The sequence below is a fragment of the Sphaerisporangium rufum genome (assembly GCF_016863395.1).
Taxonomy (GTDB): Bacteria; Actinomycetota; Actinomycetes; order Streptosporangiales; family Streptosporangiaceae; genus Sphaerisporangium; species Sphaerisporangium rufum.
Window position 1 is genome coordinate 1 of sequence record NZ_BOOU01000063.1, and the last position, 55,202, is coordinate 55,202.

Annotated in this window: 57 protein-coding genes and 1 riboswitch (1 of these 58 running past the window's edge); of the genes, 36 read left to right on the plus strand and 21 right to left on the minus strand. The window is 73.3% G+C overall.

What is annotated here, in order from left to right:
* Positions 1–269: 269 nt before the first annotated feature.
* A complete protein-coding gene (locus Sru01_RS23510; protein ID WP_203989896.1) occupies positions 270–1,268 on the plus strand; it encodes a sporulation protein in 999 nt (332 codons plus the stop codon).
* A gap of 81 nt (positions 1,269–1,349) precedes the next feature.
* Here the strand turns inward: Sru01_RS23510 and Sru01_RS23515 are convergent, their stop codons facing one another.
* Positions 1,350–1,736 (minus strand): VOC family protein, encoded by a 387-nt coding sequence (locus Sru01_RS23515; RefSeq protein WP_203989898.1) that lies wholly within the window; start codon positions 1,734–1,736, stop codon positions 1,350–1,352.
* A 144-nt stretch (positions 1,737–1,880) separates the two neighbouring features.
* Between Sru01_RS23515 and Sru01_RS23520 the strand changes: the two genes are divergently transcribed.
* The gene (locus Sru01_RS23520; protein WP_203989899.1) at positions 1,881–2,552 is read left to right on the plus strand and encodes a DUF899 domain-containing protein; all 672 of its coding nucleotides are present in this window, start codon (positions 1,881–1,883) and stop codon (positions 2,550–2,552) included.
* A gap of 10 nt (positions 2,553–2,562) precedes the next feature.
* Positions 2,563–3,084 (plus strand): pyridoxamine 5'-phosphate oxidase family protein, encoded by a 522-nt coding sequence (locus Sru01_RS23525; RefSeq protein ID WP_203989900.1) that lies wholly within the window; start codon positions 2,563–2,565, stop codon positions 3,082–3,084.
* A 116-nt stretch (positions 3,085–3,200) separates the two neighbouring features.
* Here the strand turns inward: Sru01_RS23525 and Sru01_RS23530 are convergent, their stop codons facing one another.
* Both Sru01_RS23530 and Sru01_RS23535 read right to left on the minus strand, forming a co-directional pair.
* The gene (locus Sru01_RS23530) at positions 3,201–5,525 is read right to left on the minus strand and encodes a HelD family protein (RefSeq protein ID WP_203989901.1); all 2,325 of its coding nucleotides are present in this window, start codon (positions 5,523–5,525) and stop codon (positions 3,201–3,203) included.
* Between the two features lie 159 nt (positions 5,526–5,684).
* Positions 5,685–6,146 (minus strand): STAS domain-containing protein, encoded by a 462-nt coding sequence (locus Sru01_RS23535; protein WP_307812077.1) that lies wholly within the window; start codon positions 6,144–6,146, stop codon positions 5,685–5,687.
* 51 nt (positions 6,147–6,197) lie between these two features.
* Between Sru01_RS23535 and Sru01_RS23540 the strand changes: the two genes are divergently transcribed.
* From Sru01_RS23540 to Sru01_RS23575, 8 genes are all read left to right on the plus strand, one after another.
* The gene (locus tag Sru01_RS23540) at positions 6,198–8,003 is read left to right on the plus strand and encodes a glycosyltransferase family 2 protein (protein WP_203989903.1); all 1,806 of its coding nucleotides are present in this window, start codon (positions 6,198–6,200) and stop codon (positions 8,001–8,003) included.
* 108 nt (positions 8,004–8,111) lie between these two features.
* A complete protein-coding gene (locus Sru01_RS23545) occupies positions 8,112–9,155 on the plus strand; it encodes an energy-coupling factor ABC transporter permease (RefSeq protein ID WP_203989904.1) in 1,044 nt (347 codons plus the stop codon).
* A 47-nt stretch (positions 9,156–9,202) separates the two neighbouring features.
* Entirely contained in the window at positions 9,203–9,919 is a 717-nt protein-coding gene (gene cbiQ / locus Sru01_RS23550; protein WP_307812078.1) for a cobalt ECF transporter T component CbiQ, read from the plus strand.
* Entirely contained in the window at positions 9,916–10,674 is a 759-nt protein-coding gene (locus Sru01_RS23555; protein WP_203989906.1) for an energy-coupling factor ABC transporter ATP-binding protein, read from the plus strand. The genes cbiQ and Sru01_RS23555 overlap by 4 nt, the downstream gene beginning before the upstream one ends.
* A gap of 137 nt (positions 10,675–10,811) precedes the next feature.
* Positions 10,812–11,153 (plus strand): STAS domain-containing protein, encoded by a 342-nt coding sequence (locus tag Sru01_RS23560; protein WP_203989907.1) that lies wholly within the window; start codon positions 10,812–10,814, stop codon positions 11,151–11,153.
* A gap of 47 nt (positions 11,154–11,200) precedes the next feature.
* Entirely contained in the window at positions 11,201–11,974 is a 774-nt protein-coding gene (locus Sru01_RS23565; protein WP_203989908.1) for an SDR family NAD(P)-dependent oxidoreductase, read from the plus strand.
* An 18-nt stretch (positions 11,975–11,992) separates the two neighbouring features.
* Positions 11,993–12,757: a crotonase/enoyl-CoA hydratase family protein gene (locus tag Sru01_RS23570; protein WP_203989909.1), complete on the plus strand. Its 765-nt coding sequence runs from the start codon at positions 11,993–11,995 to the stop codon at positions 12,755–12,757.
* 145 nt (positions 12,758–12,902) lie between these two features.
* Positions 12,903–13,547 carry a rhomboid family intramembrane serine protease gene (locus Sru01_RS23575; protein WP_203989913.1) on the plus strand — a complete coding sequence of 215 codons (645 nt, stop codon included), beginning with the start codon at positions 12,903–12,905 and terminating at the stop codon, positions 13,545–13,547.
* A 48-nt stretch (positions 13,548–13,595) separates the two neighbouring features.
* On the opposite strand, the gene serC is transcribed toward Sru01_RS23575, so the two are convergent.
* Positions 13,596–14,708, minus strand: a complete 1,113-nt coding sequence (gene serC / locus Sru01_RS23580) for a phosphoserine transaminase (RefSeq protein ID WP_203989914.1) — start codon at positions 14,706–14,708, stop codon at positions 13,596–13,598.
* Positions 14,709–14,883: 175 nt separating this feature from the next.
* Positions 14,884–15,990: a citrate synthase 2 gene (locus tag Sru01_RS23585; protein ID WP_203989915.1), complete on the minus strand. Its 1,107-nt coding sequence runs from the start codon at positions 15,988–15,990 to the stop codon at positions 14,884–14,886.
* Between the two features lie 171 nt (positions 15,991–16,161).
* Between Sru01_RS23585 and pdxH the strand changes: the two genes are divergently transcribed.
* Positions 16,162–16,815, plus strand: a complete 654-nt coding sequence (gene pdxH / locus Sru01_RS23590; protein ID WP_203989916.1) for a pyridoxamine 5'-phosphate oxidase — start codon at positions 16,162–16,164, stop codon at positions 16,813–16,815.
* 63 nt (positions 16,816–16,878) lie between these two features.
* Here pdxH and Sru01_RS23595 read toward each other — a convergent pair whose 3' ends face one another.
* On the minus strand, positions 16,879–18,348 hold the full coding sequence (locus Sru01_RS23595) for a CBM96 family carbohydrate-binding protein (RefSeq protein WP_203989917.1): 1,470 nt from the start codon (positions 18,346–18,348) through the stop codon (positions 16,879–16,881).
* A 364-nt stretch (positions 18,349–18,712) separates the two neighbouring features.
* Between Sru01_RS23595 and Sru01_RS23600 the strand changes: the two genes are divergently transcribed.
* From Sru01_RS23600 to Sru01_RS23615, 4 genes are all read left to right on the plus strand, one after another.
* A complete protein-coding gene (locus tag Sru01_RS23600) occupies positions 18,713–19,957 on the plus strand; it encodes an MFS transporter (protein ID WP_203989919.1) in 1,245 nt (414 codons plus the stop codon).
* A gap of 172 nt (positions 19,958–20,129) precedes the next feature.
* Complete coding sequence (locus tag Sru01_RS23605) at positions 20,130–20,834, plus strand: iron-dependent transcriptional repressor DtxR (protein WP_203989921.1); 705 nt, start codon at positions 20,130–20,132, stop codon at positions 20,832–20,834.
* Positions 20,835–21,050: 216 nt separating this feature from the next.
* A complete protein-coding gene (locus tag Sru01_RS23610; protein WP_203989923.1) occupies positions 21,051–23,279 on the plus strand; it encodes an ATP-binding SpoIIE family protein phosphatase in 2,229 nt (742 codons plus the stop codon).
* A gap of 141 nt (positions 23,280–23,420) precedes the next feature.
* Positions 23,421–24,245 carry a MerR family transcriptional regulator gene (locus Sru01_RS23615; RefSeq protein WP_203989924.1) on the plus strand — a complete coding sequence of 275 codons (825 nt, stop codon included), beginning with the start codon at positions 23,421–23,423 and terminating at the stop codon, positions 24,243–24,245.
* A gap of 183 nt (positions 24,246–24,428) precedes the next feature.
* Here the strand turns inward: Sru01_RS23615 and Sru01_RS23620 are convergent, their stop codons facing one another.
* Positions 24,429–25,115, minus strand: a complete 687-nt coding sequence (locus Sru01_RS23620) for a DUF998 domain-containing protein (protein ID WP_203989925.1) — start codon at positions 25,113–25,115, stop codon at positions 24,429–24,431.
* 67 nt (positions 25,116–25,182) lie between these two features.
* Here Sru01_RS23620 and Sru01_RS23625 point away from each other — a divergent pair, with 67 nt between their 5' ends.
* A complete protein-coding gene (locus tag Sru01_RS23625) occupies positions 25,183–25,851 on the plus strand; it encodes a TetR/AcrR family transcriptional regulator C-terminal domain-containing protein (RefSeq protein WP_203989926.1) in 669 nt (222 codons plus the stop codon).
* 228 nt (positions 25,852–26,079) lie between these two features.
* On the plus strand, positions 26,080–26,853 hold the full coding sequence (locus Sru01_RS23630) for an alpha/beta fold hydrolase (protein ID WP_203989927.1): 774 nt from the start codon (positions 26,080–26,082) through the stop codon (positions 26,851–26,853).
* Between the two features lie 31 nt (positions 26,854–26,884).
* Here the strand turns inward: Sru01_RS23630 and Sru01_RS23635 are convergent, their stop codons facing one another.
* Complete coding sequence (locus Sru01_RS23635; RefSeq protein ID WP_203989928.1) at positions 26,885–27,730, minus strand: helix-turn-helix domain-containing protein; 846 nt, start codon at positions 27,728–27,730, stop codon at positions 26,885–26,887.
* 130 nt (positions 27,731–27,860) lie between these two features.
* On the opposite strand from Sru01_RS23635, the gene Sru01_RS23640 reads away from it, so the two are divergent.
* Positions 27,861–28,193 (plus strand): hypothetical protein, encoded by a 333-nt coding sequence (locus Sru01_RS23640; protein ID WP_203989930.1) that lies wholly within the window; start codon positions 27,861–27,863, stop codon positions 28,191–28,193.
* Positions 28,190–28,810, plus strand: coding sequence for an NADPH-dependent FMN reductase (locus Sru01_RS23645; RefSeq protein ID WP_203989932.1), 621 nt, complete (start codon positions 28,190–28,192; stop codon positions 28,808–28,810). Before Sru01_RS23640 ends, Sru01_RS23645 begins: the two co-directional genes overlap by 4 nt.
* A 92-nt stretch (positions 28,811–28,902) precedes the next feature.
* Here Sru01_RS23645 and Sru01_RS23650 read toward each other — a convergent pair whose 3' ends face one another.
* Both Sru01_RS23650 and Sru01_RS23655 read right to left on the minus strand, forming a co-directional pair.
* Positions 28,903–29,271, minus strand: coding sequence for a hypothetical protein (locus Sru01_RS23650; protein WP_203989934.1), 369 nt, complete (start codon positions 29,269–29,271; stop codon positions 28,903–28,905).
* 245 nt (positions 29,272–29,516) lie between these two features.
* Positions 29,517–29,687 (minus strand): hypothetical protein, encoded by a 171-nt coding sequence (locus Sru01_RS23655; protein ID WP_203989988.1) that lies wholly within the window; start codon positions 29,685–29,687, stop codon positions 29,517–29,519.
* A 204-nt stretch (positions 29,688–29,891) separates the two neighbouring features.
* On the opposite strand from Sru01_RS23655, the gene Sru01_RS23660 reads away from it, so the two are divergent.
* Positions 29,892–30,203: a type II toxin-antitoxin system RelE/ParE family toxin gene (locus tag Sru01_RS23660; RefSeq protein ID WP_275412207.1), complete on the plus strand. Its 312-nt coding sequence runs from the start codon at positions 29,892–29,894 to the stop codon at positions 30,201–30,203.
* Positions 30,200–30,499, plus strand: coding sequence for a helix-turn-helix domain-containing protein (locus Sru01_RS23665; RefSeq protein WP_203989938.1), 300 nt, complete (start codon positions 30,200–30,202; stop codon positions 30,497–30,499). Before Sru01_RS23660 ends, Sru01_RS23665 begins: the two co-directional genes overlap by 4 nt.
* Positions 30,500–30,541: 42 nt before the next feature.
* Here Sru01_RS23665 and Sru01_RS23670 read toward each other — a convergent pair whose 3' ends face one another.
* Positions 30,542–31,687, minus strand: a complete 1,146-nt coding sequence (locus Sru01_RS23670) for an acyl-CoA dehydrogenase family protein (RefSeq protein ID WP_203989939.1) — start codon at positions 31,685–31,687, stop codon at positions 30,542–30,544.
* A gap of 205 nt (positions 31,688–31,892) precedes the next feature.
* Between Sru01_RS23670 and Sru01_RS23675 the strand changes: the two genes are divergently transcribed.
* Together Sru01_RS23675 and Sru01_RS23680 are read left to right on the plus strand one after the other, a co-directional pair.
* Complete coding sequence (locus tag Sru01_RS23675; RefSeq protein WP_203989940.1) at positions 31,893–33,266, plus strand: hypothetical protein; 1,374 nt, start codon at positions 31,893–31,895, stop codon at positions 33,264–33,266.
* Entirely contained in the window at positions 33,263–34,120 is an 858-nt protein-coding gene (locus Sru01_RS23680) for a class F sortase (protein ID WP_203989941.1), read from the plus strand. The genes Sru01_RS23675 and Sru01_RS23680 overlap by 4 nt, the downstream gene beginning before the upstream one ends.
* A 57-nt stretch (positions 34,121–34,177) precedes the next feature.
* On the opposite strand, the gene Sru01_RS23685 is transcribed toward Sru01_RS23680, so the two are convergent.
* Both Sru01_RS23685 and Sru01_RS23690 read right to left on the minus strand, forming a co-directional pair.
* Positions 34,178–35,038, minus strand: a complete 861-nt coding sequence (locus Sru01_RS23685; RefSeq protein ID WP_239137679.1) for a DUF8817 family protein — start codon at positions 35,036–35,038, stop codon at positions 34,178–34,180.
* 20 nt (positions 35,039–35,058) lie between these two features.
* Entirely contained in the window at positions 35,059–35,571 is a 513-nt protein-coding gene (locus tag Sru01_RS23690; protein ID WP_203989943.1) for an ATP-binding protein, read from the minus strand.
* A 129-nt stretch (positions 35,572–35,700) separates the two neighbouring features.
* Between Sru01_RS23690 and Sru01_RS23695 the strand changes: the two genes are divergently transcribed.
* From Sru01_RS23695 to Sru01_RS23730, 8 genes are all read left to right on the plus strand, one after another.
* Positions 35,701–36,483, plus strand: a complete 783-nt coding sequence (locus Sru01_RS23695) for a helix-turn-helix domain-containing protein (RefSeq protein WP_203989944.1) — start codon at positions 35,701–35,703, stop codon at positions 36,481–36,483.
* Positions 36,474–36,686, plus strand: a complete 213-nt coding sequence (locus Sru01_RS23700) for a DUF397 domain-containing protein (protein ID WP_203989946.1) — start codon at positions 36,474–36,476, stop codon at positions 36,684–36,686. The genes Sru01_RS23695 and Sru01_RS23700 overlap by 10 nt, the downstream gene beginning before the upstream one ends.
* A gap of 67 nt (positions 36,687–36,753) precedes the next feature.
* Positions 36,754–36,951 carry a DUF397 domain-containing protein gene (locus tag Sru01_RS23705; RefSeq protein ID WP_203989947.1) on the plus strand — a complete coding sequence of 66 codons (198 nt, stop codon included), beginning with the start codon at positions 36,754–36,756 and terminating at the stop codon, positions 36,949–36,951.
* Between the two features lie 86 nt (positions 36,952–37,037).
* Positions 37,038–37,130, plus strand: a riboswitch (SAM riboswitch).
* A 7-nt stretch (positions 37,131–37,137) separates the two neighbouring features.
* Entirely contained in the window at positions 37,138–37,761 is a 624-nt protein-coding gene (locus Sru01_RS23710; RefSeq protein ID WP_203989948.1) for a GNAT family N-acetyltransferase, read from the plus strand.
* A gap of 189 nt (positions 37,762–37,950) precedes the next feature.
* Entirely contained in the window at positions 37,951–39,006 is a 1,056-nt protein-coding gene (locus Sru01_RS23715) for a hypothetical protein (protein ID WP_203989949.1), read from the plus strand.
* Between the two features lie 278 nt (positions 39,007–39,284).
* Entirely contained in the window at positions 39,285–40,181 is an 897-nt protein-coding gene (locus Sru01_RS23720) for a hypothetical protein (protein ID WP_203989950.1), read from the plus strand.
* Between the two features lie 19 nt (positions 40,182–40,200).
* The gene (locus tag Sru01_RS23725; protein WP_203989986.1) at positions 40,201–41,127 is read left to right on the plus strand and encodes a class F sortase; all 927 of its coding nucleotides are present in this window, start codon (positions 40,201–40,203) and stop codon (positions 41,125–41,127) included.
* A gap of 253 nt (positions 41,128–41,380) precedes the next feature.
* A complete protein-coding gene (locus tag Sru01_RS23730; protein WP_203989951.1) occupies positions 41,381–42,526 on the plus strand; it encodes an acetyl-CoA C-acetyltransferase in 1,146 nt (381 codons plus the stop codon).
* Positions 42,527–42,665: 139 nt separating this feature from the next.
* On the opposite strand, the gene Sru01_RS23735 is transcribed toward Sru01_RS23730, so the two are convergent.
* The 6 genes from Sru01_RS23735 to Sru01_RS23760 form a co-directional block, all read right to left on the minus strand.
* Positions 42,666–43,022 (minus strand): hypothetical protein, encoded by a 357-nt coding sequence (locus Sru01_RS23735; RefSeq protein WP_203989952.1) that lies wholly within the window; start codon positions 43,020–43,022, stop codon positions 42,666–42,668.
* 285 nt (positions 43,023–43,307) lie between these two features.
* A complete protein-coding gene (gene fxsT / locus Sru01_RS23740; protein WP_203989953.1) occupies positions 43,308–45,572 on the minus strand; it encodes an FxSxx-COOH system tetratricopeptide repeat protein in 2,265 nt (754 codons plus the stop codon).
* Between the two features lie 49 nt (positions 45,573–45,621).
* Positions 45,622–47,043 (minus strand): sensor histidine kinase, encoded by a 1,422-nt coding sequence (locus tag Sru01_RS23745; RefSeq protein ID WP_203989955.1) that lies wholly within the window; start codon positions 47,041–47,043, stop codon positions 45,622–45,624.
* 2 nt (positions 47,044–47,045) lie between these two features.
* The gene (locus tag Sru01_RS23750) at positions 47,046–47,768 is read right to left on the minus strand and encodes a response regulator transcription factor (protein ID WP_203989956.1); all 723 of its coding nucleotides are present in this window, start codon (positions 47,766–47,768) and stop codon (positions 47,046–47,048) included.
* A gap of 12 nt (positions 47,769–47,780) precedes the next feature.
* Positions 47,781–48,287 carry a DUF5666 domain-containing protein gene (locus Sru01_RS23755; protein ID WP_203989957.1) on the minus strand — a complete coding sequence of 169 codons (507 nt, stop codon included), beginning with the start codon at positions 48,285–48,287 and terminating at the stop codon, positions 47,781–47,783.
* 164 nt (positions 48,288–48,451) lie between these two features.
* Positions 48,452–49,165 carry a class I SAM-dependent methyltransferase gene (locus Sru01_RS23760; RefSeq protein WP_239137680.1) on the minus strand — a complete coding sequence of 238 codons (714 nt, stop codon included), beginning with the start codon at positions 49,163–49,165 and terminating at the stop codon, positions 48,452–48,454.
* A 293-nt stretch (positions 49,166–49,458) separates the two neighbouring features.
* Between Sru01_RS23760 and Sru01_RS23765 the strand changes: the two genes are divergently transcribed.
* A complete protein-coding gene (locus Sru01_RS23765; RefSeq protein WP_239137681.1) occupies positions 49,459–49,944 on the plus strand; it encodes an RNA polymerase sigma factor in 486 nt (161 codons plus the stop codon).
* Complete coding sequence (locus Sru01_RS23770) at positions 49,931–50,725, plus strand: hypothetical protein (RefSeq protein ID WP_203989961.1); 795 nt, start codon at positions 49,931–49,933, stop codon at positions 50,723–50,725. Before Sru01_RS23765 ends, Sru01_RS23770 begins: the two co-directional genes overlap by 14 nt.
* An 11-nt stretch (positions 50,726–50,736) precedes the next feature.
* On the opposite strand, the gene Sru01_RS23775 is transcribed toward Sru01_RS23770, so the two are convergent.
* Entirely contained in the window at positions 50,737–51,432 is a 696-nt protein-coding gene (locus tag Sru01_RS23775; protein ID WP_203989964.1) for a hypothetical protein, read from the minus strand.
* Positions 51,433–51,641: 209 nt separating this feature from the next.
* Between Sru01_RS23775 and Sru01_RS23780 the strand changes: the two genes are divergently transcribed.
* Together Sru01_RS23780 and Sru01_RS23785 are read left to right on the plus strand one after the other, a co-directional pair.
* A complete protein-coding gene (locus Sru01_RS23780) occupies positions 51,642–53,366 on the plus strand; it encodes an RNA polymerase sigma factor (RefSeq protein ID WP_203989966.1) in 1,725 nt (574 codons plus the stop codon).
* A gap of 19 nt (positions 53,367–53,385) precedes the next feature.
* Positions 53,386–55,089, plus strand: coding sequence for a hypothetical protein (locus Sru01_RS23785; RefSeq protein ID WP_203989968.1), 1,704 nt, complete (start codon positions 53,386–53,388; stop codon positions 55,087–55,089).
* 62 nt (positions 55,090–55,151) lie between these two features.
* On the opposite strand, the gene Sru01_RS23790 is transcribed toward Sru01_RS23785, so the two are convergent.
* A protein-coding gene (locus tag Sru01_RS23790) for an adenosine deaminase (protein WP_203989969.1) crosses the window boundary here: on the minus strand, positions 55,152–55,202 show its 3' end. Its footprint extends 993 nt past the window's final position; only the last 51 of its 1,044 coding nucleotides appear in the window; its start codon lies beyond the right edge, outside the window; its stop codon occupies positions 55,152–55,154.

Here is a 55,202-nt window from a genome sequence, read left to right on the forward strand (position 1 = left end):
GCCGCCGTCCGGCCGGTCGAGTGCCGCGGTCCGGCCGGTCGAGTGCCGCGGTCCGGCCGGTCGAGTGCCGCGGTCCGGCCGGTCGAGTGCCGCGGCGCGCACCGGGCCGGCCGGCCAGGCCACCCGGCATACGCCTCATAGGTCGTCAAACCATGACAGGGTGCCTGACCAGCCGGGACAGGTTTCCGTGCCGGCGGAACCGGGCCGCCGAGCTGATCGTTGAGGGGGCGGCTGTGCCAAGCCACCAACTTCGACAGAGAGAGCGAGCCGTGGTCTTCAAAAGGATGCTGGGCGCCTTCGGTGTGGGCGCCCCCTCGGTGGACACCGTCCTGGCCGCCCCGCGGATCCGGCCCGGCGGCATGCTGGCCGGGGAGGTACGCCTGAACGGCGGCGAGTTCGACGCGGAGATCGAGCACATCACCCTCGGCCTGGTGGCCAAGGTGGAGGTCGAGCACGGCGAGGGCGAGGGCGTCGGGATCGGCGAGTTCGCCCGTGCCCAGGTCTCCGGCCCGTTCACCCTGCGCAAGGGTGAGGACCGCGTGATCGGCTTCCAGGTCCCGGTGCCCTGGGAGATCCCGATCAGCGAGATCGACGGGCACCACCTGGCCGGCATGGCCCTCGGCGTGCGCACCGAGCTGGCCATCGCCAAGGCGGTCGACAAGGGCGACCTGGACATGGTCGAGGTCGAGCCGCTGCCCTCCCAGCTGGCGATCCTCTCGGCGTTCCCCCGGCTCGGCTTCCGGTTCAAGTCCGCGGACCTGGAGGCCGGTCACCTGTTCGGCGTGCGCCAGGAGCTGCCGTTCTACCAGGAGATCGAGTTCTACGCGCCGCCGGAGCACGCCGCCACGGTAGGCGAGGTCGAGCTGACCTTCGTGGCCTCCCCGGCCGGGCTGGAGGTGATCCTGGAGGCGGACAAGGCGGGCGGCCGGTACTCCGGCGACGCCGTCGGCCGCTTCCAGGTGAGCCACCAGGACGCGCCGGCCACCGACTGGGTGGCCGAGCTCGGCCGCTGGCTGTCCGGGCTCGCCGGGTACGGCGGCCATCACGGCGGCCATCACGGCGGGTACGGTCACCCCGAGCACTACGACGACCACGGCGGATACGGCCACCACGGCCACCACGGGCACCATGGCCACCACAGCGGTCCCGGGCTGGGCGCGGTGGCGGCGGCCGGCGCGCTGGGCGTGGCCGGCGGCCTGGTCGCCGGCGAGGTGGTCGAGGAGATCTTCGAGAGCGACGAGGAGGAGAGCGAGGGCGGCGACTGGTAGCCCGCCCCGCACGGGTACGGGCCGTCGCCGGGACCCGGCGGCGGCCCGTGGTCCTGCCGCCCCGCTCCCACGGGTCCGGTGTCAGCGGATCCAGAGGCAGAAGGGGTGGCCGTCCGGGTCCAGGTACACCCGGACGTCGTCCTGCGGCTGGAAGTCGGCAAGGGTGGCGCCCGCGGCCGCCGCGTGCGCCCCGGCGGCGGCCAGGTCGTCGACCTCGATGTCCAGGTGCATCATCATCTGCGGGTCGCCCGGCCCGGCCGGCCACGCCGGCCGAACGTAGGCGCGCTCGGTCTGGAAGGAGAGGCCGGCGCCGCCGCCGGGCGGCCGGAGCGTCACCCACTCGGGCTCGTCGCTCTCGATCTCCCAGCCGAGCAGCCGCCGGTAGAAGTCCGCGAGCCCATGCGGATCAGGGGTGTCGAGCACGGTGGCGGTGAGCCGGAACCGTGGTCGTGGGTGATTCGCCGCCATGCCGCCTCCCGGGAATCGCACTACGTGGCGCCTCCTGCCCGTCGATCATCACACCACACCCGCGATCCCAATGGGTTCCCTGAAGAAACTCGCCCTGCTATGGTCCTTCTTGTAAGTTTCTTGAAGGAACTCGAAGGAGGCGGGATGAACAGTCCCGAGGTCGTGGCCGAGCCGGACTGGCAGCGGGCGCGGCAGGCCCTGCTGGTCAAGGAGAAGGAGCTGACCCGGGCACTGGACGGGCTGGCCGCCGAGCGCCGCCGGCTGCCCATGGTGCGGGTGGACAAGGAGTACGCGTTCGACGGGCCGGACGGTCCCGCCTCCCTGCTCGACCTGTTCGCCGGGCGGCGGCAGCTGATCGTCTATACCTATATGTGGCACGGCACCGGCGACTACTGCTCGGGCTGCGCGATGTTCACCGACAACGTCGGGCACCTCGCCCACCTGCATGCCCGCGACACCTCTCTGGTGCTCGCCTCGAACGGCCCGCTCGCCGAGATCCTGCCGTTCAAGGAGCGGATGGGCTGGACCATCCCCTGGTACTCCACCGTGGGCGGTGACTTCAATGCCGACATGGGGGTCGCGGACGGGTTCGGGCTGAACGTCTTCCTGCGGGACGGCGCGGAGATGTTCCGCACCTACTCCACCACCCGCCGGGGTGTCGAGCGGCTGGGCAGCGGCTGGACCTTCCTCGATCTCACCCCGTTCGGCCGGCAGGAGACCTGGGAGGACTCGCCGGCCGGGACACCGCGCACCGAGCCCTACCGGTGGTGGCGCCTGCACGACGAGTACGACCACCCGACCCCCGCCCGTCGATGAGGAGGCGCTGATGAGCGTGACGACCCCCGTGGCCGAGCCGCTGTTCCGGCCGCAGGACGCCGTGCCGATGAGCACCGACCCGGCCACCGTGAAGCCCTGGGCCGAGGCGGAGGCCGTGCTGCGCGGCGCGCCGAAGGTCTGGCTGTCCACCGTGCGGCCCGGCGGCCGGCCGCACGCCGCCCCGGTGATGTTCGCCTGGGCCGGCGGGGCGATCTGCGTGGCGAGCCGCCCGGGCTCGCGCAAGGGCCGCAACCTCGCCGCCGACGGCCGGTGCGTCATCACCGTCTCCGGTGACACGCTGGACCTGGTCGTCGAGGGCGACGCCGGCCGGGTGACCGACCCGGCCGGCCAGCGGGAGATCATCGCCGCGATCCAGGAGAAGTACGGCTGGCCGCTGACCATGCGCGACGGCTCCGTGCACGACGACGGCCTGCCGGGCGGGCCGGAGTACGGCTGCTACCGGATCACCCCGGTCCGCGCCTTCGGCTACGGCCCGGACGGCCTGACCGCGACCCGCTGGCGCTTCGGCTGACCCTGCCCATCAGGCGGCCGGCCTCCCGGACGGGGTGCCCCGGAACCGGCCCCGCGCGTCGATCCGCGGCGCGACCACCCTCATCCTCCTGGCCCAGGAAGTCCCTGAGCCTGCGGTCAGGGGCGGCTGCCGGCGGAGCCCAGGCGGGTGAGCATGGGGGGGAGGTCGGTGTGGTGCAGGACGGTGAGGCGGCGGGTGGCCCGGGTGAGGGCGACGTAGAGGTCCTGGCCGCCCTTGGGCGACTGCGCGAGGATCTCGTCCGGCGCCAGCACGACGACCGCGTCGAACTCCAGGCCCTTGGCCCGGGTGACGGTGAGCACCGCGGCGGGGGAGTCCAGGACGTCGTCGGCGCCGCCGGCCGCGGCGTCGGGCAGCAGTGCGGCGATCTCGGCGTGCCGGGCGTCCGGCACCAGGACGGCGAGCCGTCCTTCGCCGATCTCGGCGAGTTCGGCGGCGACCAGGGCGGGCAGCACGCGCGGCAGCTCGTCCCGGCCGGCGCGCACGGCCCGGGGCGGGGCCTCGCCGTCGCGGACCGAGAGCGGCGGCTGCTGGCCGGGCGCGACGGCGGCCAGCACGTCCGCGGCGACGGTCATGATCTCGGCGGGCGTGCGGTAGTTGACCAGCAGCCGCGCCTCCCGCCACCGGCCCTTGACGTACGGGTCGAGCATCTCGCCCCACGAGCGGGCGCCGGCCGCCGAGCCGGTCTGCGCGATGTCGCCGACCACGGTCAGGGACCGCGCCGGGATCCGGCGCATGACGGCGCGCCAGGCCATCGCGGACAGTTCCTGCGCCTCGTCCACGATCACGTGCCCGTACACCCAGCTCCGGTCGCGCTCGGCCCGCTCGGCGGTGGTCAGCGACTCGGTGGCGGCGTGCCGTTCGGCCAGCGCCCCGGCGTCCATCATGTCCGCGGCGCCGGTGGTGTAGAGCACCTCGCGGGCGAACAGGTGGTCCTCGGCGCGGCGGGTCTCCTCGGCCCGGCGCCGGGCCGCGCGGCCGGCCGAGTCGTCCACCCCGAGGAGCTCGGCGGCCTCGTCGAGCAGCGGGACGTCCCCGACGGTCCACGGCGCGCCGGCCGCCCGCAGCAGTGCCGATCGTTCCGGCCCGTCCAGCACCGGCGCGCCGCCGCCGTCGGGGACGCAGGCGGCGCGCAGCGCGTCCGGATCGCTCAGCAGCCCGTCCAGCAGGCCCTCAGGGGTGAGTTCCGGCCACAGCGCGTCCAGCGCGCGGCGCACCTCGGGGGTGCGCCACAGCGCGGCCCGGGCGTAGTGCAGATCATGGTCGTCCATCGGGCGGTCCAGTTGCTCGGCCTCGTCCAGCGCGAGCCCGGTGAGCGCCGAGTCGACGAACAGCTTGCGCGCGACGTTGTGCGGGTTGCGCACCGCCCGCGCGCGGTCCCGGGCGTGCACGCAGGACGCGTGGTCCAGCCGGATCTCCATCCGCTCGACCACCACCTCGACACCGCCGCGGACCGAGGTGCGGGTGGGGATCGGCACCGTCAGATCGCCGTCCGGCACCCGCTGCCGGTCGCGGACGGCGCCGCGCAGGACCTGGACCATCCGCGGGTCGCCCTTGACGACCGCGGTGTCCGGCCGGTCGGCCGCGGCGGCGCGCACTCCCGGGTACAGGCCGCCCATGGTGGTCAGCACGACGTCGGTCTCGCCGAGGGAGGGCAGCACCTGGCCGATGTACCGCAGGAACATGGAGTTGGGCCCGATCACCAGGATGCCGCGCCGGGCGAGGGTGTCGCGGTGCGCGTAGAGCAGGTAGGCGGCCCGGTGCAGCGCGGCCACCGTCTTGCCGGTGCCCGGGCCGCCCTGGACGACCAGTGCTCCGGGCATGCCGGAGCGGATCACCTGGTCCTGCTCGGCCTGGATGGTGGCCACCACGTCGCCCATCCGCCCGGTGCGCCCGCGCCGGAGCGCGGCCAGCAGGGCGGCCTCGCCGACGAGGGTGCGGCGGTCCGGCTCGCTCATCCGGGACAGGTCGAAGACCTCGTCGTCCAGGCCGACCACGGTCCGCCCCCGGGTGTGCAGGTGGCGGCGGCGGACCAGCGGACCGGGGTCGCTCGGGGTGGCGGTGTAGAACGGCCGGGCGGCGGGGGCGCGCCAGTCGATCAGGACCAGCTCGTCGTCCTCGCCGCGCAGCCCGGTCCGGCCGATGTAGAAGGTGTCGCCGGCGGCCTCGTCGATCCGGCCGAAGCACAGGCCGCGCTCGACCGCGGACAGCCGGGCGGCGCGGGCGGCGTGCTCGTGCGCGGCGACGTCGCGCTCCAGCCGGGCCTGGTGGGTCCCGCCGGGCGTGCCGCGGCCGTGCTCGGCGCGCAGCGCGACCTCGGCCCGCTCACGTTCCCGGTCCAGGCAGGTGTACAGCATGGTGACGTAGTCCTGCTCGGCGCGCAGCGCGGCGGCGCGAGCGGTCTCGGTGGCACGGCCTACCATTGGTGTGGTATACTCCTCGTAGGAATGACTGTGCGCTCTTCTAAAGCGCAGTCAAGTTCCCCAGCATACCCGATCTTGCGTACGCCGCCGGCGGCGCCGGAACCCGTGCCGTTCCGACGCCCGTTCCATTCCCCCGCTCGGCCCCGTCCGGGCCGCCGGTCACGCCGCCTGGAAGCCCGCCAGCGCGTCATCCAGGGTCGGATGGACCTCGAAGTGGTGGTCGAGGTTGGTGATCGTGAGCAGCCTGGTGATCATGCCGTCCGGCGGCACGACCAGCACGACCCGCCCGCCCATCTGTCGAACGGTGTTATAGGTGTGCACCAGCAGGCCCAGCCCGAGGCTGTCGCAGAACGTGGTGCGGGTCAGGTCCAGGGTCAGGCACGGCGGGCGCATGCCGTCGATCACCGTCTCGAGTTCGGCGCGGACCCGGGGGACCGCCGTCATGTCGAGCTCGCCGGAGATCTCGACCACTACGCATGGTCCCTGATGCCTGCACGTGACCTGAAGCCCTGTCTGGCGAGCTGGAAAAGCCATGTCGTCACCTCCGCACTGCCACGTTACCCAGGCAAAACGGTAATAAGCACATGCCGCCAAACCGGCTGGTGAGTCACCGGATGCCATCCGGTGGTTTGCCCGGCGCGGCCCCCGTCCACGGTTACATAATGATTCCCAATGGAAACGGAAAGTAGCCGGCGCGTCGACGTCAGCATCGTAGTGCCCGTCCACAACTGCCGCCCCTACCTCGATCGCTGCCTCACCTCGCTGCTCCGCCAGCAGGTGAGCAAGGAGATCATCGTCGTGGACGACGGCTCGACCGACGGCGGCCGCGATCTGCTCGCCGACTACGCGGCGAGGTTCCCCGAGATCAGGGTCACCTATCAGCCCGCCTCCGGCGGGGCGGGCCGGCCGCGCAACCGGGCCGTCGCGCAGGCGGCCGGCCGGTACGTCTTCTTCTGCGACGCCGACGACCACCTCGGGCCGGAGGCGCTGCCGCGCATGCTCGCGATGGCCGACCGCAACGGCTCCGACATCGTGCTCGGCAAGCTGGTCGGGCACGGCCGGCCGGTGCCGGCCTCCATGTTCCGGGAGAACCTCGATCGCGCCCCGCTGGGCGAGACGACGGTCTACAACGCGCTCACCTGCTTCAAGCTGTTCCGCCGGGAGATGCTGACCCGGCACGGCATCCGGTTCGACGAGTCGCTGCGGGTGGGGGAGGACATCGCGTTCTCGGTGCACGCCTACTGCCACGCCGAGACGATCTCGGTGGTGGCCGACCACGACTGCTATCACCTGGTCGCCCGGCCGGACGGCAGCAGCATCATGCAGCAGCCGGGCAGCCGTGACCCGGTCGGCTGGCTGCGGATGATCCGCGGGCCGATCGAGCTGATGGCCCGGCACATCCCGCCCGGGCCGCTGCGCGATCACCTGCTGCGGCGCCATTTCCGGTTCGACGTGCTCGCCCAACTCGGCGCCCCGTTCCTGGCCGCCGGCCCGGCCGACCGCCGGCTCATCGTGCAGGAGGTGGCCGAGATGTGCGCCGGCTGGCTGACCGACGGGGTGCTGGAGCGGCTGCGGCCCATCGACCGGCTGCGAGCCGCCTCGCTGGGCGACCAGGGGCGGCTGGTGCGGATCGCCCGGGTGGAGACCGCCGGGTTCCACCGCCGGCTGCTCGGGCTGCGCTGGTCCGGCGACCGGCTCGAGGTGTCCGGCCGGGCGTACCTCGCCGACTCGTGGAACGGCGTGACCGTCGGCCTGCTGCTGCGCGAGCGCGCCACCCGGGCCGAGCGGCGGGTCCCGGTCTCGGCGGTGGCCGACGTGTTCGTCGGCGGCATCGAGGTCGCCCGGCTGCCCTCCGGGGTCTGGGATGTCCACCTGGTCATCGCCTGTGAAGGCGTCCGGCGGGTGGCGCGGTTCGGCGCCGACCGCGAGCCCGGCGTGACCGGGCCGGGTGTCCGGCTGGCCGGTGGCGCCGCCGCCACGCCGTACTTCACCCGGCCGCACGGCAACCTCAGCATCGACGTCGGCGGGCACGTGACGCCGGTGCCGGGCGCGGCGCGGCTGACCCGGGCGCGCTGGGCCGGCAAGGGCACGCTCTTCCTCACCGGCACGGTCGTGGTCGGCGACGATCATCCGGCGGCCGGCCACCTGCGCCAGATCGTCTGGCGCGAGCGGTCCTCCGGCCGCGAGCGGCGGGTGCCGGCCGCCGCCGACGGCCCGGCGGGGTTCGCCGCCGCCGCGCCGCTCGACGTGCCGGGCGTCTGGGAGGCGGATCTGGAGCTCGACCTGGGCGGCCCGCCGGTGCGCTACCCGGTGCTCGTCGGGGACGCCGACCTCGGCGGGGGGGACGCCTGGTGGCGCGGGCGCCGCCGCTGGCAGGCGCGGGCCCGGCCGTCCAAGGTGCGGCGCCGCCTGGTGGTGGTCGTCCGGGCCTGCGGGCCGCGGGCGGTGGTGCGCCGCTCGTTGCGCGCGGTCCGCTGACCCCGGCCGGTGCCCGGCTTCCTGGCGATTTCCGGTTAATGCGAATTCTTTGCAACTACTGCGGGATGACCTAGTGTGGGCGCCAGCGGATCCAACGGAAGGCTCGCAGTGCACGTACCAGACGGTTTCTTCAACGCGCCGGTGTCCGTCGCCGCCGGCGCCGTCGCGGCGGGCGGTCTCGGCCTGTGCCTGCGCGGGGCCCGGCGCGAACTCGACGACCGCACGGCGCCGATGGCCGGCCTGGTCGCCGCGTTCGTGTTCGCCGCGCAGATGCTCAACTTCCCGGTGGCGGCCGGCACCAGCGGGCACCTGCTAGGCGGCACGCTGGCCGCCGTGCTGGTCGGGCCGTACACGGCGGTGCTGTGCGTCGCGGTGGTGCTCATCGTGCAGGCGTTCTTCTTCGCCGACGGCGGCATCACCGCGCTCGGGGTCAACATCACCCTGATGGGCATCGTGGCGACCGTGGCCGGTTACGCGCTGTTCCGCCTGATCATGCGGGCCGCCCCGCGCCGCCGGGCCGTGGTGCCGGTCGCCGCGTTCGCCGGCGCCGCGCTGTCGGTGCCGATCACCGCGCTGGCCTTCACCGGCCTGTTCTGGCTGGGCGGCACCGCGCCGCTCGACGTCTCGTCGGTCGCGCTGGCGATGGTCGGCGTGCACGTCCTCATCGGCCTCGGCGAAGGGCTGATCACCGCGCTCACCGTGAGCAGCGTGCTCGCCGTCCGGCCCGACCTGGTGTACGGGGCCCGCGGCACGGCCGCGCCGCTGGTGCTGCGTACGGCGGGCGGCGAGTCCGAGGTGGCCGCGCCGCCGGTCGCGCCGGCCCCGGCGCCCGGACGCGCGGGCCTGCGCCCCGTGCTGGCCGGCGGCGCGCTGGTCGCGGTGCTGCTGGCCGGCGTGGCGTCCTTCTACGCCTCGGCCAGCCCGGACGGCCTGGAGAAGGTCGCGCAGGACAAGGGGCTGAACGCCCAGGAGCAGGATCATCCGCTCGGCGGCGGCCCGCTCGCCGACTACGGTGTCAAGGGCGTGGCGAGCGAGCGGCTGTCGGTCGGGGTGGCCGGCGTGGCCGGGGTCGGCATCACGCTCCTGGCCGGCGGCGCGGTGTTCTACGCGGTGCGCCGCCGCGGCCGGAGCGCCCAGCGGGCCCGGGCCTAGTGGGCGCTGGGCACCATCACCGGCTGTATCGGCCGGGGGACACCGTGGTGCACCGGCTGCCGCCGCAGTGCAAGCTGCTCGCGGTGGCCGCGTTCGCCGTGGTGGTGGTCGCCACGCCGCGCGAGGCGCTGTGGGCCTTCGCCGCCTACGCGCTGATGCTCGCCGCGGTGGCCGCGGCCGCGCGGGTGCCGGCCGGCTTCGTGCTGCGGCGGATGGCGATCGAGATCCCCTTCGTGATCTTCGCGGTCGCGCTGCCGGTGATCGGGCTGGGCGAGCGGGTGCAGGTGCTCGGCCTCTCGCTCAGCGCCGAAGGGCTGTGGGCGGCGTGGAACATCCTGGCCAAGGCGACGCTCGGCGTGGTGGCCAGCGTCCTGCTGGCGGCCACCACCGAGCCGCACGCCATGCTGATCGGCGCGCGGCGGCTGCGGCTGCCGGCGCTGCTGGTGCAGATCGCCACCTTCATGCTCCGCTACCTGGACGTGATCCTCGACGAGATGCGCCGGATGCGCGTCGCCCGCGAGTCACGCGCCTTCGCCGCGCGGGACGTCCGGCACGTGCCGGTGCTCGCCCGGTCGGCGGGCGCGCTGTTCATCCGTTCTTACGAGCGCGGCGAGCGGGTGCACCTGGCCATGCTCAGCAGGGGGTATACCGGGACGATGCCCGTCATCGACGATATCGGCGCCTCGGCGGCGCAGTGGGCCACCGCCGCGCTGCTGCCGGTCGCCGCGCTGGCGACCGCCGCCACCTCCTGGAGCATGGGATGACCGTGACCGCCGGGCCGCCCTCGCTACGGGTCCGCGAGCTGGCGTACGCCTATCCCGACGGAACCCAGGCGCTGTTCGGCGTCGATCTGGCCATCGGCCGCGGCGAGCGGGTGGCGCTGCTCGGGCCGAACGGCGCGGGCAAGACCACGCTGGTGATGCATCTCAACGGCATCCTCACCCCCGGGCACGGCTCGGTGGAGGTGGCCGGCCTGCCGGTCGGGCCGGACACGCTGCGCGAGATCCGCCGGCGGGTGGGCCTGGTCTTCCAGGACCCCGACGACCAGCTGTTCATGCCGACGGTGCGGCAGGACGTCGCCTTCGGACCGGCCAACCTCGGCGTGCGCGGCGCGGAGCTGGACGCGCGGGTCCGCGAGGCGCTGGAGCTGGTGGGGCTGCCGGAGGTCGCCGACCGGCCGCCGCACCACCTGTCGTTCGGCCAGCGCCGCCGGGTGGCGGTGGCCACGGTGCTCGCCATGCGGCCGGAGATCCTGGTGCTGGACGAGCCGTCGTCCAACCTGGACCCGGCGGCCCGCCGCGAGCTGGCCGAGATCCTGCGGTCGCTGGACGTCACGGTGCTGATGGTCACGCACGACCTGCCGTACGCGCTGGAGCTGTGCGAGCGGTCGCTCATCCTGTCCGGCGGCGTCATCGCCGCGGACGGGCCGACCGGCGAGGTGCTGGCCGACGCCGAACTGCTCGCCGCGCACCGGCTGGAGCTGCCGTACGGCTTCGCGGTCGCGCCGCGGCCGGGCTGACCGCCGCCCGGCAACCCCGGCGGCGCCGCGGTTTCGGGTGCGGCGTCGCCTTACGCCCCCGATCGGCCGATCTTTACGCCGAGGTGCCGCCGTCCCGGCGAATGCGAAGTAAAGTGAGCCCGCGAGGAGGTGCCGACATGAAGCTGCGGCTGGCGCGGCGCGCGTTCGGGGGCGCGGTCGTCGTCGCCGTCGAGGGCGAGCTCGACCTGTTCACGGCGCCGTTCCTGCGCGACGAGATCCGCGAGGCCGTCCGGCAGGACGGCAGCCGGCTCGTCCTCGATCTCACCGGGCTGTCCTTCATGGACTCCAGCGGGTTGTCGGTGCTGATCGAGGCCTGGCGGCTGACCACCGGCGACGGCGGGGGCGTGTCGCTGGCCGCGCCGCAGCCTCCGGTGGCGCGCATCCTCCGGACCACCGGCCTGGATCGCCGCATAAAGGTCTATTCGGACGTGGACGCGGCGGTCACCGCCGAGATTTGAGCCACCCCCAGTAGAACTTCATTCGGTTGCCCGTTAGGGTCCAGGTTATGGACCTGAACGGAGCAGCAGCAATCATCTCCGGCGGTGCGAGCGGCCTCGGCGAGGCGACCGCGCGCGAGCTCGCCGCCGCCGGCGCCACCGTCGTCGTCGCCGACCTGAACGCCGAGCGCGGCAAGGCCGTCGCCGACGAGCTCGGCGGCGTCTTCGTGCAGACCGACGTCTCCGACGAGGCCTCGGTCCAGGCCGCCGTGGACGCTGCGGTTGCGACCGGCCGGCCGCTGCGCGCGGTGATCAACAGCGCCGGCATCGGCTGGGCCGCCCGCACGGTCGGCCGGGACGGCTCGCCGCACGACCTGGCGAGCTACCGCAAGGTGATCGACATCAACCTGATCGGCACCTTCAACCTGATGCGGATCGGCGCCGCCGCGATGGCGAAGACCGAGCCCGCCGACGCCGACAACGCCCGCGGCGTCGTCATCAACACCGCCTCGGTCGCCGGCATCGAAGGGCAGACCGGCCAGGTGGCCTACTCCGCCTCCAAGGGCGGCATCATCGGCATGACGCTGCCGGCCGCGCGCGACCTGGCCGCCATCGGCGTCCGGGTGCTGACCATCTGCCCCGGCATCATCGACACGCCGATCTACGGGTCCGGCGCGGAGTCGGAGGCGTTCAAGGCCAAGCTGGCCGCGCCGGTGCCGTTCCCCAAGCGCATGGGCCGGGCCGGCGAGTTCGGCCACCTGGTCCGCGCCCTGATCGAGAACGACTACATGAACGGCGAGGTCATCCGCTTCGACGGCGGGATCCGCTTCCAGCCCAAGTAGACCCGCGGAGGTCGCAGAGTGTCTGACGAGGTTCTCGTCGAGGTCGACGGCGGCATCGCCGTCATCACGATCAACCGGCCGAAGGCGCGCAACGCCGTCAACGGCGCCGTCGCGCGCCGCGTGGCGGCGGCGCTGGACGAGCTGGAGGAGCGCAAGGACGTCGCGGTGTACGTGCTGACCGGCGCGGGCGGCACGTTCTCGGCGGGCATGGACCTCAAGGGGTTCCTGTCCGGCGACCTTCCGGTGGTCGAGGGCCGCGGGTTCGGCGGCCTGGTGGAGGCGCCGCCACGCAAGCCGATCATCGCGGCGGTGGAGGGGTACGCGCTGGCCGGCGGGTTCGAGCTGGCGCTGTCCTGCGACATCGTGGTGGCCTCTGAGGAGGCGAGGTTCGGCCTGCCCGAGCCCAAGCGAGGGCTGGTGGCCGGTGCGGGCGGCGTGATGCGGCTGCCGCGGCGCATCCCGTACCACGTCGCGATGGAGATCGCGCTGACCGGCGACTTCTATCCGGCGGCCCGGCTGTACGAACTCGGCCTGGTCAACCAGGTGACGCCGGCCGGCGGGGCGCTGGCCGCCGCCAGGGAGCTGGCGGTCCGGATCGCCGCCAACGCCCCGCTGTCGCTGCTGGCCACCAAGCGGGTGCTGGTGGAGTCGGCGGACTGGTCCCGGGAGGAGATGTTCGCCCGGCAGGGAGAGATCATCAACCCGGTCTTCGGGTCCAGGGACGCGATGGAGGGCGCCGCCGCGTTCGCCGAGAAGCGCGCGCCGAACTGGTCCGGGGAGTGATCGGCCCCGGACCCGGCTGACCCGGGAGGGCGCCCGCGATCGGCGGGCGCCTTCTCCGTTTCTGTGGGAAATAAGGAGTAAACCCCGGTTTGCGGGGGCGGGCAGGAGGAAGAAGCGTTCCAACGAGCGTGACAAAAGGAGAGCGATGAGCGACTACCGCACCGGTGTGGCTCCGGCCGGCCGTGCCACGGGCGAGGTGGTCAAGCGGCGCGTGGTCGGGCTGGTCACCGGCGCCCTGGGCGCCGCCATCGTGGTCTCCCTGCTGCTGGCGGTGGAGTGGGCACTGGAGATCGCCGACTACGTGCTGGCGCTCGGCCTCGACCGGTACGGCATCGTCTCCCATGACCCGCAAGGGCTCGGCGGCATCCTGTTCGCGCCGTTCCTGCACGCCGGCTTCCCGCACCTGATGGCCAACACCGTGCCGCTGGCGATCCTCGGCTTCCTCGCCGCGCTGCGCGGCATCGGCCGGTTCGTGCTGGCCAGCTTCATCATCATCGTGGTGAGCGGCGTGGGCATCTGGCTGCTCAGCCCGCCCGGGCTGACCGTGGGCGCCAGCGGTCTGGTCTTCGGCTACTTCGGCTACGTCGTCACCCGCGGCCTGTTCGACCGGCACCCGCTGGACATCGTGCTCGGCATCGGCGTCGCGGTGCTGTACTACTCGCTGATCTGGGGGGTGCTCCCCGGCCAGCCGGGCATCTCCTGGCAGGGCCACCTGTTCGGCCTCATCGGCGGCGTGCTCGCCGCCTGGACGCTGCGCCGCCGGGGACGCACCCCGCGCGCGTACGAATGACGCCGCACCCGGCCCGGCGGACCCGGGCCGGGAATGCGGGCGCCTACCTCACAGCCGCTCGACGACGTGGTCGACGCAGGCGGTGAGCGCCTCGACGTCGGCCGGGTCCACCGCCGGGAACATCGCGACCCGCAGCTGGTTGCGGCCGAGCTTGCGGTAGGGCTCGGTGTCCACGATGCCGTTGGCCCGCAGCACCTTGGCGACGGCCGCCGCGTCCACCTCGCCGGTGAAGTCGATCGTGCCCACCACGTTGGAGCGCTGCGCCGGGTCGGCGACGAACGGCGTGGTGTAGGAGGTCTTCTCCGCCCAGGTGTACAGCCGGGTGGCCGAGTCGGCGCTGCGCGCCGTGGTCCAGGCCAGGCCGCCGTTGCCGAGCATCCAGTCGAGCTGGTCGGCCAGCAGGAACAGCGTGGCGATCGCCGGGGTGTTGTAGGTCTGGTCCTTGCGCGAGTTGTCGATCGCGGTGGGCAGGCTGAAGAACTCCGGGATGTACCGCCCGGTGCCCGCGATCTCCTCGACCCGGGCCAGCGCGCGCGGTGAGAACAGCCCGACCCACAGCCCGCCGTCGGAGGCGAAGCTCTTCTGCGGCGCGAAGTAGTAGACGTCGAACTCGCCGGCCTCGACCGGCAGGCCGCCGGCGCCGGAGGTCGCGTCCACCAGCACCAGCGAGTCGTCGCCGCCCACCCGCGCGATCGGCATGGCGACCCCGGTGGAGGTCTCGTTGTGGGTGAGCGCGTAGACGTCCACCCCCTCCTCGGCCCGCGGCAGCGGGTGGGTGCCCGGCTCCGACTTGATCACCGAGGGGTCGGCCAGCCACGGTGCCCGGGCCGCGGCGGTCGCGAACTTCGAGGAGAACTCGCCGAAGTGCAGGTGCTGGGACCGCTCCCGGATCAGCCCGAAGGCCGCGATGTCCCAGAACGCGGTGGTGCCGCCGTTGCCGAGCACGACCTCGTACCCCTCGGGCAGCGAGAACAGGTCGGCCAGACCCTGGCGGACCCGGTGCACCAGGTCCTTCACCGGCTTCTGCCGGTGGGAGGTGCCCATCAGGCTCGCGCCGGCGCCGGCCAGGGCGGCCAGCTGCTCGGAGCGTACTTTCGAGGGCCCGCAGCCGAAACGGCCGTCCGCGGGCTTGATCTCAGCGGGAATCTGGATGTCAGCCACCCGACCAAGCGTAGTGAGCTGCCCCGATGCCCACGCCCCGGGTCCGGATCGTGAGATGTGCGGGCGGGTGGCCGGATATGTCGCGGAGATGGCGTGCTGGACGGCAAAGGCCCGCAACCAGGGCTGCGGGCCTCGTCGGGGGAGCACGGCCCGGAGGCGGGGCCGGGCCGGTCGGTCAGTTCTTGCCGATGACCTCGTCGGCACCGGGGACCTCGCTGATCGAACGCTGCGAGGGACCCACGTACTGCGCGCTGGGGCGGACGAGCCTGCCCGTGCGCTTCTGCTCCAGGATGTGCGCCGCCCAACCGGCGGTGCGGGCGCAGGTGAACATCGAGGTGAACATGTGCGGGGGCACCTCGGCGAAGTCCAGGATGATCGCCGCCCAGAACTCCACGTTGGTGGCGAGCACGCGGTCGGGCTTGCGGGCGTGCAGCTCGGCCAGCGCGGCCTTCTCCAGCGCGCAGGCGACCTCATAGCGGGGCGCGTTCAGCTCCTGCGCGGTGCGGCGCAGCACGCGGGCGCGCGGGTCCTCGGCCCGGTAGACCCGGTGGCCGAAACCCATCAGGCGCTCGCCGCCGTCCAAGGCCTGCTTGACGTAGGCGTCCGCGTCGCCGATGCGCTCGACCTCTTCGATCATGTGCAGCACCCGGGCCGGAGCGCCGCCGTGCAGCGGGCCGGACATGGCGCCCACCGCGCCGGACAGCGCGGCCGCGACGTCCGCGCCGGTGGAGGCGATCACCCGGGCGGTGAAGGTGGAGGCGTTCATGCCGTGCTCGGCGGCGGAGGTCCAGTAGGCGTCGATGGCCTTGACGTGCCGCGGGTCCGGCTCACCCCGCCAGCGGATCATGAATCGCTCGACGATGCTGGACGCCTCGTCGACGCGCGCCTGCGGCACCATCGGCAGGCCGAGACCGCGCGCGGACTGGGCGACGAAGGACAGGGCGGTGACCGAGGCGCGGGCGAGGTCGTCGCGGGCCTGGGTCTCGTCGATGTCGAGCAGCTGGCGGAAACCATAGGCCGGGGCGAGCATGGCAAGGGCGCTCTGCACGTCCACCCGGATGTCACCGGAGTGCACCGGGATCGGATAAGGCTCGGCCGGCGGCAGGCCCGGCTTGAACCGGTTGTCCACCAGCAGGCCCCAGACGTGCCCGAACGAGACGCGACCGACCAGCTCTTCGATGTCGACGCCCCGGTAGCGGAGGGCGCCCCCTTCCTTGTCCGGTTCCGCGATCTCGGTCTCGAACGCTACTACGCCTTCCAGCCCGGGTTTGAAGTCGGACATTCGCGGCCGCCTCCCTTTCTTGAAGTCAAAGCCTTGATGTCGAGATACCGGCGGGTCTTATTCAACCCCCTCGATGGGAGTGCTCCGCCCGCGGACCCTCCGAAACGGAGTTCGCCCTGGTGGGGGGCCACCGCTGTGCCGGTGGGGCCGGACGCGGAAGAATACCTGCCTGTGGATGCCGCATCGAGCCCGCCGTCGATCGCCGGGCTGCGCCGTACGTACGAGGGTCTGCCGTTCACCGAGGCGGATCTCGCCGCCGACCCGGTGACGCAGTTCGCCGCCTGGTTCGCCGACGCCGTGGAGGCCCGGCTGCCGGAGCCCAACGCCATGGTGCTGGCCACCTCCTCCGCCGGAGGGCTGCCGACCGCCAGGACCGTCCTGCTCAAGGGCTTCGACGAGCAGGGGTTCGTCTTCTACACCAACTACGAGTCTCGCAAAGGCCGCGACCTGGCGGAGAACCCGCGTGCCTGCCTGCTGTTCCCCTGGCACCAGATCCGCCGCCAGGTACGGGTCGAGGGCCGGGTGGCCCGGCTGTCGCGGGAGGACTCCGCCGCCTACTTCCACTCCCGGCCCTATGGCTCCCGGCTGGGGGCCTGGGCCTCGCGCCAGTCGGCGGTCGTGCGCTCCCGAGAGGAGCTGGACGCCCGCTACCGCGAACTGGCCGAGCGCTGGCCCGAGGAGCCGCCGGTGCCCGACTTCTGGGGAGGTTTCCGGGTGATCCCCGCGGAGGTGGAGTTCTGGCAGGGGCAGACCGACCGCATGCACGACCGGCTGCGTTACCGCCGTTCGGGGGAGGAGTGGATCACCGAGCGCCTGGCCCCGTGAACCTGGTCTCGTGAAGCTGCGCACCGCGCCATGGCCCGCCGCCGGGCCATGGCGCGGGCGTGGTCAGGAGGCCGCGCAGAACTCCTTCCACGCGGCGATGCCCGGCTGGTCGCGCAGGCGGTAGTCACCGTCCGGCCAGTTCAGGTCGAACCACATGTTCCACTTCGACCCGTGCCCGGCCAGGTAGGCGTTCATCGCCCGCACCCACTGGGCGCGCTTGGTGCCGTCGGCGTCACCCGCGGCCAGGGGCGACCCCAGCTCGGCGACGCCCATCGGCAGGCCGACGCTCTTGTTGGCGGTGACCACCTTGTCGAGGATGTCGGCCGGAGTGCGGTAGATCCCCTTGGCAGCGGTGTCCGGGTGGTTGTAGACGTCCCAGGCGAGCACGTCCAGCACGCCGTCGCCGGGGTAGTAGTCGCGCCAGTTCCGCTTGGAGCCCGCCTCCAGGGACCACTGCATCAGCACCTGGGTGGCGTGCAGCCGCGGGTTGTCCGCCTCCTCGGCCAGCTTGGCCAGATGCTGCCAGGCCTTGCGGTACTGGGCGGCGGTGAACATGCCGTCGCGGATCTCCTGCTCGGGCTCGTGGTAGTAGACCCAGTAGATGTCCCGGTCGCGCGGCGCGTCGGCGAACCACTTGCGCATGGTGGCGTCGTACTTTCCGGCGACGTGGTCGTCGGCGTCGCCCTTGAACGACACGACCAGCGGCCGCTTGCCGTAGTCGACCTTCAGCGGCCAGCTCTCCGGCAGGCCGGAGAAGAACACCCGGGCCGAGTCCAGGCCGCCGAACTTCGCGTCCTCGCGGGCGAGCGCCTGCTGCCGTGTCTCGCCCGACTCCGGCTGGAACGACGCACCGCACAGCGTGCCGCCGGCCGTCGTGGCGGCGGCGTAGGTGATGGCCAGCCGGGGGCCGGCCGACCCCTGCTCGCGGCTGTGGAAGACCGCCGCCGAGGAGGCGGTCGGGTCGGTGAGCGCGAACGAGACGGCGGCCGACGGCTTGAGCCGCCCGTCCGGCACGTCGAAGGACAGCGAGGTGGCGCCGGCGGTGACCTTCGCGGTGGCGATCACCGATCCGGTGGCCGGGCGGCCGGCGTAGGTCGTGGTCGCCTCCGGCCAGGTCGTCGAGGCCACCGAGCGCAGCTCGACGCTCGACGGCTGCTGGGTGACCTTGGCGAACGTCAGCTCCAGCGTGGCGGACGCGATCTTCATGCCGGCCGGCGTGGCCGGCACGGCGAACCGGAGCAGGGCCTGGGAATGCCAGGGGGAGGACCAGTTCGCCGCGGTGATCTTCGCCTCCTTGCCGTACGCGGTGTCGGGGCGTTCGGTGACCAGATAGGTGTCGGCGGCGGCGGTCACCGAGACCGGGGCCGCGGCCGCGCGCGTGGTGCCGGCCTGCGTGCCGGTCGACGACGCACGCGCCTTCGGCGTGGCGGTGGGGGACGGCGCGGCGGCCGCGGCGGCCGGCAGGGCGGCGGTCGACAGGACGGTGGTCGACAGGACGGTCGCCGAAAGGGCGGCGGCGAGGGCCGCCGGCATCGGCCGGCGCCGAGCGCGCGGCCGTACCGGACGTCCCTGGAGGGATGCGTCGGTGTGGTGGGACAAGTCGATCTCCGGATCGGTTTCGGGGGCCTCGGCGTGGGACGCCGGGGTTCTGGTCATGCCGTCCGGCCGCTCGGAAGCCGTGGCAGATCTTGATCAAGTTAGCAGCGCGGGCGGCCGCGCGGATCGATCTCGGAACATCTCGAAACAGGGAACGATCCAGCCGCCGGATCGGCTTCGCGGGGCCGCCGTGCGGCGTCCGGCGGCGTGCTGAGTAGAGTGCCCGGGTACTTCACCGGCCCTCCGGACATCGCAGACATTCCGGATGCCGGGCATCGCGCAGGAGCCGCACGGGGGACGGATGTCAGGGCTGTTTCGTACGCGGCTGCGCCGGGCCGCGGTGGACACCCGGCCGCTGCGCACTCCCGCCTACCGCCGCCTGCTGCTCGGCCAGGGCGTGTCGTTCATCGGCTTCCAGCTCACCGCGGTGGCGGTCAGCGCCCAGGTGTACGCCATCACCGGATCGTCGCTGTGGGTGGGGCTGCTCGGACCCGCCAACCTGATCCCGCTGGTCGTCTTCGGCCTGTGGGGCGGTGCCGTTGCCGACGCGGTCGAACGCCGCCGGCTGCTCATCATCGGTTCGCTGGTCGCCTGGTCGGCGAGCCTGGCGCTCCTCGCGCACGCCTGGAGCGGCCTAGGCAACGTCTACTTCATCCTGGCCGCGGTCGCCGTCCAGTCGACCGGCTTCGCGGTGACCTCGCCTGTCCGCTACGCGATCATTCCCCGGCTGCTGCCCACCGAGCAGGTGGCCGCGGCCAACACGCTGAACTTCCTGGCCGGCAGCATCGGCACCGTCGCCGGGCCGCTGCTGGCCGGCGTCGTGCTCGCCCGTGGCGGCTACGCCACCGCCTACCTGCTGGACGCGCTGCTGTTCGCCGCCGTCCTGTACGCCGCGGTGCGGCTGCCCCGGCTGGCCCCCCTTGGAGACATCGCCCGGCCGGGCCTGCGTTCGGTGGCCGACGGGCTGCGGTACATCGCCGGGCGGCCCATCGTGATGATGTCGTTCGTGGTGGACATCATCGCGATGGCGTTCGCCATGCCCCGCGCGCTCTACCCCGAGCTGACCGCCGACCGGTTCGGCGGGTCGCCGGTGGCGTTCGGCTGGCTGTCGGCGAGCCTGGCCATCGGCTCGGTCGCCGCCGGCCTGTTCTCCGGCTGGGTCGGCCGGGTGCGCCGCCAGGGCGCCGGCCTGGTCGTCGTCATCGCGCTGTGGGGGCTGACCGTCGCCGCCGCCGGCGTCGCCGGGCCGCTGTGGCTGGTGGTCGCGCTGCTGGCCGCCGGCGGCGCCTTCGACCTGGTGTCGGCGGTGTGGCGGCAGACGATCCTGCAGACCTACGCCCCCGACGAGATGCGCGGGCGCCTGCAGGGCGTCTTCATGGTCGTGGTGGCGGGCGGGCCGCGCCTGGGCGATCTGCGCGCGGGCGCGACGGCCGGCGCGTTCGGGCTGGTGCCGGCGTGGGCGGGCGGTGGGCTGATCTGCGCCGTGCTGGTGCTGGCGGCCGGGCTGGCGGTGCCCGCCTTCCGGCGCTACCAGGCGACCGGCTGATCCCGCCGATTCCCTGGAGCCACGGGCTTGCCGATCTCACGGCGCTCTGTCGGTCGGTCTGCGTAAGCTTCGTTCGAACGCCGGAGCCGCCCTCGTGGCGGAGGGCGTCCGGCCCGCCCGCGGATGGCCGCCGACCCGGGAACCGGACGTAGCATTGGGGAGGGGAGGAGCCTTGACCGCACACGGCCTGATCGACACCACCGAGATGTACCTCCGCACCATCTTCGAGTTGGAGGAAGAGGGGATCACCCCCCTTCGCGCGCGCATCGCCGAGCGGCTGCAGCAGAGCGGCCCGACGGTGAGCCAGACGGTGGCCCGGATGGAGCGCGACGGCCTGGTCCGGGTCGAAGGCGACCGTCACCTGACCATGACCGACCTCGGCCGCACCCTGGCCACCCGGGTGATGCGCAAGCACCGGCTGGCCGAGTGCCTGCTGACCCAGGTGATCGGGCTGCCCTGGGAGGAGGTCCACATCGAGGCGTGCCGCTGGGAGCACGTGATGTCCGAGTCGGTGGAGACCCGCCTGGTCACCCTGCTGAGCAACCCGGTGGTCTGCCCGCACGGCAACCCCATCCCGGGGCTGGACGAGCTCGGCGTCAAGGAGCCCGAGACCGCGGACGACGAGGTGATGTCGGCGATGGCCGACCTGGCCGGCCCCCGCGACGTCCCCGCGGTCGTGCGGCGGATCAGCGAACAAGTGCAAAGCGATCCCGCCGTCATGCTTAAACTCAAGCAAGTCGGGATACAACCCGGACGCGAGGTGACGCTCGCGGCGACCGATGACGGTGTACGGGTGACGGGTGACGATGAGGCGCACAGCACTTCCGTGGACATCCCACGTGACGTGGCCGCGCACGTCTTCGTCTCCCGGCGCTGAGAGCGCGGGACGGATCCGGTTGTCCAGTCACGGGGAACCCTCGCCGGCGGCCCGCCCTCGCCCGGCCGCCCTCGCCCGCCGCCGCGAACAGCGGGCCTGCCCGCAGTCTGTCGCCCCGCCGCCCGCCACCGTGCCGCCCACCACTGTGCCGGCCACCACCGTGCCGTCCGCCGCCCTGCCGTCCGCCGCCCTGCCGCCCCGACGGGCGGCCGGCCGATGAGACGCTGGGGCGACCTTTCCAACGACGCGGCCGAGCACATGACCGCCGGTTCCGTGCTCGACCACGCCGAGATGGCGGTGGTCGTCACCGACCGGTTCAGCAACGTCCTGTACTGGAACCCGTTCGCCGAGCGGCTGTTCGGCCGGCCCGACCCGGCGGCCGGCACCGGCCAGGCGGTCCTCTCCTTAACGATCATGGAGAAGGACCACCCGATGGCCGTCGAGCTGGCCAGGCACGTGCTGCGCGGTGGCGTATGGGAGGGCACCTTCGACGTCGAGCGGGACGACGGCACGATCATCTACGTCCGGGCACAGGCGGTGCCGCTGCGCCACTCCTCCGGCGCGGTCACCGGCATCGTCATCACCGCCCGCGAGGCGATGCGCAGCAACGAACGGGAGAAGGACCGCTTCGGCCTGCTGGAGCGCATCGGTGAACGGCTGGCCGGCTCCCTGTACGTCGAGGAGACGCTCAACCGCGTCGCCGAGATGCTCGTCCCCCAGTTCGCCGACCACTGTTTCATCGAGCTGGCCGAGGGCGACCGGCTGATCCGCAAGGTCTCCACCCACGTCAAGGGCTGGACCCCGCCGCCCGGCACCTGGCGGACGGTCGGCTCGGAGATCCGCTATCCGGAGGGCCACTACGCCGAGATCGCGCTGCGCCGCCAGGAGACGATCATCGTCGAGGACTTCGCGCAGTCGAGCTACCCCTCGCCCAGCGAGGAGAGCAGCAGGCTCTGCGGCGAGATCGGCATGACCTCGGCCATCGTGGCGCCGCTGTGCGCGCGCGGCGAGACGCTCGGGCTGATGTACCTCGGGCTGTCCAACCTGACCGACCGGCGTTCGCCGCACTACGACGCCTTCGACCGCGACTTCGTCGGCGCCATCGCCACCCGGGTCGCGATAGCGGTGGACAACGCCCTGCTGTTCGAGGAGGAACGGCACACCGCCGAGTCGTTCCAGAAGTACCTGCTGCCGCGCGCGCTGCCGCAGCTCGACGGGCTGGAGATCGCGGTCCGCTACCACCCGGCCGCGCCGCTCGCCTCCCACGGCCAGGGCATCCAGACGCAGGTCGGCGGCGACTGGTACGACGTCATCCCGCTGTCGGCCGGCCGGGTCGGCATCGTCATCGGCGACGTCGAGGGCCGCGGTGCCAAGGCGGCGGCGGTGATGGGCCAGCTCCGGGCGGCGCTGCGCGCCTTCGCCCAGGACGACAAACCCCCGGCCGACATCCTGGCCCGGCTCAACGAGTGGACCGGCGTGATGGCCGCCCCCGAGCACGACGACTACGGCGCCGACGTCAGCACCCCGCCCATCGTCACCTGCCAGTACATGGTGTACGACGCGTGGTCGCGGCAGCTGACGTTCGCCAACGCCGGGCACTCCCCGCCGCTGCTGATCGTGGACGGCACGGTCACCGAGCTGGACATCTCCGAGGTGGGCCAGCCGCTCGGCGTCAACGCCAAGGGCATGCACGCCGACCTGGTGTACAAGGAGGAGACCCGGGTGCTGCCGCCCGGGGCGACGCTGCTGCTCTACACCGACGGGCTGCTGGACCGCCGGCCGCTCCGCGAGTCGGGCGAGGCACCGCTGAGCGACGAGGAGATCTTCGCGGTGCTGGGCGAGAGGATCGCCGAGGTGGCCGCCGACTCGGTGGAGCGCATCGCCGACACCGCCACCGTCGCCGTCCCCGGCGAGATCGACGACGACATGGCGATCCTAGTGATCCGCTCGGCGGGCAAGGAGCTGAAGTTCCAGGAGCGCACCTTCCCGGCCCAGCCCATCATGGTCGGCGAGGCGCGGCGCATGGCGGCGGAGGCGTTCGCCACCTGGGGGGTGCCGGAGGAGCCCGCCGAGCTGGCCTGCCTGCTGGTGTCCGAGGTCGTCACCAACGTGGTGCTGCACGCCGCCAACGCGAGCGTCCCGCGCCGCGAGCTGGTGATGGACGGCCCGCCGCTGCCGTTCGACGAGTCGTGGGACGTCCCGGGCCTGGACGACGAGATCGCCAACGAGAAGGAGTTCACCCTGCGGCTGCGCCGGGGCGAGGAGTGCGTCTGGGTCGAGGTCTTCGACCAGGACCTGCGGCTGCCCCGCATCCGCAGCGCGGGGGAGAACGACGAGGGCGGGCGCGGCCTGTACCTGGTCGACCAGCTCGCCCGCCGCTGGGGCTCCCGGCCCACCAAGGAGGGCAAGGCCGTCTGGTTCGAGATCCCCACCCGGGGGCGCTGAGCGCCACCGGCCACCCGGCCGGCGCCGTCCCGCACACCGTGCCGGCAGGCACACCACGGCACGTACACCGTGTCGTCCAGCACATCGTGCCGGCCCGCGCGTTGACCCTCACACCGTGTCAGGCCCTACCCATGGAGGGCCATGTTCACCATCGGAGACTTCGCCAGGCACGGACGGGTGTCAGTGCGCATGCTGCGTCACTATGACGCGGTGGGCCTGCTGCGCCCGCGACGCGTCGACCCGCTGACCGGGTACCGCTGGTACGCGGCCGGGCAGCTCGCGCGGCTGAACCGGATCATCGCACTCAAGGACCTGGGGTTCACCCTCCAGGAGGTGGGGGCCATCCTCGACGAGAAGGTGAGCGTCGAGGAACTGCGCGGCATGCTCCGGCTGCGCCACGCCGAGCTGCGGTCCCGGATCGAGACCGACGCCGCCCGGCTGGCGCACGTCGAGGCGAGGCTTCGCAGCATCGAGAGGGAGGGCCTGATGCCCACCGACGACATCCAGATCAAGCACATCCCCGCCGTCCGGGTCGCCGAGCTGAGCGCGGTCGCCGCCGACTTCGAGCCCGGCACCATCGGCCCGGTCATCAGCCCGCTGTACGACTCGCTGGTCGACCGGCTCGCGGCGGCCGGGGTGACGCCGGTCGGCCCGGCGATCGCCTACTACGACGACGCCCCCGGCGGTGAGGGGGTCGTCGTGCACGCCACGCTTCCGGTGAACGCCGAGACCGGCCTGTCCGAGCACGGCTACACCGTGGTCGACCTGCCGGCGATCGAAGAGGCGGCGACCATCGTGCACCGCGGCTCGATGGACGATGTCATGCCGACCGTCCAGACGCTGGCCCGGTGGATCGAGGCCGGCGGCTATCGCTCCGCCGGCTACAACCGGGAGCTGTACCTCGAGGTCGGCCCGGACCGCAACACCTGGGTGACCGAGTTGCAGGAGCCGGTCGTCCGCGGCTGATCCGCGCCGGACGTGCCGGACGGGGGCGCGGGCGGGCCCGGCCCGCCCGCCTCGCGGCCCCGGTGGAGGCCCCGATCCGCTGGACGCCCCGGCCCCGGTGGGGGTCCCGATCCGCTGGACGCCCCGGTCTCGGTGGGCCCTGAGCCGGCCGGCGTCCCGGTTCCCGACAACGCGCCGGTCCGGTCATCCCGCGGTCTCGGTGGGCCCGCTCGGCCGGGTACGCAGGAAGTACGCGGCCAGCAGCGATGCCCAGCCCCAGCCCGCCAGCGCGCCGAGCCGCAGGAGCAGGCTGAGCGGCCGGCCCTGCTCGCCGCCGCCGGAGGCCGGCGAGCTGCCCAGGAAGGCGCCGTACGTCACCACCGCGGCGGCGCTGCACAGCCAGCCGGCCCGGGCCTGCCGCCGGCGGGCGAACCGCCGGGCGAACACCAGGCTCGCCGCGGTGACGCCGGTGAACGCGGTGAACCCGGCCAGCGCGTGCAGGTATCCGGTCGCCGTCGGCACCGGGGCCCGGCCGGCCGGCGCGCCCGGCGGGAACCCCCAGGCCGGGTCGGGGACGAAGATGCCGGCGGCGATGAGGCCGAGGCCGAAGGCGCCGAGCAGCACCGGCCCCCAGATCCCTTCGTGGCCGGGCCGGCGCAGCCGCCGCAGCCCGGCGGCGAAGGCGATGAACAGCAGGCCGGTGACCGCGAAGTTCGCGCTCTGGATCCAGCCGAGATCGCCGAGGCTGAGCATGCTGAGCGGGTGCCGCCGGGGATCGTAGCCGTCGGTCCGCGTGTAGTCCTGGACCAGCACGGCGGCGAAGAACAGCGGGGCGGCCAGGGCGCCGCAGGTGAGCAGAACCTGGGTCGTCCGGTCCGGGGTGGGGGACATGATCCTCTCCTTCCTTAGCATTGCTAAGGAGCGTCATGGTTCCTTAGCACCGCTAAGCTGTCAAGCGATGGCAGAGCAGAGGGAAAGCAGGCGCGGCGGCCTCACCAGGGCACTGGTGGTCACCACCGCGCTCCGGCTGCTGGACGAGGTCGGGCTGGACGGGCTGACCGTGCGCCGCCTGGCCGCCGAGCTGGGCGTGCAGTCGCCCGCGCTGTACTGGCACATCCGCACCAAGCAGGAGCTGCTCGACGAGATGGCCGACTCCATCGTGCTGTCGGCCGGCATGGGGCCACCCCGGGCCGGCGAGTCCTGGCAGCAGTGGCTGATCAGGCGGGCCCGCGCCTACCGCGGCGCGCTGCTCGCCCACCGCGACGGCGCCCGGCTGGTCGCGCACGCCGGCACGCTCGGCGACGCGACGATCAAGTTGTTCGACGAGGAACTCACCGCCCTGGTCCGCCACGGGTTCACCCCGGGCCTGGCCCTGCGGACGATCACGACGGTCGGCCAGTACACCACCGGGTTCGTCCAGCAGGAACAGGCCGAACGCGGCCGGCCGCCCGAGCCGCCGGCCGAACGGATGGCCACGCTGACCGGGCTGCTGGACGGCGGGCCCGACGCCACCGTGTTCACCGCCCTGCGCGAGGCGGGCAGCCCGCTGGGCGAGGAGGCCTTCGAGCACGGCCTGCGCGTCATCGTCACCGGCACCGCCGCGGCCCTCCATCCGTCCGGCCGCTGACCGTGACCGGGGTGGCGGCCCCGCCATCTGCCGGCGCGGGAGCCGCCGCAGGGCCCGATGCGGCGGCCCGGCACGGTGGCCCGGCGCGGTGGCCCGCCGCTGTCCGGTTCGGGTGCACCGTGTCGTCGCCCGCCGGCAGCCGGGCCCGGTGGCCGGCGGCGCCGGCCGGGTCGCCGGGCGGATCCGCGGCGCGGTGACACCGGCAGGGGCGAATGGTTGACTCAAGGGATGCGACTCGCCTACGAACGACGCGGAGACGGTCCGGCCCTGGTGCTGCTGCACGGTATAGGGCACCACTGGCAGGCCTGGGAGCCGGTGCTCGACCTGCTCGCCGCGTCCCGCGATGTCGTCGCGGTGGACCTGCCCGGCTTCGGTGCCTCTCCGCCGCTGCCGGCGGGCACGCCGTACGACCCGTGGACGCTGGCCGACACCGTCGAGTCGTTCTGCGCCGGCCTCGGCCTGCGCGAACCGCACATCGCAGGCAACTCGCTCGGCGGGTACATCGCCCTCACCCTCGCCGCCCGGGGCGTGGTCCGCTCGGCCACCGCGCTCTCACCGGCCGGCTTCTGGACCGCCGCCGAGCTGGCCTGGGCGGACGCGGTGCTGCGCGGGCTGCGCGGAGTCGCCCGCGGCCTGCCCGCCGGCCGGGCCGCGGCGCTCGCCCGGTCGGCCACCGGGCGGCGCCTGGCGATGGGCCTGCTGGTCGCCCGGCCCGAGCGGATGACCCCCGAAGGCGTGCTCGCCGGTGCCGCGGCGCTGGGCGCGGCCGCCGGGTTCGACGAGACGCTGCGCTCGTTCCGCGAGGCCGGGCCGCCCCCGGCGCCGAAGGCACCGGTCACCATCGCCTGGGGCGAGCACGACCGGCTGCTGCTCCGCCGCCAGGCGGTCCGGGCGGCGAGGTGGGCGGACCGGCCGGTGAAGCTCCTTCGCGGCTGCGGTCACGTGCCGATGGGCGACGATCCGGAACTGGTGGCGCGGGTCATCCTCGACGGCTCGCGCTGACGTCCGCCGGTCGGAGCACCCGACGGCGCGGTCAACCGGCCACGACGCGCAGCGCGCCCGGACGGCGGCCGGCCGCCCGGTCCAGCGCCGCGGCGGTGCCGGCGTCCGCGGGCAGGTACACCAGGAGCCGCAGCACATCGTCGGCGGCCAGCCCCAGGGACTCGTAGGCGAGCCGCAGCTCGCCGAGCTCCGGGTGCACCAGCCGCTGCACGCCGGTGCGGCGGGGGGTCGGGGCCGGCGCGGCCAGCCGGGCGGCGAACGCGGCGCCGATCGTCCCGGCCAGCCCGGCCAGGTGCGGATCCTCCGGCGGTGCCCCGGCCTGGAGCGCGGCGACCTGCTCGGTGGCGGCCTCGTCCCAGTCCGGGTAGGCGTCCCGGGCGCGCGGGTCGGTGAACAGGTGCCGCGCCAGGTTAGGCCGCTCGCCGTCGAGGACGCCGAGCGGGCCGGCCAGCCGCCGGTACCCGGAGGTGTAGGCCAGCACGTCGGCCAGCCGGTTGACCACCACCGCCGGCGCCGGCTCCAGCCCGTCCAGCAACGCCAGCACGGTGGGGCGGACCTCGCGGATCGGCGGTGACGCCCCAGGGCAGTTCAGCCGGTCACCACTGGCCGCCTTGGCCGCCTGCCGGAGGCGGATCCGCTCTTCCGCGGTGAGGCGCAGCGCGCAGGCCAGCGCGGTGAGCACCTGGCCGGACGGATGGCGGTCGCGCCCCTGCTCCAGCCGGGTGAGGTATTCGACGCTGATCCCGGCCAGCGTGGCCAGTTCCGACCGGCGCAGCCCCGGCGTCCGGCGGCGGGCACCCTCGGGAAGGCCCACGTCGGCCGGGGTGACGGCCTCGCGGCGGGCGCGGATGAACGCCGCCAACTCGTTGTCGGTCACACCTGGAATCTACCGCCGGACCCCGGTGCCGAGCGTGGCCCTGCCGGGGCCAGCCTCCGCCCGGTCTCCCTCCGGCCCGGCCGTCCCGCCAGGGTGGGTGTCCGGGGATGGCGACCGCGAAGGAGAGGGCATGCGCGTGCTGATCCGCTACCGGGTCAAGGCCGACCAGGTGAGCTACCACCTGGAGTTGCTGCGGGCCGTACACCAGGAGCTGGCCGAGCTGCGGCCGGAGAACGTCCGCGAGGCGGTCTTCCGGCTGGACGACCCCGGCGAGTTCGTGCACCTGGTCGAGGTCGACCCCGGCCCGGAGGTGCTGGCACCGCTCGCCGCCTTCCAGCGGTACCGGTCGACGCTCGACGAGCGGTGCGACGAGCCACCGGTGCTCACCGTGCTGCACGACGTGGCCGCTTACCGGTTCCCCGCTCCCGCACCGCTGACGACCACCAGGGAAGAGAGAACATGATCAGGATCGCCGTCATCCTCGGAAGTACGCGCCCCGGCCGCCGGGGCGCCGCCGTGGCACGCTGGATCGTCGCGGAGGCCGGTCGCCACCCGGACGCCGTCGCCGGTGACGTGGTGGTCGAACCGGTCGATCTGGCCGACTTCGACCTGCCGCTGCTGGACGAGCCGTCGCCGGCACGGTTCGGCGACTACCGCAACCCGCACACCCGGCGCTGGTCGGAGGCGGTCGCATCGTTCGATGGATTCGTGTTCGTCACCCCCGAGTACAACCACTCGATGCCCGCCGCGCTGAAGAACGCGATCGACTACCTATGCGAGGAGTGGCAGGACAAGGCCGCCGGGTTCGTCGGGTACGGGGCCGACGGCGGGGTCCGCGCCATCGAGCACCTGCGCCCGGTCATGGCGGAGCTCCGGGTCGCCGATGTCCAGGCGCAGGTCACCCTGGGGCTGTTCGCCGATTTCGAGATCGAGAGCCCGACCGATCCCGGCAGGCTCACGCCGCGACCGCACCAGCAGGAGGCGCTGGCCGGCCTGCTCGACCAGGTGATCGCCTGGTCGCGCGCGCTGGCCCCGCTCCGGGCCGGCCGGCGGGTTGCGCAGCCGGCGTCGACCGGCTGAGCACGCGGCCGGGGATCGGCCCGGCGGCGGCCCGGACCGTCCCGGGCCGCCCGCCGGACCGGGCACCGCACCGGAGCCCGCGCGGGGCACGCTCAGCAGGTGTAGGCCACGGTGCAGGCACCATAGGCGCCGACACCGTAGGTCCCGACCCCGTAGGAGTACACCGTCGGGTACCCGTAGACCGTGGGTGCGACGTAGGTCGTGGGTGCGACGTAGGCGGTGGGCGCCACGTAGTAGGTGCTGACCCGGGGCGTGACGTAGAACGTGGACGCCACCGGCGGCACGTAGTACGTCGGCCGGAACCAGGACAGCCCGTACACCCCGCCGGGCGCGACGCACGTCGCGCACGCGCCGGCCGGCCGGGACGGCGCGGCCGTCTCGGCCGAGGCGGCCGCGACGGTCCCGGCCAGCGCGGCGGCGCAGACGGAGCCGGTGACGATCAACCGGTGGATCGTGTTCATATGACCTCCCGTTAGCGTTCAGTCACTCTATGTGACCATGGCCCACGCTATCCGGTGATCGATCAGGTTTCCGTCGAGAATCGCGGCAGATAAGGACAAGAGCGGCGGCGGTCGGGAAAGGTGTGGATTCGCGGCGCGCTGTCACGTCGGGCAGGCATGCAGCGGCCCCGCCGGCGGGGCGAGACGCGGGCCCCACCATCCGGCGGGGAAGTGCCCTGGGCGTCCGTCGGGGGAGTGTCGCCAGGTCAGCGCTGGGTCTGGGTGTACAGCGCGAGCACCACGATGGCGAACGTGATCACCACACCCGTGTAGGCGATCGGGCCCAGCCGGACGGCCCGGCGCACCCGGTTCAGCCCCCAGGCGAACAGCAGGGCCAGGAAGATCAGCAGGATCAGCCCGCCGTTGTCCATCGCCATTCCCCTTCCCGCGGTCCGCGCCGCCGTCCACCCCGGCCCGCGCGCCACCGCAGACCAGTATGCGCCCCGCACCCCCACCCCGCGTGATCTCGGGCCCCAGGCGGCTGGACCTGCCTGAACACGAAGCGTGATGGATGCTCACCTATATAGCATTGCCGCTATGAGTTGGGTACTGTTGAGTTGGAACCAGAGGTCCGAGAGTGGGTGGAAGCCCTACCCGCGGCTGCTTTCGCGCGGGTGGCCTTCTACGTTGATCTGCTTGCTGCGGACGGTCCCCTGCTGGGGGAGCCCTACACCAAGCAGTTGGACGGCAAGCTGCGGGAACTCCGGTTCTACCTGGACGAGTTCGCCATGCGCATCACGTACTGGATCGCTCCGGGCCGTCGGATCATATTACTGACCGTGTTTCCCAAGACCCGGGCGCGCGATCATCGTGAGGTGGCGCGGGCGCGGCGAGCGCTGCGTCGCTGTATCGAACCGGCGCACACGGTAGACGAGGAAGAAGAGACGGCATGAGCGAACGGGAGAACTGGCGGGAGCTGCGGGACCGCCGGATGTCCGAGCCGGGAGCCGCCGAGGCTTACGAAGCCACCCGTCTGGCCTACGAATTGGGGGTGACGGTGCGGGGGATGCGTGAGGGGCGCGGGTGGACCCAGAGTGATCTGGCGCGTGTGGCAGGTATGACCCAGTCGGCGGTGGCGCGTTTCGAGGCGGGCGGCACCATTCCCACGCTGCCGGTCCTCAAGCGCCTGGCCCGCGCCCTCGATGCCGATGTAGAGGTCAGGTTGACGCCGCGGGCCCCGGCCGCCTGAGCGTCCGGCGCTCCCGGATCGGCGCGGGGCCCGCGAGGGCTGTCAGAAGCCGAAGGAGCGGCCGATGATCTCCTTCATGATCTCGGTGGTGCCGCCGTAGATGGTCTGTACCCGGCTGTCCAGCCAGGCCTTGGCCACCGGGTACTCGGTCATGTAGCCGTAGCCGCCGTGCAGTTGCAGGCAGCGGTCGATCACCTTGTTCTGCAGCTCGGTCGTCCACCACTTGGCCTTGGCGGCGTCCACGACCGACAGCCGCCGGGCGTTCAGCGCCAGGACGCACTTGTCCACGTAGTGCCGGGCGATCTCCACCTCGGTGGTCAGCTCCGCCAGGACGAACCGGGTGTTCTGGAAGGAGCCGATGGTGCGGCCGAACGCCTGCCGGTTCCGGCAGTAGTCGATGGTGCTGTCCAGCACCGACTCGGCCGCCGCCACCGCCGCGACCGCGATCGACAGCCGCTCCTGCGGCAGGTTCGCCATCAGCTGGAAGAACCCCTGCCCGTCCTGCTCGCCGAGGCGGTTGGCGACGGGCACGGCGACGTTGTCGAAGAACAGCTCGGCGGTGTCCTGGGCGTGCATGCCGATCTTCTCCAGGTTGCGCCCCCGGGTGAATCCGGCCATGCCGCGCTCGACGACCAGCAGCGTGGTGCCGCGCGCGCCGGCCGCCGGGTCGGTCTTGGCCACCACGACCACCAGGTCGGCGTTGATGCCGTTGGTGATGAACGTCTTCTGGCCGCTGACCAGGTACTGGTCGCCCTCCCGGACCGCCGTGGTCCGGATGCCCTGCAGGTCGCTGCCGGCGCCCGGTTCGGTCATCGCGATGGCGGTGATCAGCTCGCCGGAGACGAAGCCGGGCAGCCAGCGCCGCTTCTGCTCGTCATCGGTCAGATCCACCAGGTAGGGCCCCATCACGTCGTTGTGCAGCCCGAAGCCGAGCCCGCTCGCGCCGGCCCGGACGATCTCCTCGGTGACGACGGTGTTGTACCGGAAGTCGGTGATGCCGGACCCGCCGTACTCCTCCGGCACCGAGAAGCCGAACATGCCCAGCTCGCCGGCCTTCTTCCACACCTCGCGCGGCACGATGCCGTCCTTCTCCCACCGCGCGTGGTGCGGGGCGACCTCCCGGCTCAGGAACTCGCGCACGCTGTCCCGGAAGAGCAGATGCTCCTCCTCGAAGAGGTCTCGGTCCATGTCGCATCCTCCTAGGGGCTCCAGCCACCAGAATACAATTCTGGTCGTTGGCCGGAACGGCGGTGCGGCGAAAGCCGCGAATCCATCGAACGTTGCGAATCGGCCACGGCACCGCGAGATTTCCGGCCGGTCGGCGCGTAATAAAGCAGGAAAGTCCTACGATCTACCTTCGGCTGCCGAGGGCGCCGGTCGATCGGAGGCGATCTTGAACGGGTGGAGTTCCAGGATCAGCGGCACCATCGCCGCCGGACTGCTGGTCGCCGGCACCGGTACCGTGCTTCTCCCCGCCGCACCCGCCACCGCCGAGTCGGTGGTCTACGGATATCAGTATCGGTGCGAGGGCGGCGCGCACCTGAACTTCCCCGGCGCCACCATCGAGGTGCGGGTGGAGATCCCGAAGAGCGTGAAGGTCGGCGAGCGCATCCCGCTGCAGTGGACGCTGGACCGGTCGCCGCTGGCGTCGCACGACCGGTACAAGGCGGGCGGCCGGCTGATCGCCACCGCCACCGTGGACGTGGCCGGCGTGTGGCAGGGCAAGCTGGACTCCACCGGCGGCAAGGACCAGGCCGAGCTGGCCAAGGGCGGCCCGCTGGAGCTGCCCGCCGCGATCGCCGGATCGGTCGGCGCCACGGCGGAGGGCAAGCTGGCCATCACCCCGCGCCAGCTGCTGCTGGACTTCGTCCCGCCCGCCGACACCGTCCGGGTCAACGACACCGACGACCCCGGCGAGCCCCGCGCCACCGGCGACCACACCCACGGGCCGATCCAGTACCGCGGGAAGTGGTTCTACTCCGACAAGACCCAGCCGGACCGGGCCGGCGACCACCAGCAGGACCTGCACGCCACCGAGACCACCGGTGACACCGCCACGGTGAACTTCACCGGCACCAAGATCGCCTACATCGGTGAGCGGGTCTCGACCGTCGGCAAGGTGGAGATCACCGTGGACGGCAAGGATCCGGTGCAGGTCAACGCGCACGACGAGGCGCCGCACGACCGGCCCAAGGCGCAGGAGACGCTGTGGACCAGCAAGGAGCTGGCCTACGGCGACCACACCGTCACCGTGAAGAACCTCGGCGGCCCGGCCCCGGTCATGGCGGTGGACGCGTTCGACGTCAGCACCGGCACGCTGTCGTACCCGCCGGGCTACTTTCACACGACCTGCACCTACTCCGGGATCGCCACCAGCGTCATCGTGGACGTGCTCCCCGCCGGCACCGGGAACGGCGACGGCGGCGATGACGGCGGGGACGACGGGGACGGCGGCGGTGGGAACGGTGGCCAGGTCGGAGACGGTGACGGCGACGACTCCGCGCGCGGCATCGTGGTCGTCCAGGCGCCCGTGCGGCGGGTCACCCCCTCGCCGTCGCCCAGCCGGACCCCGACCCGGTCGCCCAGTTCCACCCCGCAGGTGCGCGTGACGCCCAGGGGCGGAGCGCACACCGGGGAGGCCGTCGCGGCGACCTCGCCCGCGCCGCTGCTGGTGGGGTACGGCTCGCTCCTCGCCCTCGGCGGGCTGGCCGGCGCGCTCGCGCTGCGCCGCCGTACGGGCCGCCCGCGTCCGGCTGACGACCGGTGAGCCACGACGTCCCGCCCTCGGGGGCGGCGAGCCGGCCCGCCGCGGCGGGCGACCGGTCCTCGATGGCGAGCGGTGCGCCCCGGTGGCGGCGGGCGCTGCTGCCGGCGCTGCTCACCGGCGGTTCGCTGGCCGGGATCGGCGCGGTGATGGCCGGCTTGCTGCTGTATCTGTCCCCGGACCCGCCGGTGGCCGCCACTCCCGATCCGGCGCCGGCCGCCCGGGTGGCACCGGTCGACGCGACCGGTGCCGCCGACGGCACCCCGGGCGTCCTGAGCACCACGGCCGCCCAGGACGCCGCGGCGACCGTGGGCCCCGGCGGTGACGGCGTCCCGCTCGCCGAGGCCGCGCCTGCCGCGACGCCCCCGGTGCCCGCCGAGCGGCCGGTGGACGCGATGCCGAAGTCGGCGCCGGTCCGGGTCCGCGTCCCGTCCATCGGGGTGGACGCGCCGCTCATGCCGGTAGGGGTGACCCGGTCCGGCGAGATCGAGGTGCCGCCGCTCGACCGGCCCCGGCTGGCCGGCTGGTACCGCCTCGGGCCGGCGCCGGGCGAGATGGGACCGGCGGTCATCCTCGGCCACGTCAACAACCGCAGCGGCCCGGCGGTGTTCGGCCGGCTGCGCGAGCTGGGGCGCGGAGACCGGATCTCCGTCGTCCGCGCGGACGGTTCCACCGCGGTGTTCACCGTGGACGGCGCCGAGCAGGCCAGCAAGAGCCGATTTCCCACCAGGCGGGTGTACGGCCAGGTGGACCGGCCCGCCCTGCGGCTGATCACCTGCGGCGGCGTGTTCAACCCCCGCGCGGGCAGTTACACCGACAACATCATCGTCTACGCCACCCTCACCGCCCGCGGCTGACGGCCACCGCCCGCGGCTGACGGCGCCGGGCGGCGAGCACGCCGGCCGCGGGTGGTCTCAGCCCGCCGGACCGCCCAGGGCCTCGGCCAGGTCCCGCGCGCCGGCCAGGGCGCCGGCGGACCGGCGCCGGTCGGCCTCGGTGAGCGGCAGGGCCGCCAGCCGGGCCAGCAGCGCGCCCGCGCGCTCGTCCTCGCCCAGCCGGACGGCCAGCTCGGCCCGGTAGGCCAGCGCCTCCACCAGGTCGGTGACCGGCGTCGCGTCCTGCTCCCGGGCCAGCGTCGCGTCCAGGATGCGGGCGGCCTGGCGGTCATCGCCCTTGGAATCGCCGAGCACCACCGCATTGCTCAGCGCGGTGGCGAGCCTGCTCACCGGCACCTCCTCGCTTCCGGCGGGGGCCGGCCCGGACGGCGTCGCGCCGGACCCGGGCGAGGAGCCGGCGGGCTCGGCGAGGGCCTCGGCGGACTCGATCGGGACTTCGGCGGACCCGGCCGGTGCTTCGGCGGGCGCGGACGACGTCCCGGCGGGCGCGGGCGAGGGGAAGATGCGGATCCAGTTGCCGCCGGGGTCGACCACCGTGAAGCCGGCCGCGTCGCCGGCGTTCTTGCGTTTCCGCGGCCGGGTCATCCGCGGGATGCCGGCGACCGGCACCTTGCCGTAGGCCGCGCGCAGGCCGGTCGCGAAGGCCTGGTGCAGCGCCCCGGTGTCCGGGACGATCACCAGGCAGGACCCGTACGACTGCTCGGGGACGAAGTCCGGCATCCCGAAGAAGTGCAGATGCAGATCCTCCCGGCGCATCGCCAGGTGCGGGTTCGGGCGGAGCTGCCGGTAGGTGCGCTCGAACCCGAGCGCCCGGTAGAACTCCTCCATCACGTCGATGGACCCGCAGGGCAGCAGCGGGACCGCCATTTCACCGGACACCGGGGATTCCTCTCGTCGTCTTACTCCGTACATCGTACGGTACTAGCGTCGGGCGCGCCGGGAAACCCCGCCTCCGCGGGCCAGGCGACGAGCTGGAACCAGACCGACTTGCCGAGGTGGTGGGGCGCCCAGCCCCAGGCGTACGCCAGCGCCGCCACGATCGCCAGGCCGCGCCCGGACGACTCCAGCGAGCCCGGCTCCCGGCGATGCGGCGGCAGCGGGCACCGGTCGCGCACCGCGACCGTCATCAGCTCACCGTCCCGGGTGACCGAGACGCGGACGCTGCTCGCCGCCGGCGCGTCTCGGCCGCCGTGTACCAGCGCGTTCGTCACGACCTCGCTGGCGAGCAGCTCCGCGATGTCGGCCACCTCCGCCGCGGCCCGCCAGTCCAGCGCGGTGTCCCGGACGAACCGCCGGACGGAGCCGACCCGCGCCCGCTCGTGCGGTATCCATTTCTGGGCCAGCAGCGCGGGGTGGCATTCCGGGCCGTACTCGTATTCCGGTGTCGCGCAGGTCTCCATCGTCCTTGTCATGATCTTTCTCCTCGCCGCGGATTTCGCAAGCCAAGAGTGCGCCCGCTGGACTACGCTGCGTGTGCGAACGGTTACCAGTGCTCGCCGTTGAAGCTCCGGTCCTGGCCATTGAACTTCGGCATTTGGAGCGTGACCGTGGATAAGTACACACCCCAGGCCATCTGGGGGAGAGAACTCCGTCACTACCGCCAGGTGGCCGGCCTCACCCAGGCGCAACTCGCGCAGAAGATCCATTTCAGCGAGTCGCTGATCAGCGGGGTGGAGACCGGGCAACTGCCGGCCAGCCCCGATTTCGCTGTCGCGTGCGACACCACCCTGTCCACCGGCGGCGCCCTCCACCGCCTCCTCGACTGGCGCAAGGCGCAGCGATTCCCCTATTGGTTCGGCAGATGGCGAGATAAAGAGGCCGAAGCGCTGGTGCTGCGCGCCTACGAACCACTGCTCATCCCTGGCCTGCTGCAGACCGAGGCGTATGCGCGAGTTGTGCTGCGAGGTGATGAAGTGGCGGTCGCGGCTCGGCTGGAGCGCCAGGCAATATTGACCAGAGCTGATCCGGAGCCACCGATACTCCGATGCATCATCGATGAGGGTGTGCTTTATCGCCCGATATGTGACTCCGAGGGTATGCGAGAGCAACTGGAACACCTGGTGGCGATGGTCGGGCCGCGGTTGAGCGTTCAGGTGATTCCACACGGCATGCATGCGGGCTTGCTTAGCGGATTCATCATCGCCACTCTGGAGGGAGGTGTGGACGTCGCGTACGTGGATACGGCGATCCGCGGCATGGTCGTGAGCGATCATGACGAGGTCACCGTGACCGTACAGAGGTTCGAAGCGATAAGGACCGAGGCGCTGCCACAAGGGATGTCATCGGATCTGATCAAGAGAGTGATGGTCGAGAAGTGGACTTGAGCGGCGTGCGATGGAAGAAGTCCAGCTACACCGGAGACAACGGCGGTAACTGCGTCGAGGTGGCGGATCTGCGGAAGGTGGCCGGCGGGTCGATAGCGGTACGCGATTCCAAGAATCCCGACGGTCCGAAACTGTTCTGCACCGCGGCCGCATGGACCGAATTCCTCGCCGGGATCAGTGGTAGCGGATTTCGGCGCGGCTGACCGGAGGGGCCGCGAACTCTTCGGTCATACGTTGCGCCACGTCAGAAGGGAAATTGGGTGATGCGGCATGCAATGGCGTAAGTCGAGCTTCAGTGGCAATAATGGCGGCAACTGTGTCGAGATCGCTGAGCTGAGCCGATCGCCGCGTCGATCGATCGCGGTACGGGATTCGAAGAATCCGGACGGACCGAAACTGCTGGTCGGTTCGCCTGCATGGGCTGCGTTCCTCGCCGGGGTCAAGGGCGACGGCTTTCCGCGAAGGTAACCCGGCACCTCTGCCGTGTTGTGGACGGTGCCGGTGGGTGAGCACGACGTTGACCCGTGGTGCCGGGGCGGTCATACTCGTCGCGACGATCATCCAGAGGATCCGAGGGACCTGGCCCGGTGACGGTCCGGCAACCTCCCCGTAGCGGGGAAAGGTGCCAACGCCAGGAGCGATGAGGAAGGTGCGATGAGTTTCCGGTTCGACGTTCCCGTGCTGCACGGATCCCGGGTCCGGCTGGAGCCGCTGGCGATGCGGCACGGGCCGGACCTGGCGCGGGCCGCGGAGGAGGACCGGGCCTCCTACCGGTACACCCTGGTCCCGCGGGCCGAGGAAATGGACGGGTACCTGGCCGCACACCTCGTCCGTCCCGGGCTGACCCCGTTCGCGCAGGTGCGGGTGGCGGACGGCGTCGCGGTGGGCGTCACGGCGTTCTGGGATCCCCGCACCTGGCCGGACAGCGACCGGCTGTGCGCGATCGAGGTCGGCTGGACCTGGCTGGCCGCCTCGGCGCAGGGCTCCGGCATCAACGCCGAAGCCAAGTTCCTGCTGTTCACCCATGCGTTCGAGACGCTGAAGGTGGCCCGGCTCGATCTCAAGACCGATGCCCGCAACGAGAGGTCGCGCCGCGCGATGGAGCGGGCCGGCGCGACGTTCGAGGGCGTGCTGCGCCGCTGGTCGCCGTCCTGGGCGCCCGGTGAGGCGGGCAGGTTGCGGGATTCGGCGATGTTCTCGGTGATCGCCGAGGAGTGGCCGGACGTCAGGTCGGCGCTGCGCGCCCGGCTGGACGGCCATCGCTACGCGGGCGCCTGACCCGGACGCCCGTTCACCGGCCAGGTGACCCGCGCGGGCATTCGTGTCACGGCCGCCGGTCGAACGAATCTCCTGCCTCGATCGTCAGAGAGAGCGGGTGGGGCGAAGCGGGGGTCATGCGCCCGTAGTCGCCGCCGTCCGGGTGACACGGGCGGCGCGTGACGCTGCGCTGAGCGGATGGAGTCGCGGGTGCGGAAGGCATTGGTGCCGTGGGTCGTGGTGATGGTGGTGGCGGCCGGGTGGGTGTCGTCGCACCAGGTGTCGGCGGGCACACCGGAGTGGCGGTTGTTCCGGCACGGGGCCTCGCTGGAGGTGGGCGCCCGGGTGGTCGCGTTCGGTGAGCGGGACATCTGGGCGTTCGGTACCCGCCGGGCCGGCGAGAAGTCCTTCGGTGTGACCGCCGCGCGCTGGGACGGTGACGAGTGGCGGGACGGTGGTCTGCCGGCGGGGGCCGGGGACGCCACCGTGGACGCCGGTGCCTCGTCCCCGTCGAACCTCTGGCTGCTGGGTAGTGGGGAGGACGGCGCCCGCACGGTGGTGCGGTGGGACGGCCGGCGGTGGTCCGCGCCGAGCCGGCTGCCGGCCGCCTCCGTGCAGAAGCTCCTGGTGCTGGGCGAGGTCGAGGGGTGGGCGTTCGGCGAGCAGAGCCTGCACCACACCGAGGCCGGCTGGCAGGTCGCGGAGCTGCCGATGTCGGTGTACGCGGCGGGCGCCCGGTCGACGGAGGACATCTGGGTGGCCGGCACCGTGCCGGATGATGACAGCCGCCCGCTGGTCGGGCACTATGACGGCCGGAAATGGACGGTCACGCCGCTGCCGCAGGTCGCGGGTGCCTCTCATTGGGGTCTGTCCGGGGTGACCGCCGACGCGTCCGGCGTCTGGATCACCGCCAACATCTCCGACGACCGGGCGCAGACCACCAGGCCCGTGCTGATCGGCCGATCCGCCGACCGCTGGCGGGTCGAGGAGATCGCCGGGTTGGCGGGCCCGTGGCGGGACACCGCCGCCGCTCTCCAGGACGGGCGTGGCGGGCACTGGTTCCTGGGAACCACCGACGTCAGCGGCTACGACCCGGCGCCGGCACACCGGTCGTCGGCGGGGACGTGGACGGTGCGGCCGGTCGGCCGGGCTTCGGGCGCCGCCGAGTTCGACACGCTGACCGCGATCCCCGGCACCGCGAAGCTGGTGGCGAGCGGGCGGGTGGATTCGACACCAGGGCTGTTCGTCCATGACACCGGCCGCTGACCTCCGCGACCGGTGCCGGATCGTGCCGGATCGCGCCGGATCCGGTGCGGTCCGGGGTGCCCGTCACTGCCGGCAGCCGTGGCCGGAAATGAAAAGTTCCTTAACGCGATGGACTGAGCTGCGGTGATGTCGGACCGTGACCTGCGGAACGGCCAAACGACAGCGAGGCGGGACTAACCGTCCGTAGGATCTCTACTGAACCGTGACCAGAGACTGGAATCCTGATACGCCTCGCAAAGTCTGGCAAACCGGTCACCGCCGCTGAAACGGAGAGATACGTGCTGAAGTCACAGGCACGACGTCGCGTCGCCGCCAGAGGAGCCGTCGCCGGAGCCGTCGGCCTGGGTGTCGCGCTTTTCGCCGTTCCCGCCCTCAGCGCGCCGGTCGGCCCCAGCCCGGTCACCTATACCTGTGCACTGGGCACCGGTGGCCAGCCGGCGCTGACCCTCAACCTGGAGATGCAGCTGAACGACGGCGGCGTGACGCCTACGCCGAACGCCACCGTGCCGCTGACCTGGGTCATCGGCCAGCCCACGTCGTCACCGCTGTTCAACGCGCCGGTGCCGATCCCGAGCGGCGCCGCCATCGTGGTGAACGGCGACCTTCTCGCCACCGGCCGGCCGGTCAACTCGCCGTCGCCCTCGGCCACGGTCACCCTCAAGGCGGCGGGCACGGCCACCGCGCCGTCCGCCATCCCGACGACGACGCAGTTCCAGCTCCCCGCGGCCACCGCCACGGTGATCCCCCGGGCGGCCGGCACCTTCGTGGTCAAGCCCGGCCCGTTCACCCTGCAGATCAGCGCGGCCACCGGGACCACCCCCACCCTGCTGACCTGTACGCCGGCCGCCGCGGCCAATCCGGCCAGCGCAACCCCGGTGCCGATGACGATCGTGGTGGCGTCGGGCGGGTCCCCCTCGGTCTCTCCCACCGTGTCGCCCACCGCCTCGCCCTCCCCGTCGCCGACCAGGTCGCCGAAGCCGACGCGCACGGTGTGGGAGACGGTGACCAAGAAGCCGACCGACCAGGTGACCCGGCGGCCGAGCGGCGGCGCGGCGACCGGCGGTGGCGGGGACGCCGGGCCGGACGGGCGGATGTTCATCATGGCGGGCACGATGGCGGTGCTTGCCGCCGGTGCCGGTGGCCTGATGATGCGGCGCCGCCCGCAGCGGGGATGATCGGGGGTTCGGGGTGACGATGCCTCCCGAGTATCCGCCGGACGGCCGGGGCGGCGATCCGCACGCGTACGGCCATCCGCAGCCTCCGCACGGCCAGGCGTACGTGCCGCAGGTGTACTACACACAGCCCGCGGCGCCCGGCGGCTGGCAGCCGGAGCCGGCCCGGGCGGACCGTGGCCAGGTCATGCGCGCGGTGCTCATCCTGGCGGCGGTCGCCGGGGTGGTGACCGTGGTGATCGGCGTGCTGCTGATGGCCGGCTCGCCGGACGAGTACGGTCTGGCCGACGCCCGCGAGCCGCTGAAGATGAACGCGCAGCCCTCGCTCGGCGCGCTGGCGCCGTCGGTGGGCCCCGGCGGTCCGGGGCAGCCGCTGACCCAGGCGGATCCGAACGCCCCGCCGCCGGTGCCGTCGCTGCCGCCGGCGCCGCCGATGCAGCCGTCCACCCCGACCCGGCTGGTGATCCCCAAGATCGGGGTGAACTCGCCGATCAAGCCGGTCGGAACGGACAAGCAGGGGGCGATCCAGACCCCGCCCGCCAACAATCCCAACCTGGTCGGCTGGTACCGCTACGGTCCGACGGCCGGCCAGTCGGGCCCGGCGGTCATGCTCGGGCACAAGGACACCACCAGCCGCAGCGCGGTGTTCACCCGGCTGCACGAGTTGCAGAACGGGGACACCATCGAGGTGCGCCGGCTGGACGGCACGGTGGCGATCTTCACGGTGGGCGGGATCGAGCAGGCGGCCAAGCAGACCTTCCCCAGCGACCGGGTCTACGGCAACGCGGAGGCCGCGGAGCTGCGGCTGATCACCTGTGGCGGCACCTACAACCGGAGCACCGGGCACTACGTGGACAACGTCATCGTCTACGCCCGGATGACCGGTACCCGGAAGGGCTCGTCCGCGTCCTCGTCGTCCTCGTCGTCCTCGTCGCCCTCCTCGGGCTGAGTCTCGGCCGGCCGTCAGCGGAGCGCGCCGGCCTCGCCTGGCCGCGTTCCGGCGGGGCGCCGCCGCCCCCCGGCGGGTCCCGGCCACCGTCGCCGCCGGCCCGGGCCGGCCGGAGCCCGGCCGCGTCGCCGCGGCGCCCGGCACGCGATGGGCGCGGGGAGGGGAGTCTGACGTTCGCGGACGATTATTCTGTTATAACCTCGAATAGACCGAACAATGCTCGGTTTCAGGTGGACGGAACCCAGGAGGCACTGTGGCAGAGGCGTACATCGTCGGGGCGGTCCGCACCCCGGTCGGCAAGAAGAAGGGCGGCCTGTCCACCGTTCACCCTGTCGACCTGGCCGCGCACACCCTCAAGGCGCTGATCGAGCGCACCGGCGTCGACCCGGCCGCCGTGGACGACGTGATCATGGGCTGTGTCATGCAGTTCGGCCCGCAGAGCATGGACATCGCCCGCAACGCCTGGCTGTCGGCGGGCCTGCCGGAGAGCGTCGCCGGCGTGACGATCGACCGGCAGTGCGGCTCGTCGCAGCAGTCGATCCACTTCGCCGCCCAAGGCGTGCTGTCCGGCACCCAGGACCTGGTGGTGGCGGCGGGCGTGGAGTCCATGAGCGTCGTGCCGATGGGGTCCAGCATCACCGCCGCGCTGGAGAAGGGCATGCCGTTCCCGTTCGGCGACATGTGGGTCGAGCGGTACGGCAAGCAGGAGATCTCCCAGTTCCGCGGCGCGGAGCTGATGTGCGAGAAGTGGGGATTCACCCGCGAGGACCTGGAGCGGTACGCCTACGAGAGCCACCAGCGGGCCGCCAAGGCCATTGCCAACGGCTACTTCCGCGAGCAGATCGCCCCGGTCAACGGGGTGGAGGACGACGAGGGCCCGCGTCCGGACACCACGCTGGAGAAGATGGGCGAGCTCAAGCTGCTGCGCGACGGCGGCCGGATCACCGCGGCCACCTCCTCGCAGATCTCCGACGGGTCGGGCGCGCTGCTGATCGCCTCCGAGCAGGCGGTACGCGACCACGGGCTGACTCCGCGGGCGCGCATCGTCACGCTGGCGCTGACCGGCGACGACCCGGTGTACATGCTCACCGCGCCGATTCCGGCCACCCGCAAGGCGCTGGACCGGGCCGGTTTGTCCATCGGCGACATCGACGTGACCGAGATCAACGAGGCGTTCGCCCCGGTGCCGCTGGCCTGGCTCAAGGAGATCGGCGCCGACCCCGAGCGCACCAACCCCAACGGCGGCGCGATCGCCCTCGGTCACCCGCTGGGCGGCACCGGCGCCGTCCTGATGACCAAGCTGGTGCACGAACTGGAGCGCACCGGCGGGCGGTACGGCCTGCAGACCATGTGCGAGGGCGGTGGCCAGGCCAACGTCACGATCATCGAACGCGCCTGAGCCCGCGAGCACCCGCCAGGACGAGGCGCCGGACGGGTGGCGGGAGAACGGCGGCGTCCCGCCCTGGTGAGGGGGCGGGACGCCGCCGTCGCGGCCCCCGGGCCGGCAGCGGGCCCAGGGGGCCGGGGGATCAGCCGGCTCAGCGGCCCTTCGGCTGACGCCGGGGCGGCACCCGCCGCACGGGCGCCGGCGGCATGGGCGTCCGGCGTGGCGCCGGAGGGCCCTGCCGCTCGGGCCGCGGGAGGCCCTTCGGCGCGCCCGGCTGGGAGGCCGGCTGCGATGGCTGTACTCGGCCCAGGTCCCGGGCGAACCCGGGCTGGACCAGGAACTGGGCGAGCCCGGCCACCGGTGCCGCGCCCGGCGGCACCGGCCGGTGCTCCCCGGGCGTGGCCGCCGGATCGCCGGCGGTCTCGCCGTCGTGGATCTGGGCGGCGGCGCGTAGCGCGGCTCCGCCCTTGGCGGTCTTGCGGTTCTGATGGGCAGCGCGATCACGCATGTGGTTCTCCTTACGGATGACGACGACGCGGCCTGGACATAAGGGCCGGTCGGGGCCTCGGCCACCGCGTCGGACGGACGGGTCGGGAAGCCGGTCGGCGGCGGATCGGCCGGTAGGGGCCGATCAAGCCGTCATCAGGAGAAAATCCACATGCCTCGACGGTACGACCCGCCCGCCGCCCGCCACAACCGGTTTTCCGGCCCGCCCGGCCACCCGGATCCGGCGCCCTTGCCACCGGCCGGCGCGGGAGGCTCCGTTCGGCGCCGCGCGCCGGGCGCCGTTCCGTCACCCTCCAGGGGCGAGGCCCCCGGCGTTCTCGGTCCAGTCGGCGAGGTTCCGCCGGACGGTCAGGGTGTCGGGGTGGTCGGGGCCGAGCACCCGCTCGAAATCCGGGAGCAGCGCGGTGAACCGGTCGCGGGCGGTGGCGGGGTCCCCGGCCAGTCCGGTCCAGTGGGCGACGTTGCTCCGGGTGACCAGCGTCTCGGGATGGTCGGGACCGAGGACCCGCTCGTGTACGGGGAGCAGCGCGGTGTACCTGTCGCGGGCGGCGATGGCGTCTCCGGCCAGTCCGGTCCAGCCGGCGAGATTGTTCCGGACGGCCAGCGAGTGCGGGTGTTCGGGGCCCAGCACCCGCTCGCAGACCGGGAGCAGCGCGGCGTACCGGTCGCGGGCCGCGGTGGCGTCCCCGGCCTCCCCCGTCCATTGGGCGAGGTTGATCTTGCTGATCAGGGTGTCGGGGTGGTCGGGCCCGAGCAGCCGTTCGCGGATGGGGACGAGGGCGGTGTACCGGTCGCGGGCCGCGGTGGCGTCCCCGGCCTTCCCGGTCCAGGCGGCCAGATTGTCGCGGGTGGTCAGGGTGTGAGGATGCTCCGCGCCCAGGACCCGCTCGCAGACGGGGATCAGCGCGGCGAACTGGTCACGGGCGGCGCCGGCGTCCCCGGCCAGCCCGGTCCACAGCGCGAGGTCGTGCCGGGCCCCGATGGTGCGCGGATGGTCGGTGCCCAGTTCGGCGGCCAGGGCCTGGCAGACCTCCCGGCCGAGGGCGGTGGCGGTGCGGTGGTCCCCGCTGCGGCCGAGGAACTCGGTGATCAGATGCAGCTCCGGCAGGGTGCGGGGCAGGGCGACCCGGGCGTGCGGCAGCAGCAGGGTGTATCGCGGCCAGCCGGCGGGGTCGTCGGGGGCGCCGGGCAGGGCGGCGAGCAGCAGGGTGGCGGCCGTCCGGTGCCAGGCGGTGCGTGCCCGGGCGGGGAGCCGGTGGAGCGTGACGGCCTGGACCAGGCGGTGGACCGACACCATGCCGCCGGCCGGCCGGCCGACCAGGCCGTGCCGGCGTAGCGCGCTGACCGCGGCGTCCACCTCCAGCTCACCGGCCGGCAGCGCGCGCGGACCGGCCTTGCCCGCGCGGCCGCGGTGCCGGCCGGCCGGCCTTCCTTCCTTCGGGGCGCCGAGAAGAAGCCGGTAGGGGATGTCGTCCGGGGCGTAGCAGGCCAGCAGCCGCAGCAGCGCGATCGCCCGGGGGGCGTCGGCGGCCAGGTGGTCGAAGGACAGTTGCCAGGTGGAGGCGACCTGCTGGTCGTACCCCCACGGCCGCCCCTGGGCCAGCACCTCGGCCCGGCGGCGGCGCAGCAGTTCGAGGTAGCCGGCCAGTGTGGTGCCGGCGGCCGTGATGTAGGCGCCGGCCTGTTCCAGGGCGAGCGGCAGGCCGCCCAGCGCGGCGGCCACCGCGGCCGCGGCGGCCGGGTCGTCCTGGCCGGTGCGCTCGACCAGGAACGCGGCGGCCGGCTCCCCGTCCAACGCCGGTAGCTCCATGCTCTGGACGGACGGCCAGTGGCCGGAGCGGCTGGTGACCAGCACGTGACCGTCGCCGGCGGGTGGCAGGACGTCGTGCACCGCCTCGGGGTCGGGGGCGTTGTCCAGGATGAGCAGCCACCGGCCGGGGTGGGCGGCCAGCGCGGCGTGCACCTGGCGCACCGGATCGGCGGTCTCGCCCGGCGGGCGCAGGCCCAGCAGCGCGGCCAGTCCCGCGAAAGCCGCCGACAGTACCGCCGGGTCCTCGGCGGGCAGCTGCCACATCAGGTGATAGGTGTCCTGGTGGCGGTGGGCGTACTCCGCCACCAGGCTGGTCTTGCCCACCCCGCCAAGCCCGTGCACGACCAGCAGGGCAGGGCGCGCCGCATCGGCGTCCAGCCGGCGGCGTATCCCGGCGAGCGCCTCGTCCCGGCCGGCCAGCCGCGGCGGCCGGGGGGCCAGCCGCACCGGGCGGACCGGTACCGGCGGCCGCGGCGGCAGGTGCACGACCAGCGGACCCGGACCGCCGCCGGCCGGTGGATCCGACGCCGGCGGCGGGGTGCCGGGCGGGCGCAGCTGCGCCCACAGCGCCACCCCGGCCACCAGCAGACCGGCGATCCCGACGAACATGCCGAGCACGCTGGCCCGTTTGTCCAGTACGTCCAGCAGCTGGGCCGGCAGGCGCAGCGGATCGGCGAAGAACCCCACCAGCCCGGCCGCCACCAGGACCAGCGACCCTGCCGCCGCCGTCCGGGCGAGCACGCGACGCCACCGCCCGCGGCCAGGCTGCGAGGAAGGTCCCTTCACCCTGTCAAGGGTGGCCGAACCGCCGTCGCGTACGCGGATCCGTCACGAAGCCGTTATCGACGCCGGGTCCGGCAGGCCCATCGGAAGAGGTGGCGGTCAGGTCGACGCGCACGGTGGTGCCCGCGCCCGGCGCCGACCGCAGCGTGGCCTGGCCGCCGTGCGCGATGGCGATCGCCTGGACGATCGCCAGCCCGAGGCCGGTGCCGTCGCTGGCCGAGGCGTGATGGAACCGGTCGAAGGCGCGGGCGGCGTTCTCCGATGCCATCCCCGGCCCGTCGTCGGCGACCTCCAGCACCGCCGGCGGCATCAGCCGGATCGTGGCACTGGTGCCGGCCGGGGTGTGCGCTCGCACGTTGGCCAGCAGGTTCACCAGCACCTGGCGGATCCGGGTCTCGTCGACCACCGCGACCAGCCCGGCCGGCGCCCGCACGGTCACCGGGTACTCCGGGTTGAGCGCGGCGAAGTCGTCGGCCACCTCCGCCGCCACCGCGCTCAGATCCACCGGTTCCCTGGTGAGCGCCGCGCCCCGGTCCAGCCGGGCCAGCTCCAGCAGCTCCGACACCAGCCGGGTCATCCTCGCCGCCTCGTCCTCGATGCGGCGCATCACCTGCGGCACCTCCTCGTCGGGGATGGCGCCCTGCCGGTACAGCTCCGCGTAGCCGTGGATCGTGGTCAGCGGGTTGCGCAGCTCGTGCGAGGCGTCGGCGGCGAACCGCCGCACCCGTTCCTCCGACGCCCACCGGGCCGCGAAGGCGTCCTGGATCCTGGCCAGCATGACGTTGATGGTGGCGCCGAGCCGGCCGGCCTCCGACCGGCTCTCCGGCATCCGCGCCGACAGGTCGCCGCCCTCGGCGACCGCCTGCGCGGTGCGCGCCATCCGGGAGAGCGGCGCCAGGCCCCGGCCGATCAGGGTGCGGCCGAGCAGCAGCAGCAGCGCCATGAGCAGCGCCCCGGTGACCAGCTCGGTGACGATCAGGTTGCGGACCGCGTCCCGGACGCCGTCCAGCGGGACGACGACGACCACGATGCGGTTGCCGACGTCCATCCGGGCCGCCGCCGCGCGCAGCCGCCCGGTCAGGTCGAACGCCCGGCCGTCGTCCGCGAGCCGCTGCGTGCGCTCGGGCCCGATCCGCTCCAGCAGCGACGGGACGTCTCCCGCCTGGCGGTCGTCGCCGGCGATCAGCCGGCCGGCCCCGGTGTTCAGGTTGAGCACCGCGACCGCGTGCGTGTCGCCCGCGTTCACCAGGGCGACGTTGGAGGCCCGGACCAGCCGGGCGGCGGCCACCTGCGCGGTCGCGGTGAGGGTGGCGTCGGTGCGGTCGAGCATGTGGCCGTGCAGGACCAGCACGCTGACCGTGGAGAGCACGATCAGCCCCGCCGCGGTCACCGACAGCAGGCCCGCCAGTAGCCGCCGGCTCAGCGTCATGGTCAGGAGTCGCCGGCCGGGCGCAGGGCGTAGCCGACGCCGCGCTGGGTGTGGATGAGCGGCGGGCCGAGCGGGTCGAGCTTGCGGCGCAGGTAGGAGATGTAGGTCTCCACCACCTGGGACTGGGTGCCGAACCCCCAGACGTGCTCCAGCAGCTGCGCCTTGGTGAGCACCTGGCCGGGGTGGCGCATGAGGAAGGCGAGCAGGCGGAACTCGGTCGGGGACAGCTCGACCAGGGTGCCGCCGCGGCGCACCTCCCACCGGCCCTCGTCCAGCTCCAGGTCGGCCACCGACAGGATGGCGCCGGCGCCGATGCCGGTGTCCGCGTCGGCCGCCGGGCCGCCCCGGCCGCGCCGCAGCACGGCCCTGGCCCGGGCGACCAGCGCCTCCACCGAGAACGGCTTGGTGACGTAGTCGTCCCCGCCCAGGGTGAGCCCGTGCACGGTGTCGGCCGGCGCGTCCCGGGCGGTCAGGAAGATCACCGGCACGTCGTCACCGGCGGCGCGCAGTCGTCGGCACAGCTCGAAGCCGTCCAGGTCGGGCAGCATGACGTCCAGCACCAGCAGGTCGGGGGCGCGGGTGCGGGCCAGCTCCAGCGCCTCGTAGCCGCGGGCGGCGCTGACGACGTCGAACCCGTGGAACCGCAGCGCCACGCCCACCAGGTCCCGGATGTTGCGCTCGTCGTCCACGACGAGGACGCGCGGCTTGGCCGTCTGGTCGTCCATGCCGGCCCTTGATCACTCCTTCGTGCGCTTGGGTACCACCACCAGCTGCGCGGTACGGGTCTCGCCGCCCAGGCGCCCGACGACGAAGACCTTGTCGCCGGTCGCCACCGCTGCGGAAGTGGACTTGGCGCCATTCTTCCTGATTTTTGTGTCCGCGTTGACGGTCCACGTCCAGCTCAGGCCGTCCGCGCTCTTCACGGTGACCGAGGTGGCCGAGGCGGCGGTCACCGCGCCGCGCTGCCAGGCGTGGGCGGCGAACCCGCCGCCGCGCGTCCGCACGGTGGCCTCGCCGTGCACCCCGACCAGACCGCGGCGCAGCGGGATGCGCAGCCCGGCACGGTCGCCGGGCTTGTCGGCGCCGGCGGACAGTACGTCCCCGGACTCGGCGGCGGACAGCAGTTCGTAGGGAACGGCGGCGGACGGGCCCGACTGGCGGGCGACCGCGACGCCGCCGAGGGCGCCGACGGTGAGGGCGCCGGCCACCGCGCCGGTCACCAGGGCCCGGGAACTGATTCTCATACCATCAGGACACCGGGTCCCGCGGGGAGAAGGGTGGGGAAAGCCTGAGATATCCCCAAGAACCGTCCGGCGTCGGCAGCGACCGAGGACGCCCGCCCGGCTCCCGCCGCCCTTGGCACCCGAGCGGGCCGGATCGGCCTGGGTTCACGCGCGGGCCGGCCGGGTCACTCGGGGACGCGGGCCACGCAGAAGACGGTCTGGCCGAACGGCGGGCGGACGAAGCGCTCGATGAGCCGGGTCAGCGGCACCACCGTACGGTCGTAGATCTTGACCAGCCGGGGGTCGGGGTAGCCGACGCCGCCGCGGCGCACCGCCGCCCACCAGGCGATGCCGCCCAGGAAGTTGATCGGCTTGAGCACCTCGGCCCGCAGCCCGGCCGCCGCCACCGTGCGGCCCAGCGTGGCCGGGGTGTAGCGGGTGACGTGGCCGACCTTGCGGTCGAAGTCGCCGTAGAGCTGCATGTAGCCGGGCACCCAGATGATGATGCGGCCGCCGGGCAGGGTGACCTTCGCCAGCGAGCGGAGCGCCTCGACGTCCTCCTCGATGTGCTCCAGGACGTTCATCAGGACCACGGTGTCGACCGGGTCGGCGAGCGGGATCTCGGTGGGCAGCCCGAACTGCAGCACCTCGATGTCGTCGCGGCCGGCGAAACGCTTGCCGAGCTGCTCGACGCAGTAGGGGTCGAAGTCGCTGACCACCAGGCGGTCCAGATGCGGCAGGAACTGCTCGGCGAAGTGGCCGAGACCCGAACCGATCTCCAGCAGTGACCGGCCGACGTGCGGGGCGACCATGTCGAACTCGTACTTCCGGTAGTTCTTGCCCTCGTCACCACCGAGGTGGTTCTCCAAGGCCTCGTCACCGGCCGCCGGTTGCACCACGCGGTCATACCCAGACATGCGTCCCGCCCGCTTCGCTCAATCAAAGACCGCGACCCCGGTCAGGGGGTCACGGCCACGGATGCCCACCGAGTCTAGCGGCCCCGTCCGCGGCCGGTTCCCTCTTCCCGGGCGGGGCGGCCGGAAACCCGGCCGGCGTCCGGGCTTTGCGGGCCGGGTGGCCGGTCACTACCTTTGTCGCCCAGAATCACCTTCGACGCCCGGTCCAGGAGCCCCCCACGGACGACGACGAGGCGATAAGCCGGTCCCTCGCCGGCGATCTCGCCGCCTACGAGGTGCTCGTCGCGCGCTACAGCGCGGTGGCGCACCGCACCGCCGCGCTGCTCGGTGCCGGCGACGAGGCCGAGGACGTGGTGCAGGAGGCCTTCGTCAAGGCGTTCCGGCACCTGGCGGGGTTCCGGCGGGACGCGGCGTTCCGGCCCTGGCTGCTGCGCATCGTGGCCAACGAGACCCACACCGCGACCCGCGCCCGCGGCCGCCGCGCCGACCTGGCGCTGCGCGCGGGCGCCCGCGCCGAGCCCGACGGCGGGCCGGCCGACCCGCAGGACGTGGCGGTGGCGACCGACCGGCGGACCCGGCTGCTGGCCGCGATCCGGGCGCTGCCCGACCAGGAACGCGAGGCGGTGGTCTGCCGGTATCTCTTGCAGCTGTCGGAGGCGGAGACGGCCGAGGTGCTCGGCCGGCCGGTCGGCACGGTGAAGTCCCGCACGTTCCGCGGGCTGGCCCGGTTGCGGAAGGAGGTGGGTGATGACCTCTTCTGACGACCCCGAGCGGACCGCTCCGCCGCCCGAGGACGCCCTGGAGCGCGAGCTGCTCGCGCTGGGCGCGGTGCTGGAGGTCCCCGCGCCGCCGCCGGACGCGGTGGCCCGCGCGGTCCGTGCCCGGCTGGCCGCGGAGGACGCCCCGGCGGTGGACGCGGCTCCCGCCCGCCCGGCCGCCGCCCGCCGTCCTCGGCGGTGGCGGCGGGTGGCGGCGCTGGTCGCGGCGGTGACCCTGGCGCTGGCCGGCCTCACCCCGCAGGGACAGGCGGCGGTGGCCCGGGTGCTGCGCTTCGCCGGCGTGCAGCTCGATCTGGGCGGGCCCGGCCCGCTGCCGTCCGGGGGGCCGTCCGGAGTGCCGTCCCCGCTGCCCGGGGAGCGGCGGACGAGCCTGGCGGAGGCGCGCCGGGCCGTCGCCTTCCCCTTCGGCGTGCCGGCCGTGCTCGGCGAGCCGCCGGAGGTCCGGATCGCCGACCACGGCCGGGTGGTGAGCCTGCTGTGGCCGGGGGTGCGGCTGGACGCCTACGACGGGTTGCTCGACGTGGTGTGGCGCAAGGAGCTCGGCCCGCCCTGGCCGGAGGACGTGACCGTCGGGGCCGATCCCGGCCGGTGGATCGCCGGGCCGCACGAGTTGATCTACCTGCCGCGCGCCGGCCGGGGGCCGGTGCCGCTGGCCCGGCGGGCGGCGGCCACGCTGATCTGGCGGCACGGCGGGACCGGGTACCGGCTGGAGGGCCCGGTGGACCTGACCGCCGCCCGGCGGATCGCCGGCTCGGTCCGCTGAACCCGCGGCGGTCAGCCGCCCGGCGGCGGCGGGGGAGCGGTCGGGCCGGTGTCGGGCAGCCGGGTCGCGGTGGGGCGGGACGAGGGCCGGCCAGGCGGCCGGGACGAGGGGGGCGGCGGGGGAGCGGTCGGCCCGGTCGTCGCCACCGGGCGCCTGGTCGGCCGCGATGTGGTGCGCCGGCTCGGTGACGGGGATGGTGGCCGGGACGCCGAGGCGCGGGGAGGCGGGGGTGCCGCGGTCCGCCGGTCCCGCCGCCCGGCCGGACTAGGCCCGGTGGTGGTGACGGACGCGATCGGCGGGGGCGGCGGCGACTCCACGCCCGGGTCGAAGGCGGAGGTGGCGGGGGCCGGGGCGGGAGGCCGCGATCCGGCGGCCGGGCCGGCCGGCGGGTCCTGCCCGGGCCAGGCGAGCCAGATGCCGGCGGTCACCGCGGCGACGATGGCCAGCCCGACGACGATCGGCCCGCGACGCCCGCGGCCCAGCCGCAGCAGGATCGGCTCTTCCTCGTCGTCGAACCCGGCGTCGGGGTCGGTGTCCCAGTCGCGCCAGCGGTCCTGCCGGGTCACGCCGGCCGGCGGGACGGGAGGCTCCTGCCGCGGACCGCCGGGTGCCGGCGCGGCGCCGGGGGTGGAGCCGATGCCGGTGGAATCCTTCGCGTACGGCGGGCGACGTCGAGGTGAAGAAGGATCGTCCCAGCTGTCTCGCACGTGTTCGTCTCCGGAGGCGGGGATCGACGTCGGATGCTCGCACATCCTAGAGGAACGCCACTAGATGTGCCTTCATGTCGGCTTATGCACCAGAAGGTAGTCAACAGAGTATAGAAGGTTGTTATGTAACAAAAGTGATATGAGACGCCGCCGAGTACTCCCGTATTCTTCTGACTGCTTTACTGGACCCGGTTTTATCATTTGCAACTATGTCAGGAGAGCTGATCCCTGTGCTCAGGAGGGATGATCCCGCGGCGCTGGAGCGGCTCTGCCGCGAGTACGGCGATCATCTCTACGATTACTGCCGCGGCATGCTCGACGACGAGGACGCCCTGTCGGCGACCGTCGGCGCGCTGTACGGGGCCGTGGCCCACACCGACCGGCTGTACGACGCCACCCGGCTGCGCGCCTGGATGTACGCCCTGGCCCGCGCCGAGTGCCAGGCCAGGCTGGCCGGGGTGGCCCACAAGGGCTCCTACGCCCGGCAGGGCCGCGGCGGCTCCCCCGAGCTGGCCGTCGAGGTGCTGGCCTGCCTGGAGCCGCGCGAGCGGGAGATCATCGACCTCACCCTGCGGCACGGCCTGAAGCCCGACGAGGTGGCCCGCGTCCTGGACATCCCGCTGGACGCGGTGGAAGGCGCGGCCCGCCAGGGCCGGCGGCACGCCGAGCAGTGGCTGGCGGCCGTCATGGACGCCCGCGGCGCCGAGCCGCGCTGCGCGGTCTTACCCGGGCTGGTGAAGTCGTGGGCCGAGTCGCCCACCCGCCTGCTGCGCGCCCACATCAGCCGGCACATCCGCTCCTGCAAGGAGTGCGACGCGGCCGAATCGGGCGTGGCGGTCACCGCGCTGATGACCCGCATCCCCATCCTGGCCAGCCCGGCGCCGGCCGAGCGTCTCTTCGCCGGCGCGGACGCCTCCTACACCGCCGCCGAGACGCGCACCGAGAGCTGGCACCCCGACGGCTTCCCCGTGCAGCCCGACGCGCTGGAGGACCCGCCTCCCGCCGAGGCGCCGCTCACCGTGGAGGAGGGCTTCACTCCCGAGCGCGCCGAGGGCGCCGCGCCGCCCCCTGAGTTCTGGGAGCCCGACCCGGACGCCGACGACCCCGAAAGCCGCATCCGCTGGGGCCGGATCGCGCTCGTCACCGGGGCCTCGGTGGTCTGTACCGGAGTCATCTGGTCCCTCATCTTCAACCCGGGCGCTCCGCAGCGCCCGGTCGACGTGGAGGCGGCCGGCGGCACGATCGTGGTCACCCCCGGCGAGTCGCTGCCGCCGCTGGTCGACAGCCCGCCCCCGCCCGGCGCCACCGGCGGCCCCGGCCTCGCGACCCCCGCCGCGTCCGGTGCCGGCACCGCGGCGCCCCGTCCCGGCGTGACGGTGCCGAACGTGCCGCCGCCGTCCGGTGCCCGGCCCACGGCCACCCCGACCGTCAAGCCCCGGCGCACCGCCGCGCCGACCGGGAACAACGGGCCGGACGCCCCGCCGCCGCCGCGGTCCAGCAACGCGCCGCGCAGCTCGCCCAAGCCGAGCGCGACCTCCTCCCAGCCGGAGGCCAAGCAGCAGAAGACCACCGCGCCGCCGCCACCCCCGCCGCCACCCCCGCCCCCGCCGGAGTTCGCCGTCACGACCAGCACGGTGGACGTCGGCCTGGGCCGGTCGGGAACGGTGAGCGTGCGGTCGGTCCGCGGCAACATCTCGTTCAACGCCAGCGCCTCCGCTCCGGTCAGTGCCGACGACGGTGGGAGCGTGTCCGACGGACAGAGCACCACCTTCCGGTTCACCGTCAGCCCGCCCGCCGGGAGCTACGGCGACTGCGAGAAACCCATCAGCGGCTACATCTCCATCTCCTGGTCCGGCGACAACAAAGGCACCAAGGGGTCCGGCAGTGTCGGCGTGAACGTGATCTATCAGAAGTACTGCCCCAAACCGCTCTGACATCGAGGAGAGACCGCGTATGCCCCGGCTTCGCAAACGCGAGTGGATCATCGCGCTGATCGCGGTGCTCCTTACCGTGCCCGTCACGCTGACCGTCGCCATCTCGACGAATCTGGCCTTCGCCAGCGGCGAGACGACCACGGGCGCCGACAACGGCGACTGTGACGAGATCCTCGGCCCGAACACCGCCGAGTCCATGTACTGCTCGTGGATGTCCAAGACCCCCGAGGACGCCCTGGACGTGGTGAAGTTCTGGGCGGAGAACGACGGCGCCCGGATGAAGGAGGCGCCGCCCTACCCGGGGCCGGTCATCTTCTGCAAGGACAAGAACAACAAGGGCCCGATCCTGCAGGGCTGCGCCGACAAGGACCAGGTGCTGTGCAAGTACGACCACAGTGCCGGCAAGTACGTCTGCAAGGACACCGCGGGCAACGTCACCAACCCGCCGGAGAAGGCCTGCCTGGGCGGCGAGTTCGACTGCTCCCACGACGGGTCCGCCACCGGCGGCACCGATTCGGGGACGTCCGGGACGTCCGGAACATCCGGGACGGACGGCACCGCGGCACCGGCCGAGGGCGACGGGCAGGAGGGTGACCCCTCCGGGCAGAGCGCGCCACGCGACCAGGCGGATCCGACCGCCGTGCCGCTGGACACGACCGCCGAGCCGCGCTCGGTAGAGGACCCGCAGGCCGACACCACCGGCCCGACCGACACCACCGAGACCGCGCCGGAGGCGACCGCCGAGCCGCGGAACGACCAGAACTCGCAGAAGACCCAGAACGACCAGCAGCAGAACCCTCAGAACAACCAGCGCCCGCAGAACGACCAGAACACCACGAAGAAGACGGCCGCCCCGCCGGACGACACCACCGGCCAGGCCGCCGCCGCCGCGGTCAAGCTGGGCATGCGGGTCTGGATCGAGAGCGAGCTGGCCCCGGCCTGGACCGCGGGCAAGGACCAGTTCCAGACGGCCGTCGCCAACCTGGCCGCGCAGGCGGGCCGCCCCGGGGTCGTCGGCGTCAAGTTCGCCCAGGATCTCGGCTACTGGGGCTTCAAGAAGAGCGACGACGTGCGCCGGTTCGTCAAGGACGCCTCCGCCGCGCTGCGCGCCGCCATGCCGGCGGGCAGGCAGCTCGCGGTGGACGTGGTGGTGCCCGAGATGGGCTGCGGCGCCTCCGAGCCCTGCCAGGCCGCGCTGCGCGGCAAGTACCCGCTGATCACCCGGGCGAACGTCGAGAAGTACGTGCTCACCGGGGACGTCGACCACGTCAACGTCTCCAGCGGCCTGTTCTCCGGCGAGTACGCCAAGTGGAAGATCACTCCAGACAAGGCGCTGCGCAACCAGTGGATCGGCATCCGGGCCCGCGGCTGGGACACCCGGGTGCACATCGGTGCCCGGGAGGTCGGCATGGCGCACAGCGGCGCCGACAAGCTGACCGCCGCCCAGGCCGAGGCCGCCGCCAAGCTGCGCGTCGACCTGCCGCTGCAGGCCGGCGTCCAGACGGTCACCCTGTGGACCCACCGGCAGAACTGGGACGGCGCCGTCTGGCGGATCCTGGACGAAGGACTGAAGACCAACAACATGTGGAAGGCCCTCCAGGCCCGCAAGGGGCTCAACCGCCTGGCGGTCACCTTCGACGCCGGCGACGCCGAGAAGAGCGTCACCGACGATCTGAACAAGCTCGCCGAGGTCTTCAGCGAGATCTACATCCACGCCGGCTGACCCGGCACGCACCACCCGCGACGCCCGGCGCGCACCGCGCCGGGCGTCGCGCCGGGTACGGCTCAGGCGGGGAGGCGGGCGGCGTCACCGGTGACGAGCCAGCCGTCGATCGC

Bases quoted from the DNA above. Each gene is read 5' to 3' on its own strand.
- Sru01_RS23705 (WP_203989947.1), top strand. From the start codon at position 36,754: ATGCAATGGCGTAAGTCGAGCTTCAGTGGCAATAATGGCGGCAACTGT.
- Sru01_RS23645 (WP_203989932.1), top strand. From the start codon at position 28,190: ATGATCAGGATCGCCGTCATCCTCGGAAGTACGCGCCCCGGCCGCCGG.
- Sru01_RS23555 (WP_203989906.1), top strand. From the start codon at position 9,916: ATGACCGTGACCGCCGGGCCGCCCTCGCTACGGGTCCGCGAGCTGGCG.
- Sru01_RS23630 (WP_203989927.1), top strand. From the start codon at position 26,080: ATGCGACTCGCCTACGAACGACGCGGAGACGGTCCGGCCCTGGTGCTG.
- Sru01_RS23525 (WP_203989900.1), top strand. From the start codon at position 2,563: ATGAGCGTGACGACCCCCGTGGCCGAGCCGCTGTTCCGGCCGCAGGAC.
- Sru01_RS23600 (WP_203989919.1), top strand. From the start codon at position 18,713: ATGTCAGGGCTGTTTCGTACGCGGCTGCGCCGGGCCGCGGTGGACACC.
- Sru01_RS23560 (WP_203989907.1), top strand. From the start codon at position 10,812: ATGAAGCTGCGGCTGGCGCGGCGCGCGTTCGGGGGCGCGGTCGTCGTC.
- Sru01_RS23615 (WP_203989924.1), top strand. From the start codon at position 23,421: ATGTTCACCATCGGAGACTTCGCCAGGCACGGACGGGTGTCAGTGCGC.
- Sru01_RS23585 (WP_203989915.1), bottom strand. From the start codon at position 15,990: ATGTCCGACTTCAAACCCGGGCTGGAAGGCGTAGTAGCGTTCGAGACC.
- Sru01_RS23755 (WP_203989957.1), bottom strand. From the start codon at position 48,287: ATGAGAATCAGTTCCCGGGCCCTGGTGACCGGCGCGGTGGCCGGCGCC.
- Sru01_RS23710 (WP_203989948.1), top strand. From the start codon at position 37,138: ATGAGTTTCCGGTTCGACGTTCCCGTGCTGCACGGATCCCGGGTCCGG.
- Sru01_RS23750 (WP_203989956.1), bottom strand. From the start codon at position 47,768: ATGGACGACCAGACGGCCAAGCCGCGCGTCCTCGTCGTGGACGACGAG.
- Sru01_RS23515 (WP_203989898.1), bottom strand. From the start codon at position 1,736: ATGGCGGCGAATCACCCACGACCACGGTTCCGGCTCACCGCCACCGTG.
- Sru01_RS23540 (WP_203989903.1), top strand. From the start codon at position 6,198: ATGGAAACGGAAAGTAGCCGGCGCGTCGACGTCAGCATCGTAGTGCCC.
- Sru01_RS23785 (WP_203989968.1), top strand. From the start codon at position 53,386: ATGCCCCGGCTTCGCAAACGCGAGTGGATCATCGCGCTGATCGCGGTG.
- Sru01_RS23670 (WP_203989939.1), bottom strand. From the start codon at position 31,687: ATGGACCGAGACCTCTTCGAGGAGGAGCATCTGCTCTTCCGGGACAGC.
- Sru01_RS23620 (WP_203989925.1), bottom strand. From the start codon at position 25,115: ATGTCCCCCACCCCGGACCGGACGACCCAGGTTCTGCTCACCTGCGGC.
- Sru01_RS23780 (WP_203989966.1), top strand. From the start codon at position 51,642: ATGTCAGGAGAGCTGATCCCTGTGCTCAGGAGGGATGATCCCGCGGCG.
- Sru01_RS23610 (WP_203989923.1), top strand. From the start codon at position 21,051: ATGAGACGCTGGGGCGACCTTTCCAACGACGCGGCCGAGCACATGACC.
- Sru01_RS23650 (WP_203989934.1), bottom strand. From the start codon at position 29,271: ATGAACACGATCCACCGGTTGATCGTCACCGGCTCCGTCTGCGCCGCC.
- Sru01_RS23665 (WP_203989938.1), top strand. From the start codon at position 30,200: ATGAGCGAACGGGAGAACTGGCGGGAGCTGCGGGACCGCCGGATGTCC.
- Sru01_RS23735 (WP_203989952.1), bottom strand. From the start codon at position 43,022: ATGCGTGATCGCGCTGCCCATCAGAACCGCAAGACCGCCAAGGGCGGA.
- Sru01_RS23595 (WP_203989917.1), bottom strand. From the start codon at position 18,348: ATGCCGGCGGCCCTCGCCGCCGCCCTTTCGGCGACCGTCCTGTCGACC.
- Sru01_RS23530 (WP_203989901.1), bottom strand. From the start codon at position 5,525: ATGGTAGGCCGTGCCACCGAGACCGCTCGCGCCGCCGCGCTGCGCGCC.
- Sru01_RS23575 (WP_203989913.1), top strand. From the start codon at position 12,903: ATGAGCGACTACCGCACCGGTGTGGCTCCGGCCGGCCGTGCCACGGGC.
- Sru01_RS23520 (WP_203989899.1), top strand. From the start codon at position 1,881: ATGAACAGTCCCGAGGTCGTGGCCGAGCCGGACTGGCAGCGGGCGCGG.
- Sru01_RS23770 (WP_203989961.1), top strand. From the start codon at position 49,931: ATGACCTCTTCTGACGACCCCGAGCGGACCGCTCCGCCGCCCGAGGAC.
- Sru01_RS23565 (WP_203989908.1), top strand. From the start codon at position 11,201: ATGGACCTGAACGGAGCAGCAGCAATCATCTCCGGCGGTGCGAGCGGC.
- Sru01_RS23625 (WP_203989926.1), top strand. From the start codon at position 25,183: ATGGCAGAGCAGAGGGAAAGCAGGCGCGGCGGCCTCACCAGGGCACTG.
- Sru01_RS23690 (WP_203989943.1), bottom strand. From the start codon at position 35,571: ATGACAAGGACGATGGAGACCTGCGCGACACCGGAATACGAGTACGGC.
- Sru01_RS23745 (WP_203989955.1), bottom strand. From the start codon at position 47,043: ATGACGCTGAGCCGGCGGCTACTGGCGGGCCTGCTGTCGGTGACCGCG.
- Sru01_RS23725 (WP_203989986.1), top strand. From the start codon at position 40,201: ATGCCTCCCGAGTATCCGCCGGACGGCCGGGGCGGCGATCCGCACGCG.
- Sru01_RS23640 (WP_203989930.1), top strand. From the start codon at position 27,861: ATGCGCGTGCTGATCCGCTACCGGGTCAAGGCCGACCAGGTGAGCTAC.
- Sru01_RS23655 (WP_203989988.1), bottom strand. From the start codon at position 29,687: ATGGCGATGGACAACGGCGGGCTGATCCTGCTGATCTTCCTGGCCCTG.
- Sru01_RS23535 (WP_307812077.1), bottom strand. From the start codon at position 6,146: ATGGCATCCGGTGACTCACCAGCCGGTTTGGCGGCATGTGCTTATTAC.